General features: G+C 49.5%; 51 protein-coding genes (2 of these 51 running past the window's edge). 24 read left to right on the forward strand and 27 right to left on the reverse strand.

Annotated elements, in window-relative coordinates:
* The 3 genes in view from B0D95_RS09715 to B0D95_RS09725 are tightly spaced (at most 14 nt apart) and all read right to left on the reverse strand, a layout consistent with a single transcriptional unit that may run on beyond the window.
* Positions 1–543, reverse strand: partial view of a DNA-binding domain-containing protein gene (locus B0D95_RS09715; protein ID WP_168172431.1) — the 5' portion only. 267 nt of this gene lie to the left of the window's left edge; 543 of the gene's 810 nt are visible here — the first part of the coding sequence; its start codon is at positions 541–543; its stop codon lies beyond the left edge, outside the window.
* 1 nt (position 544) lies between these two features.
* Complete coding sequence (locus tag B0D95_RS09720; RefSeq protein ID WP_078043724.1) at positions 545–1498, reverse strand: DUF692 domain-containing protein; 954 nt, start codon at positions 1496–1498, stop codon at positions 545–547.
* A gap of 14 nt (positions 1499–1512) precedes the next feature.
* The gene (locus tag B0D95_RS09725) at positions 1513–3534 is read right to left on the reverse strand and encodes a ferritin-like domain-containing protein (protein ID WP_078043725.1); all 2022 of its coding nucleotides are present in this window, start codon (positions 3532–3534) and stop codon (positions 1513–1515) included.
* Between the two features lie 385 nt (positions 3535–3919).
* Here B0D95_RS09725 and B0D95_RS09730 point away from each other — a divergent pair, with 385 nt between their 5' ends.
* Positions 3920–4651 carry an SDR family oxidoreductase gene (locus B0D95_RS09730; RefSeq protein ID WP_078043726.1) on the forward strand — a complete coding sequence of 244 codons (732 nt, stop codon included), beginning with the start codon at positions 3920–3922 and terminating at the stop codon, positions 4649–4651.
* Between the two features lie 157 nt (positions 4652–4808).
* On the opposite strand, the gene B0D95_RS09735 is transcribed toward B0D95_RS09730, so the two are convergent.
* Positions 4809–5288 carry a DUF4304 domain-containing protein gene (locus tag B0D95_RS09735; RefSeq protein ID WP_078043727.1) on the reverse strand — a complete coding sequence of 160 codons (480 nt, stop codon included), beginning with the start codon at positions 5286–5288 and terminating at the stop codon, positions 4809–4811.
* Between the two features lie 354 nt (positions 5289–5642).
* Here B0D95_RS09735 and B0D95_RS09740 point away from each other — a divergent pair, with 354 nt between their 5' ends.
* Positions 5643–7355 carry a family 43 glycosylhydrolase gene (locus B0D95_RS09740; RefSeq protein ID WP_210403703.1) on the forward strand — a complete coding sequence of 571 codons (1713 nt, stop codon included), beginning with the start codon at positions 5643–5645 and terminating at the stop codon, positions 7353–7355.
* A gap of 185 nt (positions 7356–7540) precedes the next feature.
* Here the strand turns inward: B0D95_RS09740 and B0D95_RS09745 are convergent, their stop codons facing one another.
* The 5 genes from B0D95_RS09745 to B0D95_RS09765 form a co-directional block, all read right to left on the reverse strand.
* Positions 7541–8704 (reverse strand): hypothetical protein, encoded by a 1164-nt coding sequence (locus tag B0D95_RS09745; protein ID WP_078043728.1) that lies wholly within the window; start codon positions 8702–8704, stop codon positions 7541–7543.
* A 256-nt stretch (positions 8705–8960) separates the two neighbouring features.
* Positions 8961–9386, reverse strand: a complete 426-nt coding sequence (locus B0D95_RS09750; RefSeq protein WP_078043729.1) for a GFA family protein — start codon at positions 9384–9386, stop codon at positions 8961–8963.
* 97 nt (positions 9387–9483) lie between these two features.
* A complete protein-coding gene (locus B0D95_RS09755) occupies positions 9484–9873 on the reverse strand; it encodes a hypothetical protein (RefSeq protein WP_078043730.1) in 390 nt (129 codons plus the stop codon).
* A gap of 225 nt (positions 9874–10098) precedes the next feature.
* On the reverse strand, positions 10099–14307 hold the full coding sequence (locus B0D95_RS09760; protein ID WP_078043731.1) for a bifunctional nitrate reductase/sulfite reductase flavoprotein subunit alpha: 4209 nt from the start codon (positions 14305–14307) through the stop codon (positions 10099–10101).
* A gap of 291 nt (positions 14308–14598) precedes the next feature.
* Positions 14599–16284, reverse strand: a complete 1686-nt coding sequence (locus tag B0D95_RS09765) for a methyl-accepting chemotaxis protein (RefSeq protein WP_246841767.1) — start codon at positions 16282–16284, stop codon at positions 14599–14601.
* A 176-nt stretch (positions 16285–16460) separates the two neighbouring features.
* On the opposite strand from B0D95_RS09765, the gene B0D95_RS09770 reads away from it, so the two are divergent.
* The gene (locus B0D95_RS09770) at positions 16461–18302 is read left to right on the forward strand and encodes a hypothetical protein (RefSeq protein ID WP_078043732.1); all 1842 of its coding nucleotides are present in this window, start codon (positions 16461–16463) and stop codon (positions 18300–18302) included.
* 356 nt (positions 18303–18658) lie between these two features.
* On the forward strand, positions 18659–20764 hold the full coding sequence (locus B0D95_RS09775; protein ID WP_078043733.1) for an EAL domain-containing protein: 2106 nt from the start codon (positions 18659–18661) through the stop codon (positions 20762–20764).
* An 82-nt stretch (positions 20765–20846) separates the two neighbouring features.
* Here the strand turns inward: B0D95_RS09775 and serB are convergent, their stop codons facing one another.
* Positions 20847–22076: a phosphoserine phosphatase SerB gene (gene serB, locus B0D95_RS09780; protein WP_078043734.1), complete on the reverse strand. Its 1230-nt coding sequence runs from the start codon at positions 22074–22076 to the stop codon at positions 20847–20849.
* Between the two features lie 316 nt (positions 22077–22392).
* Here serB and B0D95_RS09785 point away from each other — a divergent pair, with 316 nt between their 5' ends.
* Positions 22393–23538, forward strand: a complete 1146-nt coding sequence (locus tag B0D95_RS09785) for a hypothetical protein (RefSeq protein WP_078043735.1) — start codon at positions 22393–22395, stop codon at positions 23536–23538.
* A 115-nt stretch (positions 23539–23653) separates the two neighbouring features.
* Positions 23654–25432 (forward strand): lysophospholipid acyltransferase family protein, encoded by a 1779-nt coding sequence (locus B0D95_RS09790; RefSeq protein WP_078043736.1) that lies wholly within the window; start codon positions 23654–23656, stop codon positions 25430–25432.
* Here B0D95_RS09790 and B0D95_RS09795 read toward each other — a convergent pair.
* Positions 25384–26307, reverse strand: coding sequence for a transporter substrate-binding domain-containing protein (locus tag B0D95_RS09795; RefSeq protein WP_246841768.1), 924 nt, complete (start codon positions 26305–26307; stop codon positions 25384–25386). The genes B0D95_RS09790 and B0D95_RS09795 overlap by 49 nt on opposite strands.
* A gap of 220 nt (positions 26308–26527) precedes the next feature.
* Between B0D95_RS09795 and mpl the strand changes: the two genes are divergently transcribed.
* From mpl to B0D95_RS09830, 7 genes are all read left to right on the forward strand, one after another.
* Positions 26528–27934, forward strand: a complete 1407-nt coding sequence (gene mpl / locus B0D95_RS09800) for a UDP-N-acetylmuramate:L-alanyl-gamma-D-glutamyl-meso-diaminopimelate ligase (RefSeq protein ID WP_078043737.1) — start codon at positions 26528–26530, stop codon at positions 27932–27934.
* Between the two features lie 26 nt (positions 27935–27960).
* The gene (locus B0D95_RS09805; protein WP_078043738.1) at positions 27961–28434 is read left to right on the forward strand and encodes a hypothetical protein; all 474 of its coding nucleotides are present in this window, start codon (positions 27961–27963) and stop codon (positions 28432–28434) included.
* Positions 28431–28739, forward strand: a complete 309-nt coding sequence (locus B0D95_RS09810) for a hypothetical protein (protein ID WP_078043739.1) — start codon at positions 28431–28433, stop codon at positions 28737–28739. The genes B0D95_RS09805 and B0D95_RS09810 overlap by 4 nt, the downstream gene beginning before the upstream one ends.
* The gene (locus B0D95_RS09815) at positions 28723–29427 is read left to right on the forward strand and encodes a hypothetical protein (RefSeq protein WP_141229377.1); all 705 of its coding nucleotides are present in this window, start codon (positions 28723–28725) and stop codon (positions 29425–29427) included. Before B0D95_RS09810 ends, B0D95_RS09815 begins: the two co-directional genes overlap by 17 nt.
* 141 nt (positions 29428–29568) lie before the next feature.
* Positions 29569–30207, forward strand: coding sequence for an RpiB/LacA/LacB family sugar-phosphate isomerase (locus B0D95_RS09820; RefSeq protein ID WP_078043741.1), 639 nt, complete (start codon positions 29569–29571; stop codon positions 30205–30207).
* Positions 30208–30306: 99 nt separating this feature from the next.
* A complete protein-coding gene (locus B0D95_RS09825) occupies positions 30307–30957 on the forward strand; it encodes a flavin prenyltransferase UbiX (RefSeq protein ID WP_078043742.1) in 651 nt (216 codons plus the stop codon).
* A gap of 39 nt (positions 30958–30996) precedes the next feature.
* Complete coding sequence (locus B0D95_RS09830) at positions 30997–33321, forward strand: response regulator (RefSeq protein ID WP_078043743.1); 2325 nt, start codon at positions 30997–30999, stop codon at positions 33319–33321.
* 13 nt (positions 33322–33334) lie between these two features.
* Here B0D95_RS09830 and B0D95_RS09835 read toward each other — a convergent pair whose 3' ends face one another.
* A complete protein-coding gene (locus tag B0D95_RS09835; protein WP_078043744.1) occupies positions 33335–34960 on the reverse strand; it encodes a methyl-accepting chemotaxis protein in 1626 nt (541 codons plus the stop codon).
* Positions 34961–35125: 165 nt separating this feature from the next.
* On the opposite strand from B0D95_RS09835, the gene B0D95_RS09840 reads away from it, so the two are divergent.
* The 6 genes from B0D95_RS09840 (at position 35126) to B0D95_RS09865 (ending at position 39741) form a co-directional block, all read left to right on the forward strand.
* Entirely contained in the window at positions 35126–36022 is an 897-nt protein-coding gene (locus B0D95_RS09840; RefSeq protein WP_078043745.1) for a hydroxymethylglutaryl-CoA lyase, read from the forward strand.
* Positions 36022–36327, forward strand: coding sequence for a DUF2288 domain-containing protein (locus B0D95_RS09845; RefSeq protein ID WP_371453536.1), 306 nt, complete (start codon positions 36022–36024; stop codon positions 36325–36327). Before B0D95_RS09840 ends, B0D95_RS09845 begins: the two co-directional genes overlap by 1 nt.
* Positions 36328–36329: 2 nt before the next feature.
* Positions 36330–36776 (forward strand): GNAT family N-acetyltransferase, encoded by a 447-nt coding sequence (locus B0D95_RS09850; RefSeq protein WP_078043746.1) that lies wholly within the window; start codon positions 36330–36332, stop codon positions 36774–36776.
* 32 nt (positions 36777–36808) lie between these two features.
* Entirely contained in the window at positions 36809–37222 is a 414-nt protein-coding gene (locus B0D95_RS09855; protein ID WP_078043747.1) for a DUF6524 family protein, read from the forward strand.
* A gap of 54 nt (positions 37223–37276) precedes the next feature.
* On the forward strand, positions 37277–38356 hold the full coding sequence (locus B0D95_RS09860) for a helix-turn-helix domain-containing protein (RefSeq protein WP_078043748.1): 1080 nt from the start codon (positions 37277–37279) through the stop codon (positions 38354–38356).
* An 80-nt stretch (positions 38357–38436) separates the two neighbouring features.
* Positions 38437–39741, forward strand: a complete 1305-nt coding sequence (locus tag B0D95_RS09865) for a S41 family peptidase (RefSeq protein WP_078043749.1) — start codon at positions 38437–38439, stop codon at positions 39739–39741.
* On the opposite strand, the gene B0D95_RS09870 is transcribed toward B0D95_RS09865, so the two are convergent.
* The 13 genes from B0D95_RS09870 to rpsF form a co-directional block, all read right to left on the reverse strand.
* Positions 39728–40603: an alpha/beta hydrolase gene (locus B0D95_RS09870; protein ID WP_078043750.1), complete on the reverse strand. Its 876-nt coding sequence runs from the start codon at positions 40601–40603 to the stop codon at positions 39728–39730. The genes B0D95_RS09865 and B0D95_RS09870 overlap by 14 nt on opposite strands.
* A gap of 33 nt (positions 40604–40636) precedes the next feature.
* Positions 40637–41224 (reverse strand): DNA endonuclease SmrA, encoded by a 588-nt coding sequence (gene smrA / locus B0D95_RS09875; RefSeq protein WP_078043751.1) that lies wholly within the window; start codon positions 41222–41224, stop codon positions 40637–40639.
* 131 nt (positions 41225–41355) lie between these two features.
* Entirely contained in the window at positions 41356–43293 is a 1938-nt protein-coding gene (acs, locus tag B0D95_RS09880) for an acetate--CoA ligase (protein ID WP_078043752.1), read from the reverse strand.
* 178 nt (positions 43294–43471) lie between these two features.
* Positions 43472–43693, reverse strand: coding sequence for a hypothetical protein (locus B0D95_RS09885; protein WP_078045697.1), 222 nt, complete (start codon positions 43691–43693; stop codon positions 43472–43474).
* A gap of 96 nt (positions 43694–43789) precedes the next feature.
* Positions 43790–44170: an aspartate 1-decarboxylase gene (gene panD / locus B0D95_RS09890; RefSeq protein WP_078043753.1), complete on the reverse strand. Its 381-nt coding sequence runs from the start codon at positions 44168–44170 to the stop codon at positions 43790–43792.
* 41 nt (positions 44171–44211) lie between these two features.
* Positions 44212–45063: a pantoate--beta-alanine ligase gene (gene panC, locus B0D95_RS09895; protein ID WP_078043754.1), complete on the reverse strand. Its 852-nt coding sequence runs from the start codon at positions 45061–45063 to the stop codon at positions 44212–44214.
* 120 nt (positions 45064–45183) lie between these two features.
* On the reverse strand, positions 45184–45708 hold the full coding sequence (locus B0D95_RS09900) for an MOSC domain-containing protein (RefSeq protein ID WP_078043755.1): 525 nt from the start codon (positions 45706–45708) through the stop codon (positions 45184–45186).
* An 11-nt stretch (positions 45709–45719) separates the two neighbouring features.
* Positions 45720–46097: a type II toxin-antitoxin system VapC family toxin gene (locus B0D95_RS09905; protein WP_078043756.1), complete on the reverse strand. Its 378-nt coding sequence runs from the start codon at positions 46095–46097 to the stop codon at positions 45720–45722.
* Positions 46097–46306 (reverse strand): AbrB/MazE/SpoVT family DNA-binding domain-containing protein, encoded by a 210-nt coding sequence (locus tag B0D95_RS09910; protein WP_078043757.1) that lies wholly within the window; start codon positions 46304–46306, stop codon positions 46097–46099. The genes B0D95_RS09905 and B0D95_RS09910 overlap by 1 nt, the downstream gene beginning before the upstream one ends.
* Positions 46307–46381: 75 nt before the next feature.
* Entirely contained in the window at positions 46382–47788 is a 1407-nt protein-coding gene (gene dnaB / locus B0D95_RS09915) for a replicative DNA helicase (protein WP_078043758.1), read from the reverse strand.
* Positions 47789–48013: 225 nt separating this feature from the next.
* Complete coding sequence (gene rplI / locus B0D95_RS09920) at positions 48014–48460, reverse strand: 50S ribosomal protein L9 (RefSeq protein ID WP_078043759.1); 447 nt, start codon at positions 48458–48460, stop codon at positions 48014–48016.
* 11 nt (positions 48461–48471) lie between these two features.
* Positions 48472–48699: a 30S ribosomal protein S18 gene (gene rpsR / locus B0D95_RS09925; RefSeq protein ID WP_007643439.1), complete on the reverse strand. Its 228-nt coding sequence runs from the start codon at positions 48697–48699 to the stop codon at positions 48472–48474.
* Positions 48700–48701: 2 nt separating this feature from the next.
* Positions 48702–49139, reverse strand: coding sequence for a 30S ribosomal protein S6 (gene rpsF / locus B0D95_RS09930; RefSeq protein WP_007643441.1), 438 nt, complete (start codon positions 49137–49139; stop codon positions 48702–48704).
* 231 nt (positions 49140–49370) lie between these two features.
* Between rpsF and B0D95_RS20985 the strand changes: the two genes are divergently transcribed.
* A complete protein-coding gene (locus tag B0D95_RS20985; RefSeq protein ID WP_256386869.1) occupies positions 49371–49493 on the forward strand; it encodes a hypothetical protein in 123 nt (40 codons plus the stop codon).
* Entirely contained in the window at positions 49483–51342 is a 1860-nt protein-coding gene (locus B0D95_RS09935) for a carbohydrate-binding protein (protein ID WP_078043760.1), read from the forward strand. The genes B0D95_RS20985 and B0D95_RS09935 overlap by 11 nt, the downstream gene beginning before the upstream one ends.
* A 55-nt stretch (positions 51343–51397) precedes the next feature.
* Here B0D95_RS09935 and B0D95_RS09940 read toward each other — a convergent pair whose 3' ends face one another.
* Positions 51398–52576, reverse strand: a complete 1179-nt coding sequence (locus B0D95_RS09940) for an AraC family transcriptional regulator (protein ID WP_078043761.1) — start codon at positions 52574–52576, stop codon at positions 51398–51400.
* Entirely contained in the window at positions 52548–52754 is a 207-nt protein-coding gene (locus B0D95_RS09945; protein WP_149867891.1) for a hypothetical protein, read from the reverse strand. Before B0D95_RS09945 ends, B0D95_RS09940 begins: the two co-directional genes overlap by 29 nt.
* Before the next feature lie 161 nt (positions 52755–52915).
* On the opposite strand from B0D95_RS09945, the gene B0D95_RS09950 reads away from it, so the two are divergent.
* From B0D95_RS09950 to B0D95_RS09960, 3 genes are all read left to right on the forward strand, one after another.
* Positions 52916–56068: a discoidin domain-containing protein gene (locus tag B0D95_RS09950; protein WP_078043763.1), complete on the forward strand. Its 3153-nt coding sequence runs from the start codon at positions 52916–52918 to the stop codon at positions 56066–56068.
* Between the two features lie 88 nt (positions 56069–56156).
* Entirely contained in the window at positions 56157–56783 is a 627-nt protein-coding gene (locus tag B0D95_RS09955) for a PEP-CTERM sorting domain-containing protein (RefSeq protein ID WP_078043764.1), read from the forward strand.
* A gap of 295 nt (positions 56784–57078) precedes the next feature.
* A protein-coding gene (locus B0D95_RS09960) for an efflux RND transporter periplasmic adaptor subunit (RefSeq protein WP_078043765.1) crosses the window boundary here: on the forward strand, positions 57079–57671 show its beginning. The gene runs 685 nt beyond the window's last position; the window shows 593 of its 1278 coding nt (coding positions 1–593); its start codon is at positions 57079–57081; the stop codon falls past the right edge of the window.

Here is a 57671-nt window from a genome sequence, read left to right on the forward strand (position 1 = left end):
AATTTCATGATAATACCAGGCAACAGGATAACCATAGGTGGCGAGTGTGAGGCAGGGTTGCAATACCAATTCATCGTCCGGCGCGTTCAGCTCCGGCCACTCACCGCCTTCATGGCCGGGAGCGTCGAATAGACGGAATAACTCGCATTCATAGCGGGTTAAATCCACCATAAAGTCGATCCAGTCTTCGCGTTGATCGTCAGGTAAATCGCGGTCGGGTCTTGTGTCCTCCAGCCATGCGGAAAAACGATTACCAAGGTCATAAAGCGTATAGCTGTTGGATGGGCAAGCCTCCAAATAACAATCCGCAAAATCGTTAAACACATCCGCGCCTAGCGCGTAGTGCGTGGCAGGAAATTGTTCACTGAGACATTGGCGTAAACGCAGAATATAGCTGCGTTGGTAAATCGCAAGGCACGCGGATGCATTTATGTTTGCGCCGGGCAAGAGGGTATCGTTAATACTGTGTGAATTAGGTGCGGCAGGGTCTAGCAAAGCATTGAGGAACCGGTGCTGTAAGCTATCCAGTGAGGCTGTCGTCACTTCAGGCCTCCTCATACAAACGGCTGCCGCTCATCACATCGGGCACCATAAAACCGAGCGGAGTGGAAAACCCGCCATTATTTGCTGTTTGTTGTTGGATCGGTTGCGGATTCATATCGCTTATCGCTGTTGCTGCAATCCATTCCCGCGCACGCAATACTTCTGCATGAAGTTGCTCAAAGGGCGGTACATCGCCATCCCACTCCAATAAGGTAGCCGCGCCTGCGGATCTGTGCCAAGCAGTGTGAAATAGCCGCCACACATCGTCACATACGGGGCCATCGTGGGTATCAATAATATGTGTGCCGCAATGTTGATGACCTGCAAGATGCAATTGCACTACAGAATCAAACGGAAATTCATCAAGGTAAGCCTGCGGATCTGTGCCCGCATTAAAACAACTGACGTATACATTATTGATATCCAACAGCAAGCGACAATCCGTTGCGGCGCAAAGTGCACGCAAAAATTGTGGTTCGCTGATAGTTGAATGCCGAAAACGCACATAAGTGCTGGGGTTCTCCAACACCAACGGGCGCTGGAGAATATCCTGCACTTGATGCACACGGGGAATCAGATGCTGAAGTACGTCTTCGTTGAGCGGCAATGGTAAAAGGTCGTGACTGTTGAGCCCCAGCACACCAGTCCAACATAAATGATCGCTCACCCAACGCGGCTGGATTTCATCAACTAATTTTTTTAACCGGTGCAAATAATCCAGGTTGAGAGGATCAGTGCTGCCAATCGACATAGAGACGCCGTGCAATACTATTGGATAATGCTCTGCAATCCGTCGCAACATAGCGCGGGGGCGACCACCTGAATCCATAAAGTTTTCCGAGATAGCCTCAAACCAATCAACGGGCGGTTGCTCGCGCACAATATGTTCAAAGTGAACATTGCGTAAACCCACGCCCAATCCGAGTTGGTAATTCCCCCGATCTATTTGTTCCATTCACCACTCCAACATTAACCGCAACTATTGGCACCGCTCATACCACTGGCGCCACAGGCAGTCATACCTTCACCACTGTAAGTTTCGATCCACTCCATGGTTGGGCCATTGCTGAAAAGTTCCTGGTGCGGCACCGGCGACGGTGTTTTGGGCAACGAAGGATTATCCTTGCGTAAGGTCGGCCAGGTTTTTTCTTCAAATACTTTGCGCGCGCGTTTCCATACACCTTTTCCGCGATTGGGGCCGTCGGTGCTGAAGCGTTCTGCATTAATCGGTGTTGCACAGGAACCCAGCGTTGCGCATTCATTGTGTGCAGGATGATCCTGTTCTTCAGCCGTACCATAAAGCCCACAACCACCTTGACCGGCGCAATCATTTTTTACATGGCAAGTGTGATCAGACACATTTGGCTGCGATGGATCCGCGTAGTTATATTCCAGTGCAGTGGAACAATAACCTTGGCCAGCACAATTATTATCGCGCGTGCGCCCCTGGCCTTTACAGTGATTCAACCCCATGCAGGCGTGGCGCACTTCATCTTTACCCACGGCAGCAGGTGGATTGGCAGGAAACTTGGGCACACCTTTGAATTTTTCCAGTTGTGGATTGGCGACATCCGGCCAGAATGCACTCACATCAGGCAAAGTTGGAATCATCTTGATGTAATCATCCAAATAAGCCGCGGTATACCAAGGCTCAGTACCAAATTGCGCGCGAAAGTTGTTACACAAACTGGTGAGATTACTAAACGCCTGATGGCGATGCCCCAAATTAATATTTTCAAATGTCGGCGCGAGGTTATAAGTAATGTTATTTTCCTGAAAGGTGACCGTCCTCATTTGCTGAATGACTTTATCGAGAATCCAAATCATTGAGCGGTGCAAGGATTGATTGAAATAACGCTTCTGGTTATGCGGCTCCTGCAAAAAAATACTTTCAGTCATGATCAACATGTATTGATACAAACCACTGACCACATTCGCCAATTCGGCATAACCCGGCAGATAGGAAGCTGCCACAGGATTATCTGGAAAATTAAATACCACGCCACTCAAATCCGCCGTACTGACCGGTTGCTTTGCAGCAGCAGGCGGTTTGGGGTGCTTGGGCAGTTTTTCACTTTTAGGATCATAACCTTCAATTTGCGATTGCAAGGTCAGGAATTTGAAGTAGTGGGATAATTCTTGATGCGATGGATCATCAAATTTAGCAGGGCCAAATCCTTCACCTTGCGCATCAATCGTTTGTATCGCTTGCAGTGCCTGTTCACGCGAAGTAATGGCCAGTAGCTGGGATTTACCCGCATGACTATCCTCGCGGCTCATATAAGCCGCTGCATGGGCAGCGGAATTTTTCTCCGGCGGCGCCTGGTGTTTATTAAAACTGTGTTCGGGATAAACTGTATCAATATTATTAGGTGAATAATTGGTTGGCTGAATCTGACGCAATGTTTCGCCCCGATGGAAGTCCTCATCCTTCATATGCTCAGAGCAAATAATGCAACGCACATAGGAATAAATCTGGCCGATAGTTTTCCACGCACCGCCTTCCGGTGGCGCATCGGATGCTGCCGGGTATTCAATTTCAAGGAAGTGCCAGAGTTGTTCTACCGATAATTTTGAAAGAGGCAAGGCCAAGGGTTTTGCATCCGGCCCAAGCTTGGTGTGACCCGGCAAATTGGTTGGGTAAGGGCCAGGGGAATGCAGGTACATCTGCGGCATTTGCCCCAGTGAAAAAAGCACATTGGAAGACAGCGACATGTGCAGCATTTCTTCCACCGCCACACTCATGATGGCAGCACCAGCGCGATCAGCAAACTGTGAGAGCGATGTGTCGGGGAACCCGGTGGGTGTACGGTTAATCGAATAATAAGTGAAAAGGTAAATAGGGATGGTTGCCAGCTCCACCTCAATCGCCACCTGCAAATGCGATTTCAATTCAGCCAGCGCCTGTTCGCGTGTCCAGTGATCATTAATATGTTTCACTAAACGTTTTTCGGCTGGTGTCAGCCGTTTTACATGATCGGCGTAATTCATCTGCTGTTCCTTCTTCTGATATATACGGTTGGTTAAGAGGCACTTAAAACTTATTATTTTATTAACCAAGGAAAGACGTTGATGGCGTATTAGCCGTCATAATCATTTCCCTGATGATATTGAAGTTGCAACACCGCCCGAGTGTCTCATGCAAACAAGAGGCTATCTATTACAGGTTATTACACAGGGAAAGTTCATTCGACGACTAGAGGATCATTGCAGCGGTTAGTACGGTGCTCCATTCGGGTTTAAATTGGAAGATCAGGCAATCATGCCGGATTTTTGTGTATCCCAAATAACAGACCGAATACTTAACATAACAAGCATCGGGACAGCCCGCCTTAAAGCAACTTTATATCCAGCTCAACTCATGAGGAATTCCGTTATGTTAACCAACAACGCAAAAATCATATTGATTACCGGCGCGAGCAGTGGGATCGGCGAAGCAACTGCAAAAGTGCTGGCAAAAGCAGGCCATAAAGTCATGCTAGCTGCCCGCCGTATTGATCGACTTGAATTACTTGCAAAAACCATCACACACGATGGCGGAACCGCAAAAGCTTACGCACTTGATGTAGTCTCCCGCGATAACTTCACGGCTGTGGTTGCTGCAATCACTGAGGAATTTGGACCAGTTGACGTATTGGTTAATAACGCAGGCCTTATGCCACTATCGCCAATGGGGACACTCAAAACCAACGAATGGGATCAAATGATTGATGTGAATATCAAAGGCGTCCTAAACGGAATTGCATCTGTTTTAACATCTATGGAACATCGCGGCGGCCACATAATTAATATCGCTTCCATTGCAGCCCACAGTGTATTTCCAACCGCCGCTGTTTACTGCGGAACAAAATTTGCCGTTCGCGCTATTTCAAACGGCTTACGTATGGAATCCAAAAAAGTACGAGTGACGATTTTTTCTCCTGGCGTTGTAGAAAGCGAATTAGCTCACACCACAACCGACACCGCAACAAGAGAATGGCTTGAGGATTTTCGTAAAGTGGCGTTAAAACCAGAAGCCATTGCCAACGCAATCGCTTACGCCATTGAGCAACCAGAGGGTGTCAATATTGATGAATTGATTGTACAACCAACTCAATCAAGCTATTAATGCATACCATACACATTGCCAGCTTAACCTGCTGGCAGTGTGTATCCACGATCCGCCGATGCTTTCGCTTATTTACGGGTTTTGGCGGCACGATGCTGAGCAAAGTAGAAGGATGATTTTAATGTTGAATCTATCTATTTTTTATCGTAGTCGCTTGTTATATCTTTTCTAAGTGAATACATGCTACACCAGCGTTAGCTGATTCTTGCATGTCATTAAATGTTAATTCAGCTTGTGTATTGTATATTTTTAGCAACTCTGATGCGGCAAGCTTGTAAGCAGGTATATAAATTAACACCCCAAGCATAAATTTAAACCAATGATCCATATTTTGCTTTTTAGATATTCGTTTATTTCGTGAGCCAAGCCTTTGGCTACGAATACACTTAAGCTTGCCTGAGCGAGCAGCATAAAAGTTTTCTATTGGCTCGACTATAGACAAATTTACCGCAAAGCTTCCGCCCCACTTGTTAAATTGGACTTCTAATATTTGGTGCTGTCCGTTTATGATTCGCTTATATGTTGAATTTCTACCCATCCAACCTTGAGCTTTCAAAAACGGATCAACATGAGACTTCAAAACCAGCCTCATTCGATCATTTGTTTCTTTAATTTTTAGATTGAAAAATGTATGCATAATATTCGCTGGTATAACGAAACCGTAGAAAAAACCAATAACTACTGAATTTACTTACAGCCAATTGATTAATAATTTATTGGCTCACTTTGTCCAACTACTTTCTGATTTTCAACCAACCATGCCTAAGTAACGCAATATAGTCAGAAAATGATTTGATCTTTTCGCGACATTCGCAACTTACAAGAGCTGCTTGGTCACGATGATGTGAAGACCATACATATTTATATTCAAGGGAAGCCTGGTCTATTCGTTACACCCTTTTGTGTCTTGACTAATTGTCATATTATAAGCCCTCTGCACCCGAATCCTGTTCGGAAATGCTGGCTTCACATCAATAACGAGGATTACACAATGAAAAAACTCATCGCTGCACCCCTGATGGGACTTGCAGCCCTGCTTAGCGGCTGCGATTCAGCCAACACCACAAGCGACACATCCAACTCCACTGCAGCGGCAGTCAGCTCTCCAGCCGCAGAGAAAACGGCTCGTTTCACCCAATTTATTTATCAAGGTGAATCCCAGGAAAAAGTGACTCTGGGTGAAGGCGAATTCCGCAACCCAATTCTGTCTGGTTACGCACCCGATCCAACGGTAGCGCGTGTAGGTGATGATTACTATGTAGTTCCGTCTACTTTTACCCACTTCCCGGGTTTGCCCATTTACCACTCCAAAGACTTGGTGAACTGGATCCCTATCGCTAACGCCATCGACCGCCCCGATCAACTTAACTTTATGAATATCGGCGTATCACGCGGTATTTTTGCACCCGACCTTTCTTATCACGACGGCACCTACTACATCGCCACGACCTGTGTGGATTGTGGTGGTAACTTCGTAATCACCGCCAAGGACATTAAAGGCCCTTGGTCAGAGCCGCACTGGCTGGGCTTTGAAGGTATCGACCCTTCCATCCACTGGGATGACAGCGGCAAAGCCTATATCGTCAATAACGGCGCGCCCAATGAAGAACCTCGCTACGACGGCCATCGCGCTATCTGGATTCAGGAATTCGATTACAAAAACCTCAAAATGGTCGGCGAGCGCAAACAGCTGATCAACGGCGGCGTGGATATTTCCACTAAACCGGTGTGGATCGAAGGCCCGCACATCATCCAGCGCAATGGCTACTACTACATCACCGCAGCCGAAGGTGGCACCAGTGTGCATCACTCACAAACCATCTTCCGCGCGGACAACGTACTCGGCCCCTATGTACCTGCCGAACACAATCCTATCCTCACCCAGCGTGACCTGGATGTTGATCGTAAGGACCCAATCATTGCCGCCGGCCACGCCAAGTTTGTGCAACTGCCCAATGGCGACTGGTGGGCGACCTTCCTCGCTATTCGCCCTTACGACCGTGACATGTTCAACATAGGCCGTGAAACTTTCTTATTGCCTGTGTACTGGGAAAACGACTGGCCTTACATGCTGCCACCGGGTGAGCGCATTCCTTTCACTCACAAAAAACCCGCACTGCCCGAGCAGCCAGCCGCGGAGATTCCAACCTCTGGCGACTTTGGCTACACCGACAACTTTGACGGCAATGCATTGGGTGTGAGCTGGATGGGCATTCGCAACCCAATCAAGCCGTTTTATGAAGTAAAAGACCAAGGCCTCAACCTTGCATGCCACGGCGGATTGGGTGATCTTGCGAAAGTGCCAAGCTATGTTGGCCGCCGCCAACAGCACCACATTGCGGAATTCACCACTACCCTTAGCTTCAACCCCGCTGCTGAAGGCGATGCCGCAGGACTTGCCGCTGTGCAGGACGACCGCCACACGATGTTTGTCGCCCTGACCCGCCTCGACGGCAAGGATCAGGTTGCCCTCTTCCGCCGCCAAGGCACAACCAAAGACACGCTAATCAAGGCGACCCCGATCAACAAAGCTAAAGACGTAACCCTGACACTGGCTTTCAACGCCGGTAAAGCCAAGGCCTACTACGAAATCGACGGCCAACGCCAACTGCTCGTCGACAATGTGGACGCCACCAACCTAAGCACCAATGTATCGGGCGGGTTTGTCGGCACCATTGTTGGACCTTACTGCACCAGCAACTAATACAAGGGTTGATCGGAAACTAAAACGCCGGGCTTTGCCCGGCGTTTTAGTTATCAGCCAAGCCATCTATTTCCCAGCAGATGTAAGCAAGGCGACCATATTTAATGCCATGGTGCGTGATAATTGCGAATAGCAGGCTAACTAAATTTGTGCTTCAGGTATTGATTTTCTACCACAGTCGCTTGTTATGCTTCACTTACACTCACTCGAAAATCAGCCATATTATCTGAAAATAGTGATCCTAACCTTCCACTTGCTGGGTTATAGCCAAGTTCACTATTTGCCATGATGTATTCAACTTGTTCCTTTAGATCTTTAGAAAGGTGGTCAAGTATGAACTCTATGAAGTTAGCAACAACCGCATGATCATCAAAGATCGTTTTGTATTTGACAGAGTCTAGGGAAATGCCCATTGCGCTTTGCCACATATCCTCATAACCGACAAATACAGGGACTTTGCCTTTGAAATATACCTCGCCGATTTTTAACTTATTTACCTCTACGTTGCCGTGAAGCAAGTCATTTCGTTCATTCATTAATGTATGGAATCTCTTGCATACATCGTTTGTGTAATCAATCGGGCGTGTGAATCCCATGCAATTTAAATGAAGTGATTGAACTCGAATATCTATCTGCTGACGTATGGTGTTTTGAAAAAGTCTCTCATTTTTTTTGATCTCAGGTTTCGCCAGCACAAAAATAAGTAGATTAATAAACGATTCCGCAAGCACGGGGAGCATCGAGCGAAGTCCAAAAGTTATACCTATCGCGTTATCGTATTTGTCTCGGACATATTTCCAATTTTCTTTCAGTTTTGGTAGATTCTCCTCGTTAAATTTTACGAGTTCTCTATCTTCTTCAATATTTACATCAAGGGCGCTTAGTGACTTTATATTTTTGGTTATGACAGATTTGATGCGGTGATATGGATTTAAGAATCGAGTCCAGTTTTCAAGCTCTACTCGAACCGACTTCATGGATTTACCATAGTTCTTAAAATCTGACTTTATTTGCTGAATAAAATCTTCGAACGTTAGACCTTTACCGTCGTGCTCGCCAATGAGATGTACCTCGGTTCGAAAATTGTGCCCTTGAATAGAAACTATTCCGTACTCACCTGCTAATGACCATTCCCAGTGAATTAGGTTATCTGACGAGTCATTTCTCAAAAAGTTTTGAAGACCATTTGGGTTACCGTATTTAGCTTGTAAATAACAGTAAAGATCAATTGGCTTAATCTCGTTTGTAAACTCCCAAATTATCGCCTTCTTCGGTAACTTATCACCAGTAATAATCTTTACAAGGCAACTCGGGTGAACAGCCTCTAATCCAAGAAAATAGCTTTCCATTACTTACAGTCTCGATAGAGCTAACAGTTTATTCAAAAGCCTGATCCATATATTTACGAACACCAATCCACTTTACCTTACAGAAATATACCTAACCATCAGTAAGTTAGATTGAAGCAAAAAAATAAATCTGTAGATATACGGTTCAATATATTTGGAAATATACGGCGATTAAATTTAAGGGACTACATTCCACCTTGGACACAAAGCGGCTCTTAAAGGCAGTTACAGTTCGCGACCACAAAAGCAACACACCTTATTTTTCTGCAACCTTTGGTGGCGGTGCCTGACCTTCTATTAATGACAGATTCCCATCAAAGCATGCCCATGCAGGGGCGCTTTTTGTCCAGATATTCATGGTGGGGGAAATTGATGAGGGGTCGTCCAGAGTACCGATTCGCACTACGGTGTATTGTGGTCTTGCGGATGAATTGGCGAACAGGTGGGAGCCGCAAGTTGGGCAGAAGCGGCGGCGGATTTGGTTGCCGCTTTCGGCAACACTAATGAACTCACTCAGCTCGCCATTAATAGTGAGTGAATCTGTATCCACTACGGCATTTACTGTGCCGTTGGAGGCAATGTGCTGACAGTCCTTACACCAACAGACACGTGCCGCAATGGGTTCGCCAGTAAAATGATAACTCACGGCTCCACAAAGACATCGCCCACTGCGTTCAGCCATATAGCACCCTTGCCCCTTTACGTCGGAATAATAAAAACCTAATTAAAGACTATTACACTCCAACTCGCCAACGGCAATTACCGGATATTACATTGGATCAAAGTACCAATGCTTCCAGCGCTTTTTTGTTTTCCGGGCTAAGGCTGTGATTCAGATTCATCACAATCTCCGCCAGCTGTTTTTCCTCTGCTGTCGTGGATTCTGCTTCACTGACGACAGTTAAGGTGGCCACATCATCGGCTTTGGCTTTGTGTTCAACGTTTTTAATTGCCTTGGCAATAGCGCGTGTGGCTTCGCTGTTGCTTTTGTCTTCACTGATCGCCGCTAGCGTTGCCTTGTGCTCGGCAGAGGGGTAATGATTCAGTTCGGTCAGAATACGCGCCATGGTGGCAATCGCATTAGACTCAGCGAATGACATTGGGGCAATGACCAATAGCGCGAACAAAGCAATAACGGCGGCGGATAAGGTAGAGGTTTTGCGTTTCATTTTTAGCTCCTACTTAGTTATGGTTGGAAAAGTTTAATTAAAACTTGGATATAGGGCGGTGCTGATTATGGCACAGCCAAGTTGAACTTGGGTATCGCTTGAGCCGCTGTTCGGAAATCTTTGACGCAGCTCACCTAATTCAAGCTTATGGCATTAAAAAGAAAAATCCCCCGCAGAATTAACTGACGGGGGATTCAAGGGATTACACAGGATTACGCCTTAGGGTTAATACACATCGCGCAAGTAGCGCTTATCCATATTCAACTTGCGGATGTAATTCACGGTTTCCACTTCATCGAATTTGCCGTAGTGCTGGATGATATCGCGCAGGGCTTGATCCACATCTTTTGCCATGCGGCTGGCATCGCCACAGACGCAAAAGTAGGCGCCCTCTTCCAACCAATGCCAAATTGCTTCGCCTTGTTCGCGCATGCGATCTTGCACATAAATTTTTTGCGTTTGGTCGCGCGAGAAGGCGAGGCTTAATTCAGTCAGCACGCCGTCTTTTTGGAATTGTTGGATTTCATCCTGATAATAAAAATCGCTGGCGGCATGTTGTTCGCCAAAGAAGAGCCAGTTTTTACCTTGATGTCCACGCGCTTGGCGCTCTTGCAAAAAACCACGGAAGGGTGCGACACCGGTGCCGGGGCCAACCATGATTAAAGGAGTATCGCCATTTTCCGGCACGTGAAAATGTTTGCTGGGTTGTACAAAAATGGGGATATCGATACCTGCTGCGCGATCCGCTAAAAAAGTAGAGGCAACGCCTTTACGGATTTTTTTGCTGTCGCGGAAGCGTGTGTAACGCACCGCAGAGACGGTGAGATCAATACGATTCGGTTGTGCTTTGCTGCTGGAGGCGATGGAATATAAACGGGGTTGCAGGCGTTTTAACAGGGGAATTAATTCATCAACACTAGCGCGAATGGGGAACTCTTGCAGAATATCGACTAGCTGGCGACCATAGAGCCAATCTTGCAGTTCTTTTTTATGTTCCGCATCCAACAGGGTTTTTAATTCGCTACTGTTACTGCGCTGCGCAATAAAATTCAGCGCCTCCAAACTCGGGCGGCAAATTTCATAATTATCGATCAGCGCTTGATGCAAAGGCTTTTCCTGGGTGTCCACCACCACGGGAGCGGCAGCATTGAGGTTTAATGCTTGCTCCAACTCAAACACATAATCGGGGCAATTTTTTGGCCAGACACCCAGCGCATCACCCGCTTCATAGGTAATGCCCGAATCGCCCAGATCAAAACCGAACTGGCGAACATCTTTGCCGGAGCCATCTGCATTTAAGCGTTTATTTACCACCAAACGCGCTGCGTAGGGATTGGCTTTGGTGTAGGCAATGGGTGTATTGATGGCGGATGTACTGCTAGTCATGGGCAATGGCTGGTTCTCTGCGGGGGCATTGGTTGCCGATATTAAAGGCGCTAATTGTTCACTGAGCTTAGCAAACCATTCCGCGGCTGGCGATTCAAAATCCGTATCGCAATCTGTTCTGTCTACTAACGCCCTTGCGCCCAAGCCTTGCAAACGCGCAAATAGTTTTTTGCCGTGACCACAGAATTGGTCGTAATTGGAATCGCCCAAGGCCAACAGTGCGAATTGCAATTTATTCAACGCCGGTGTGGAATCGTTGGTTAATTGACTCCAGAAATCACCACCACTATCGGGTGCATCGCCATCACCAAAAGTGCTGGTGATAAACACGGCGAGTTTAGCGGCGGCCAATTTTTCCACGGAATAATCATTCATGGATTTGACTGTCACCGCCCAACCCTGCGCCGACAATTGCTGCGCGAATTTCTCCGCAAGCGTTTCTGCATTGCCGGTTTGTGATGCCCAGAGCAACAATAGTTCTGGCTTGACTTGAGTAGCGGCTGGCGCATTCACCCCCACAGAAGCGACACCAAGCGGTAGCACATGGCTAAACATACCAGCAAGCAAACCGTTTACCCAGGTGCGATGAGCAGGATTAATTGGCGCATCAGCAGGCAGCGCGGGCACAGCGGAAATTAATGTAGCGCTGGCTTGGAGACCACTGATATAACCGGCCAGATAAGTGCGCTCTGCTTCAGAAAAATTCGGAGCAATAGCTTCTACCACACCGATTTTTTCGGCGAAGGTTTTAATCAAGGTCATGCTGGTTTCCTTACCTATAGCGGCATAGGCCATAGGGATTTCATACTCGTAGTCATGCGAATCAGAGTTCTCTGCAGAATCTATCTCCATAGATTCAACAAACACCTCGACGCGCTTAAGTGTAACCGCAGCAACTTTTAATTCTGGCTGCTGCGAAATCGCGTCGATTTTATCGCTGGTAACCGCGTTGATGCAGAGATTATCGCCGTAGACATCGTTCCAATGGATGGGCGCGAAACAACAGCCGGGTTGCACACGATCTGTCACCACGGCGGGCAAAATCGCGTAACCGCGACGAGAGCGAATTTCCACTTTGTCTTTGTTCTTGATGCCCAGCTCGGTTGCATCTTGTGGATGAATCTCCACAAAGGTGCCGGGATTTAATTTATTGAGCGTGGGAATTTTTCCGGTTTTGGTGAGTGTGTGCCATTGGTGCTGCACGCGTCCGGTATTCAGAATAATGGGGAATTCGGCACTGGGCATTTCCGCCGCTTCCACATGGGGGCGCGGGTGAAAGATGGCTTTGCCGGAATCGGTTGCAAATTGAATTAACGGCTTGCTGCCATCGGCTTCCATTTTCAGCGGCTGGTTAATACCAGTGTTTAAATAGCGGATGGGGTTACGCGTGGAATTTTCATCTGCACAGGGCCATTGCAGTGGCGCTTCGCGTAGGCGAGCGTAATTGACGCCGCGCAAATCGTAACCGGTTTTGGGGTTGTAACTTTGTTTGATTTCTTCAAACACTTCGGCGGCAGAATTAAAACTGAATCCCTCACTAAAACCCATTTCGCAGGCAACGCGCGCGATAATCTCCCAATCAGCCCTGGCGTCGCCCGGTGGCGAAACCGCTTCTTGCATAAGCGTGATATTGCGCTCGGAGTTGATCATCACCCCTTCGGCTTCTGCCCATAAAGCGCCGGGCAATAAAATATCGGCATAGCGATTGGTTTCGGTGTCGAGAAACGCATCTTGCGCGATCACTAATTCTGCACACTGTAAACCTTCAATCACCATTTTGCGATTGGGCACAGAGGCAACCGGATTGGTACAAATGATCCAGCAGGCTTTTATTTCTCCCGCCGCCATACGCTCAAATAAATCGACAGTGCCTTTGCCAAGCTTGGTGCTGATACTACCAGGCGCAATGCCCCACATCTGCTCGATAAATTCGCGATCTTTTTCTACCAATAAGGTGCGCTGACCCGGCAAGCCCGGCCCCATATAACCCATCTCGCGCCCCCCCATGGCATTGGGTTGACCAGTGAGCGAAAAAGGGCCACTGCCGAGGCGACAAATTTTCCCCGTCGCTAAATGCAAATTGCAAATCGCGTTGGTATTCCAGGTGCCGTGGGTGCTTTGGTTTAAGCCCATGGTCCAGCAGGTCATAAACTCGGGAGCATTACCGATCATGTCAGCCGTTTTAATTAATTGCTCAACGGAAAGACCGGTAATTTCGCTCACTTTTTCCGGTGTGTAATCGGCTAAAAATTCCGGAAACCTTTCCCAACCTTGGGTGTACTGCGCGATAAATTCCGCATCAGTTTTACCATTTTTGTGCAGTAAAAATAACAAGCCGTTTAAGAACGCAAGGTCGGTGCCGGGTTTGATGGGTAAATACACATCGGCCTTATCAGCGGTTGTGGTGCGACGTGGGTCAACCACAATTAATTTCGCACCGGCTTTGACGCGATCCATCATGCGCAAATACAAAATCGGGTGGCAATCCGCCATGTTGGCGCCTATCACCAAAAACAAATCGCTGTGATCAAAATCCTGATAGGAACCGGGTGGTGCATCGGAGCCGAGCGAGAGCTTGTAACCCGCGCCCGCGCTCGCCATACACAGGCGCGAGTTGGACTCGATATTGTTGGTACGTAAAAAACCTTTGGCGAGTTTGTTGGCGAGGTATTGGGATTCAATCGACATCTGCCCCGACACGTAAAAACTGATGGCATCAGGGCCGTGCTTATCCAGAATGTCACGCAGGCGTTTCGCGGTAGTACTGATCGCCTGCGCCATGGGTGTCATCACCGGATCACGATTGCGCTCACTGCGCACAAAGGCGGATTCCATGCGGCCGGAGTTGGTAAGCGCCTGGGCGCTGGTTTGGCCTTTGGTGCACAGGCGGCCAAAATTGGCGGGATGGTTTTTATCGCCCGTGACCTTGGTGATTTTTTTACCGTCGGTTTCCAACACCATGCCGCAACCAACGCCGCAGTAAGGGCACACGGAACGGACAGACTTAGGGACGCTATTGGCAGATTTTTTAGCAACAGACTCAGACATAGGCTTGCAACTCCTCATTGGGAGGGGTTTAGCAATGCCTATGCCAGTGACTGAGCGCCATCGGAAAAGTCACTTAAGCTATTGATTTAAAAAAGTAAATTTATTACACAGGGCTAAAAAGTGAAGGCGGGCGGGACAATAACCTTAGGTAGTGAATTATTTTTGCCTCATACCAATGCAATATTTCACTCGACGGGCACTGGTTTGTTGTTGATTGGTGCAAAAGGCGGTGCGCGCAGTATTTATTACTTGCCGCACGCCTGCCATTTTCGCACCAAAATAGACCAGCAATCAGGTTTTAAACTGCCCAACCAGTTGTTGCAACTCGGTACCGACGCTGGCCAGTTCGTCGCCCGATTGATGTGAACGCGCTGCGTAGCCTCCCGCCGATTCGGTAGCATCCGCAATTACGTGCATGCTTTGGTTGATGGATTCAATCACCTGGGTTTGCTCTTCAGCGGCGGTGGCGATTTGTAAGCCGCGCTGGCTGATGGTGCTGACTTGCTGGTCGATAGCGCTGAGCGCATCCGAAGTAGCGCAAACCATCTGTACCGAGACATCACCTTTGGCCAGACTGCGTTTGATCGACTCGCTGGCACCTGTCGTGCTGGCTTGCAGGCGCTGGATCATGCCCTGGATTTCCTCTGTTGATGCCTGGGTGCGCGCCGCCAATGCGCGCACTTCATCTGCCACTACTGCAAAACCGCGCCCCTGTTCACCAGCCCGCGCCGCTTCAATGGATGCGTTGAGGGCGAGCAAATTGGTTTGCTCGGCAATGCCGCGAATCACATCCGACACGGCGCCAATGCCATTCACATCCTGCTGCAACTGCTGCAAACCGTCGGTATTGAGCTTCACTTCTGATGAGAGCGCCTGGATGTTATCGATAGATTTGGCGGCAGTGGACTGCGCATCTTTGGTGGTGACCTCAGCCAGATTGGCGGCCGCTGCCGCTTCTTGCGTGCTGCGGGCGACTTCAACAGCAGAGGCTGCCATTTCGTTAATCGCACTGGCGACCTGCAGGGTTTGCTCGCGCTGCTGATCCAGGGTTTTGTGGGTGGCGCTGGTGTCTTGCGAGAGCTGCTGGCTGATGCTGGCCACCTGTTGGGTGAGCTGCTGGATACGCTGAATCATGCCGTGAATGGAATCCACAAAACTGTTGAAAGCCACAATAACCGCGCCGATTTCATCGTTGCTGGTGCGCGTGAGGCGACGGGTTAAATCGCCACCGCCGCGCGCTATGTCTTCAAGGCTGCGCACCAGCCCGTTAAGTGGCGCCAGGGTTTTATTGGCGATATATACCGCCAGCAGCGCAATCGCACCGAGCAGTACCAACGCCGCAACAAAGACCCACATAAGGGTGGCAGTAATATGCTCATCGGCCACCGCGCGCGCCGAGGCAACGGCGTCATCGATGCTATCGATATAAAACCCGGTGCCCAGCATCAGGTTCCACTTATCCAGCCAAATGGCGTAGCTGAGTTTGGGGTAAGCGGTATCGCCCTGCCCCAAGCGCGGAAAATGGTAGGTGACAAAACCGCCACCCGCCTGCCCCTGCTTGACCAGCTCGTTGATCAGGAAAACACCATTAACATCTTTATAATCGCGGAAACTGTCGCCAATACGCGCGCTGTCGCTGCCGGAAAATACCCGCACCGAGCTGCCATCGTAGCCAAAGTAGTAGCCATCTTTACCGTACTTCAATTGTTTCAGCAGGGCGATGGCCTGGTCTTTTTCGGCGGATTCGCCCTTGGGCGCGGCATCGTAGAGGGGTTTGATCAGCGAGTTGGCAATATCCAGGGAGTTGCGCAATTCGGTTTTATGGGCGTTGAGCAGGGTGTCGCGCAGTATCTCCATATCCTTGCTGACAACGTCTTGCATACGGGCACTAACCAGTGCCAGGAGCACCACTAAAATCGCAATGCCCGGCACCAACCCGAGCAAAATCAACTTGTATTTCATCGACATGGAACCCATGCGCGATCCTCCAGAATATTGTTATTGTGGTTTCAGTAGTAGACTTATATGCCATATTGTTATTACGACCAATTGTAACCGGTCTCACCCGAACGGCCAGTTATTCAGACGAAAAGATCTAAAATCGTCTATATTCAATTACATAGTTATAATCGACCATTCCTCATGGCACTTTAATGACCCAGCAAACAGAGATTCACTTACTGCTGAAAAAACTGGCGGTGCCGACACAAGACCTGGCGCAGTTGAGCTTTTGTCGCGGCCCCAAAGAAGCCCAAATTAAAGAGTGGCTGCAAAGCCTGCCCTTGACCCAGGCCCAGCAAGTCAGTGCCCAGATTTATACCGCTGTCCATGAGATCAGCCGTATATCACTGGGCAGTGAGCAACGACTGGCGATTTTGGAGCTGCTGCGCATTCCGGTACATCACACCCTGAATGGTTTGGCGCGCAAGTATTTAAACCAACCGCTGATCCTGCCCGATGCCGCCCTGAAAACCGCGACCATCGCCCAAGCCATTCAAAAACACTTTCTCAATGGCTATTTGATTTTAGTGCGCCAACTGTGCCAACAACCCGAGGCCAAAAAAGAGGCGCAAGACCTGCAAGCGCTGGTGATCTCCCGCGCGCTTACCGCCCTTAGCCTGCTGCTGCTGCGCTCTTACCAACTGTATTTACCTATCGCCAGCCAGGTGTGGAACGAAATCCATACCCTATACCAACTCGCCTGTGCACTGGATGTGGCGCAGTTGCCGGTTGATGATCGCCTGCCCCACCAGCAACAGCTAAAAACCATTCACAACCACTACTTGCGCCTGCTACTGCTTGCCACAGCGCGCGCTAACCAGTTGCGGCAGGATGAAATCGAAAATACCTACAACCTGCTGGAAACCCTGGCGCCCAGCGCCGAGCTGGATGATTACAACCCCGATGGCAAAGAAAACCTGTTTGTGGTGCTCACCAGCAGCAATCGCCCCCCCTTTTACAAATCCCATTGGCGCCCGGCAGCGACAACAGATACCCGTGCGGCACTGGAGCTGCGCACCGAGCAGTTGATCGGCAAGTTGGGTGAACTCTACAAAAGTGCTGGCGACAGCAATGGCGATGCCGCCAAGCCGGTAGCACTCAGTGCAGCGCTGGCCAAGCATTTGGAACAGGCCTGGAGCCATTTGGCGCTACGCAGCTTTGAGCGGCAGGATGTGAATGCCGACATTGAGGTCACTGTCGGTTTGACCAATATCCATTTTTATCTGGCGGGTGAGCAGGCGTTTAACGTGTTTCTCAATCGCAGCAATGGCGTTGCGGGCGCGCCGGAAAAAGGCGATATCTTCCAAAAACGCGGCGTACAACTGAAGCAGGGCAATACCTTGAAGGTGGATGACCCCTGGGGTGACGCTTTTGATATCAAAGGGACGGCACTGGAAGGGCGGGCCTTGCCTACGCTGAATATCGAGAAAAAACTGCTGGAACGTGAGCAAGTGGATTATCAGGGCCAGCATCCTATTTATAAGGTGCCACTGGTGGACCGCAGCCTGGGTGGTTACGGCCTGGAATGGCGCAGTGAAATTCCGGTGCAGGTGCGCGCGGGCGAACTGCTCGGCCTGCGCGAATACGGCCGCAATAAATGGTCGATTGGCGTGGTGCGCTGGGCCCATCAAATCAAAGGGGCAACGCAATTGGGTATCCAGATCCTGGCGCCCCAGGCCGTGCCCGTTGGCATTGCGATAGTGCATAAAACCGGTGGCTTCTCCGAATACCTGCGCGCCCTGCAAATTCCGGAATTGCGCGCTGTTAACCAACCGGCGAGTTTGATTACCAATGCCGTGTCCTTCCATGAGTACAACAAGGCGCGCCTCTACTGCCAACCGACGCCGGGTGTCTCCTATAGCGGCGATAAATCCATCCAGCTGACCCAGCGTTTGTTTGCTACCGGCGCTTTTAGCCAGTTTGGTTTCCGTGAACTCATGCCAACGGCTGGCGAATCCCCCGCTAAGGATGATTTCAACTCGGTATGGGAATAGCTCGTTATGAAAATAATAGGCTGAGGCTGTAATAGCGTGTAGTTGCCCCGGTCAATGTAAAAGCGCATGATTTTTTGGCAAAAAATCAAAAGGCTCGACCAGCTCGCATAAACCGATGATAAGGTTGAGCCAGTCGATGATTTAAGTAATATAGCCACAGGGTAACGCCGGTCGACGCAAGTAATTCGCGACACATGGTAGGGTTTTTCGACTTATCGGCACAAATTTGTCACATCACATTAAAAATGCACTGCCGAACGCAGTAAAGCCGCCTGATCCAACCTGCGCGCCGGATAAAACGCGCTATAGTCAGAGTCAGGCCGCGCGGCCAGTTCGCCAGACAATAGAATGGACATATGACTAGTTACGATACGATTCGACTGCTTATTCTGAACAACCAGCGTTCAGAGGCAGAGCGCCTTATAAGTATGCTGCACGCCTCCGGTCACCCCTGCCGTGCACAACACGTTGACAGCGAAGAAGCGCTGGTCAAACTGCTGCAAGAACAGAGTTGGGATCTGTTGATTGGCAACATGGATACCACCACGCCAACACCTGCCATAGCCATCAAACAAATCCGCCGCCTCAATAAAGATGTTCCCGTCATACTGCTCTATGAAATCGATGAAGATGAAAGCCCCTTTGCGGTAGTAGAAGGTTTGCGCCTGGGTGCTGCCGATGTCATCAATCTGGATGACGATCAACACCTGCTATTGGTTATTGACCGTGAATTGCAAAACCGCGAACAGCGTCAGGCGCGCCGCAATACTGACCGTCGCTTTCGCGAGGCCGAGCGCCGCAGTCAACAATTATTGGACAGCTCCCGCGATGCTATCGCCTTTATTCAGGATGGTCTCTACCTCTATGCCAATGAATCTTTTGCCGAGTTATTTGGCTATGAAGCGCGCGATGCGATTGAAGCTATGCCGATCATGGACATGGTGGCTCGTGGCGATCAGGCGCGCCTGAAAAACTTCCTCAAGGATTTTGTGTTCAAGGGCGATGACGCAGAATCCAGCAGCGTGTCCTTTACCGGTTTAAAAGAGGACGGCAGCGAAACCCATATCGACCTGGAAGTATCACTGGTCACCTACGACGAAGAACCCTGCATCCAGTTCCTTGCGCGCGCCGCGACAGCGACCATAGTGCAAACCAACAACGAAGAGTTGGAAGCGCAGCTCAAACAAATCAAATGGCAGGATGTAGTCACCGGTGTATACAACCGCCAATACTTGCTCAATAACCTTGAACACATCATCGACAATGTCGACGAAAAACAGCATTCCTGCCTGATGTATATCGAGCTGGATCATTTCAGCGAACAGATTAAAAACAGTTTCGGGGTTGCCGGTGCCGATTTGGCATTGGTTGACATAGCCACCCTGCTGCGCAGCAAAGCCAATACCAGCGACACCATTGCCCGCTTGGGCGATTCCACCTTTGCCATCATCAGCCACAACCTGAAAGCGGACGCGGCGGTTAACCGCGCCCAGCAGCTATGCAAAGATCTGGAAGGTCACATCATTGAGATCGATCACAAAACCCTGCAGGTCACCTGCAGTATTGGCATATCGCTGATCAACGAGACCAGCACCAGCACCAATACAGTGATTGAGCAAGCACGTCAGGCGATGGAAAAAGTCCGCGCCAAAAATGGCAATAGCGCCATGCTGTTTGAGCCGGAAGCGCCCTCGGGCGAGATCAAGATCGACATCAACAATGTGCTGCAACAAGCGCTGGCTAATGATCGCTTCCGCCTGTTGTTTCAGCCGATTATCAGTCTGCGCGGCTCCGATGAAGAATATTACGAAGTCTACTTGCGTATGCTGGATGAAAGCGGCACGGAGATTTCACCCAACCTGTTTTTTGAAGCGGCATCCAACATCAGCGCCTGTACCAAAATTGACCGCTGGGTGATTTTGGAATCCATCAAAATGTTGTCCCAGCATCGCGCTAAAGGCAATAAAACCAAACTCATCCTCAATATCAGCCGCCAATCGCTGTGCGATGAATCCTTAATTCCCTGGTTGGGCGTTGCCTTTAAAGCCGCCAAATTGTCACCTGACTCTGTGGTATTCCAGGCGCGGGAAATTGATGTCACCAACCATTTGAATGCCGCCAAACACTTTGCCGATGGTGTTAAGAAGCTCAACACTCACTTCTCCATCAGCAACTTTGGCTGCTCACTCAACCCGTTCAATACGCTGTCCCATGTACCCGCCAGCATGATCAAGGTAGATGGCTCTTTCACCAGCGATATTCAAAACAACAATGAAAGTCCGGAAACACTCATCCAGTTGATTGAGAAGTTGAATCAGGAAAGTAAGATTACGCTGGTGCCCTTTGTCGAAAATGCCAGCGTACTATCCACCCTGTGGCAGGCAGGTGCGCATTACATTCAGGGGCATTATTTGCAGGAACCCACTCAGGGGATGAATTACGACTTTAATATGGAGTCGTAAATCCCCCCTGCCCCCCCCTTTTTCAAAGGGGGGATTTTTAGCTCCTCCCTTTGAAAAAGGGAGGTTGGGAGGGGAGGGATTCTTAAAGCAACTTGTCGCGTTCGCGGAAGCCCAGCAGATACAAAATTGCATCCAGGCCGAGATTGGAAATATTGTGCTCAGCAGAGGCCTTTACCAGCGGTTTTGCGCGGAAGGCAACGCCCAAACCGGCAACACTGAGCATGGGCAAGTCATTGGCGCCATCGCCCACGGCAATCACTTGCTCCAAGGCGATACCTTCCTGTTTAGCCAACATTGCCAGCAACTCTGCCTTGCGCTGACCATCCACCACCACACCTTTTACTTCGCCGGTTACCTTGCCATCCACTATGTCCAGCTCATTGGCATAGACATAATCGATTCCCAGTTTGTCTTGTAAATAGCGGCCAAAATAATTAAACCCACCGGACAGAATTGCCGTTTTGTAGCCCAGTTTTTTCAACGAGGAGATGAGTTTCTCGGCGCCTTCATTCAAACGCAGTTGCGCCGCAATACCGGCCAATACCGATTCATCCAACCCTTTGAGCAAGGCCATGCGGCGCGCAAAACTCTGTTTGAAATCCAATTCACCGCGCATCGCCGCCTCGGTGATTTCAGCAACCTGCTCGCCTACTCCGGCTGCCTTGGCCAGCTCATCAATTACTTCGGCATCGATCAGGGTGGAGTCCATATCAAAACAGACCAACCGGCGATTGCGGCGGTAAACGGTATCGCGTTGGAAGGCGACATCCACATTCAGTTGTGCCGAGAGATCCATAAAATCGGCGCGCAGTGCCGCCATGTCTGCCGGTGTGCCGCGCACGGAAAACTCCACGCAGGCACTGCCGCGCGCCAAGTCTTCAGCATTGAGTTCCGCCAGGGAAACACGGCCCGACAAGCGACTGATAGTGTCGATGTTCAAACCGTGCTTGGAGGTAATTGCCGTCAATTCTGCAATCATGGTGGCATCAATCTGGCGCGCCAGCAGCGTCACTATGTGGCGGGTCTTGCCCTGCTGGTCGGCCCAGTGTTCATAGCTTTCGGGGGCGATGGTTTGAAAACGCACCTGGATATCCAGTGCGTTTGCTGCCTGCTGGATCGCCGCCAACAATTGTGCGCGGGTGTCGGTTGAAACACGCAGTTCAACCAAAATGCCGAGCGCCAGGGTATCGTGGATAACCGCCTGGCCTATGTCCAGTATGCGCGCGCCAACCTGGGTCAGGGTTTTGGTCAGGGCGTGGGTAACACCGGGTTTGTCTTGACCCGATGCGTTAATCAAGAGAATTTCGTTCACAATGCCTCACTAAAATAGGGTCCAGATAAGCATCTGGCCGGGGCGCCGGGATAAAGCGCGCATTCTAGCCGAATTACTCTCGCCTCACAGCAGCTTCTATGATGAAACGCAGGTTTCGCCAAGGCACAGCAACTTAGGCTAGAATGCAATTCCGCGCGACAGCACCAAGGAACAGTTTGCAACTAATCACCAGTAGCGAACTCTCATGAACACTGGTCGCCGGTGGATAGATCGACCCGCCTTACACAGACTGACTCTGGCAGGATCCGGAGTTGAACCATGAACGCACAGATACGCGCACGGACTTAACAACAAGATGGCCTTATTAACAACCTACAAAACCTACCCGCAATTAACCCTCTGCAGCCTGCTTATTATTGTTCTGGGGCTCCTGGGTGCATGGGCTTACCACAGCAACGGCGAGCAAAACCAGCGCGAGCAAATTGGCCTTTATGGCCAGGTGCTTGCCAATAGCGCCGCACGTCAGGCCGTTAACGCCACTTTGCAACAGGACCTGGTCAGCCTTCAAGCGATCCTGCTGGAAGTGGGCCAATACCCGAATGTGATCGGCGCCACCATTCACAATGTGGAAAACAAACTCCTGGTGCAAAGTGGTTTTAAACCCAATCAGGTGATTACCGGTCGCCGCTACGATTTCTCCGCGCCTATTGCCCTGCACAATAACGTCGCCGGATATCTGGAAGTCTCACTTGATGTGCCGCGCCACACCGAGCGGGATTACCGTTTTTATCTGGTATGGATGGCCAGCCTCTGTATTTCCTTGCTCATTATTTGGTGGTCGATCCAGCGCCAGTGGTGGTCACACTTGAAAGAAAAACTGCCCAGCACCAGTGAAATCGTCACTGCTGTGGTAGAAAAAATGCCCACCATTGAGGATGTCCCCGAACCCGAGCCGGAAGCGCCCAAACAAGTGTCTGTGCGTTTGAGCCTGGAAATCGTCAACATGAGCAAACTCTACCAACAACTCAACAGTGAGAGTTTTGCCAGTGTATTGCGCCGCTTTGAAAAACAATTGCAAGGTGTGTTGAATTTGTACAACGGCCAGCGCCAAATGTTATCCGGCGAAACACTGATTATCGATTTCACCGGCGAAGCCTTTTACGAGTGCAGCTTTCGCGCCGTGTGCGCAGCGCAGCTGTTGAGCAACCTCGCCACCAAAAACCCCAGCCCGCGCTTGCATTTGGCGGCGGCAGTGCATGAATTATCTGCACCGGTGAGTTCCAATAAATCGCTGCTGAAAGATTTTGTGGTGCAGCACAACAATTATTTAAAACCCGACAAAGGCGAGATTTTGATTAGCCAACGCTTGATTGATGCCGACTTGCAGGAGCATTTGGATATTATCAGCGACAGCGGCAAGCTCGTCGGTTTAAAAGCTCCCTACGCATCACTGCTGGCAAAACAGGAAGATCAACTAACTGCCGCCGCAACACCGTCATAACACCTGTCATATCCACAGCGTCATGACTGTCACAGACTTGTCATGATTTCATCACCGAAGTGTCACAGCACAGTCATAACCTCAGCGCATCAGTCCTGCTCAGGTTATGACTACCATGCTGAATATCGAACAATCCATTACCAATAAATTCCCCGGCTTTACCCAACAAGCGCCCATAGTGCGCAATTCCACCCTCAGCATTTTGCGCAAGCTCACGCACGAGCGCGAGATCAACGCTTTTTTGCGCGAGCACCAAGGCAATCGCGGTATCGATTTTATTGATCGCATTTTTGATTACTTTAATTTCAGCTACAGCGTTTCCCAGCGCGAGCGCAATAATATTCCTGCACAAGGGCGCGTGGTGATTATTGCCAATCACCCCATAGGTTCGCTCGATGGTTTGGCGCTGGTTCGCTTGATCAGCGAAGTGCGCAAGGATGTCAAAATTATCGCCAACGATATGCTCATGACCTTTGAGCCGCTGCACGATTTACTGCTGCCGCTCGACAACATGACGCACGCATCCTACAAGCAAAGTTATAAAAATATCCTGCAAGCATTAAACGACGATCAAGCGGTCATTATTTTCCCCGCTGGAGAAGTCTCCCGCGCTAGCCCCAAAGGCATTCGCGATGGCAAGTGGCAAGCGGGCTTTCTGCATTTTGCACGCAAAACCCAGGCGCCAATTCTGCCAATTTTTGTCTCGGCCAAAAATTCACTGTTGTTTTACAGCGCCTCCATGATTTTCAAACCATTGGCAACAGCGCTGCTCGCCCATGAAATGTTTAACAAGCAATCGGCAGAAATTAAATTTCGCATTGGCGAGGTCATTCCCTACCCATCGCTGGAATCCGATCACCTGGCAGACAAGGCATTAATCAAACGCCTTAAAAAGCATGTGTATAAAATTGGCAAAGGTAAAGCGACAAAAACCAATCAACCAACGCCATTTATTACCGAAAAAACCATCGCCCACCCGGAAGATCGCGCTGCGTTAAAAAAAGAATTTAACAATGCCCAACTCATTGGCAGCACGCGTGACAATCACAAAATATTTTTATGCGACTACAAACAACACCCGGTGGTATTGCGCGAAGTGGGCCGGTTGCGCGAGCAAACCTTTCGCTTGGTGGGAGAAGGCACTGGCAGCCGCCGCGACCTGGACAAATACGATCACTACTATCGCCACCTGGTGCTGTGGGATGAGGATAAACTTTGCATCGCCGGTGCTTATCGCCTGGGTGAAGCCCACAAATTGCTGCAGAAAAAAGGTGCCGATGCACTCTACACCAATGAATTATTTGATTTTCATCCAGCGCTCACGCCCTATTTGGAACAGGGACTGGAATTAGGTCGCAGCTTTGTACACCCGGATTACTGGGGCAAGGCCAGTTTGGATTATTTGTGGCAAGGCCTTGGAGCCTACTTAAACCATACGCCAGAAGTTCGCTATGTGTTTGGGCCGGTGAGTATGAGCGCACACTACCCGCCCGCACTGCGCGATTTATTGGTGTTTTATTATGAGCGCTACTACCAAAAATACGCGGGCGATAGCAGCGAAACCCTGGCCGAAGGCAAACACCCACACCATATTGAGGAAGATGCGCTTATCCATTTGCAGCAGCGTTTTGCCAACCTGAACGCCGAACAAGGTTTTGCCGTGTTGCAAGACGCGTTTTCACAAGCCGACCGCAAAATTCCGGTGCTTTTCAAGCAGTACGCTGCACTCTATGAAGAAGGTGGCTATCACCTGCTCGCCTTTAGTGTGGATTCGGAATTTGGCAATTGTGTAGATGGTTTATTCATGGGCGACCTGCACAGCATGAAAGCCGCCAAACGTGCTCGTTACCTAGGCGCTGATTCATCAACAACAGGAGAAAAATCCGCGGGCTGAAACCAGTAACGCGGATTAGAGAAATCCGTATCTACCGGCAAGAAAGGGTTGGAAATATGCACTGTGTGTATATGCGTGATGGTTTTATTGAGCGGAAACACATGGCGGGTCAGCGGGTGTTTTTCCATATAAGCCAGAAACTCGCCCTCATCGATTAATCTTTCCAATCCTTGCTCAATCCACTGTGCCAACATTTCGTTATCGCGCCGCACAAAAAAATAAATCGCAAAGGGATAATGCAACACCATGGATTGATACTCCACCAACTCCGGATAAGTGGCTGCGCGCTGCGCCAATTCCGATGTCGCTTCGTAATAGCCGCGCGGAAAATAATCGCAGCGTTTGGCAACCACTTGCTGGTAAAGCCCTTCCAACACCGCTACCTCAGTCACACGGAATGCGGCAGCGCGCATAATATCCACATCAGGCCAGTCAAGCCCCTGACAAGCCAGATAAGGTTTTAATCCGTTACCAGTGCTGATGGCATTGAACTCCGCCTGACGATCGGCGCGAATAATAAACCGGCGATAGCCAATCAAACCGCGATCCAGGGGGATACGAATCGCACGCAGTTTTTGCTCGCGTTCGATGTTAGTGCCCATCCAATAGACATCAATCATGGTGCCGCGATTCAATTCATAGGTAGCTCGCCCCTGCTCCATCATCACCGTTTCCTGCAAGGCGGGCACCGGGCGGCCAGCAGCGCCTTTTTCCAGCGCCAGGCGCAGCAGCTGCAAATAATAACTTTGGGCTGCCTGGGAATCGGGTTGGGGTTTGGGAATCTTTAATACCGTCGGAACCTTGTCCACCGCCGCACCGGCTTCACCAAGTAAAGCCACCAGTAAACAGAGTAAAACACCAGCCCCTAATCTCATCGCCCACCGCTCCCCTTCGCAAACCTAATCCATCAATTAGCTGAGTCTAGCCCTATAAACCGCAAACAGCCTATGCAACCACACGCTATCAATACAACAAACCGAATATTTTTTGTGCGCCGTGTTTTCTGCCGAGATAGCGCAGAGCCAGTACAGAGTTGCAATCAAAGGAAAAGTATAGGTTAATCCCCCTTAATTTCCTGACCTCACAGAGTTTTGTATGCACATTCATATCCTCGGTATTTGCGGCACTTTTATGGGCAGCCTTGCCCAACTCGCCAAAGCCCTCGGCCACCGCGTCACCGGCAGCGATGCCAATGTTTACCCGCCCATGAGCACCCAACTGGAACACGCAGGCATAGAACTGATTCAAGGTTTTGACCCACAATTCCTACAGCCGCCCCATATGGAAACGACGCCGGATCTGGTCATCATTGGTAATGCCATGAGCCGTGGTAATCCCAGTGTGGAATATGTACTCAATCAAGGAATTCCCTACACCTCCGGCCCCCAGTGGCTGCGCGATCACGTATTGCAAGGTAAATGGGTCATGGCCGTGGCGGGCACCCATGGCAAAACAACAACCTCTTCCATGTTGGCGTGGATTCTGGAATACGCCGGAATGGAACCGGGCTATTTAATTGGTGGCGTCACTAAAAATTTCCCCACCTCGGCACGCTTGGGTGGAACGCCGTTTTTTGTAGTAGAAGCCGATGAATATGACAGCGCCTTTTTTGATAAGCGCTCCAAATTTGTTCACTACAATGCACGCACGGTGATTTTAAATAACCTGGAATTTGATCACGCCGATATCTTTCCCGATCTCGCCGCCATCCAAAAACAATTCCATCACTTGGTGCGCACCGTTCCCAACAATGGCTTATTAATTTCGCCGACCAATGACAAAGCCCTCGCCGAAGTCATCCAACAAGGTTGCTGGACACCGCAACAACAATTTGCCGTTATTGATAACGAGAAAACCGAACAAGAAAATTCTGCGGAATGGCAAGCCAAGTTATTAGCCGCTGACGGTTCAGCATTCGCGGTTCTACATAAAGGTGAAAAGGTCGCACAAGTACATTGGGCACAAACCGGTATCCACAATGTCAATAACGGCTTGGCCGCCATCATCGCCGCACGCCATGTAGGCGTTACACCGGAGCACGGCGCAAAAGCCTTGGAACAATTTGCCGGGGTAAAACGCCGTATGGAAATGCTGGCGGATGTGCACAGCATCAAAGTCTACGACGACTTCGCCCACCACCCCACCGCGATTAAAACCACCCTCGCCGGTTTACGCGCAAAAGTCGGCGACGAAAAAATTATCGCCATCATCGAACCCCGCTCCAACACCATGCGCATGGGTGTACACAAAAACGCCCTCAACCAATGCTGCACCGACGCCGACGATGTACTTTGGTATCAACCCGCCAACGTAGATTGGGCCATGGACGACATCGTCAACAAAAGCCCCGTCCCCGCAAAACTCTTGCGCGATTTGGATGAATTAATTCACTGCGCGATTTCGCTGAGCGAAGCCAATACCCATATTGTGATTATGAGTAATGGTGGTTTTGGTGGGGTGCATCAGAAGTTGATTGAGCAGTTGACGAAGCATGCTTTATGAAAAAATGAACATACAAGGACTGATACATGGAAGCAATAAAACACTATAAATGTCTCACCGATCTCAAGAAAATCATTTCCGAGCTAGGTGATATCAAATCAAGACAAATCATTCAAGGAAACCACCCAACACTTTATAAAGATAAAAGTGAAGGTAAATATAGGACCGTTCTTGGAATTAGAATTTGCGATTATAGATTCTCACCTGATGAAAAATGGGTACTTCCAGACAATCAAATGGGATTATCATTTTCTGCCACGTGGGAAAACCTTAAGTTTGTTCACGGCATGTTTTCCAAGGGCAAGAAGCCCGTCGATGTATTTTGGGTTCTGTCAGAAGCAGATATTCCGCCGGGGTTAAAGTTTGTCGAAGATGAAACTAACCAAGGCCATTATTTTTTAACGGTAACAGAACAAATGCTAGTCGAACAGTTAGTTGCAAAACTTAAGCTCGTATCCTACAGATTATCTGTTATTAAAGGAGGTGGGAGAGCAATATGATTCAATTTAAACGTTACCCTCATATCGCCGATTTACTTGAATACTATATCGAGTCCAAAAAAAGAAATGATATTAGTGAGATTTACAGAAACGGCATCAAGAATGAAACAGATGCTGAAGTATTTTGTAAATTTATTTGGGATGTAGTGGAAAGCATACATTCAGACAGCGAGCTAGAAATCTTAGTGCTGGGTAATACAGATAACACAGACATGCTGCCCGATCTAGCGTATGAAATAACCAATCAAATGAAACAAACAGGTTATTATTCTATTTGGGAGGCAACACTTGACCAGCAAGAGTGAGAAGAAAAGTACATCACGTGAGAAATTAGGCTTTGGTATGAAATATACGCTAGCAGTGGTTATCTCAATTCTAGCTATCTGCGCCTTGTGCTTTATCTCTGTAAGCGTGGCCATACACTTTTCACCGCCATTACAACCAATGTTTGATCAGGAACGATTGGGTCAGCTTGGGGATTTTTTGGGTGGAACGCTAAATCCAATTTTTGGGTTTGCAACAGTGTGCCTTTTATTGTGGTCGGTATTCATACAAAGAAAAGAGCTTTCACTAACGAGAGCTGAGCTTAAAAGATCAGCTGCAGCTCTTACTGACCAAGTAAAACTAGCAACAGATGAATATAACAGAAAACAACTTGATGCCTACCTTCAGCTTCTTGAACAAAGCTATGAAAGACTCATAAGCGAAAAAGTCATTAATATACCGAACAATTTAATAGAGGGTGATGGTATAGAAAGCCAAAAAAGTATTAAAGAGCTGATTGACTATTTAACTAATTCAAAAAATGAAACAGCTTTTTCGATCACCGAATTAATCACCAACGAAAAAAAATTGAAATTAATCTCAATCACACATGAAATATACAATACGTTGGAAGAGCTAGTATCAATAAGTCGTTCAAATGCAATAAGAAGTTACCTTACATTCAAAAAGCTAAAATATGACTCAGATTTGTCTTTTCTAAGAATTTGAAATACCAAAGGAAGGAACTCTTCAATTACCCCCCATCCCCCTATATCATTACCACTTGTGTAAAACCTCGGTCATTACCAGCAAACAGTGCCAAAGAGCCTGTCATAAAACCCCATTTCTACTTTTGAGAGAGCTTTTTAGATGAAAATTGCATTAATGAACGAATTCAGCCAGGCCGCGAAGAACGCGATTGTGTTGCAGCAATTGGAAAGTGTGGCAGCCGAGCAGCAGCACAGTGTTTATAACGTGGGCATGAGCGATGATAACGATCATTACCTGACCTATATTCACCTTGGCATTATGGCTAGCTTGCTGTTGAACTCCAAAGCAGTGGATTTTGTTGTGAGTGGTTGCGGTACAGGCCAAGGGGCGATGATGTCGCTCAACGCGCACCCAGGTGTATTCTGCGGTTATTGCATTGAACCAACCGATGCCTATTTGTTTGCGCAAGTGAACAACGGCAACGCACTGGCACTGCCCTTTGCCAAGGGTTTTGGTTGGGGTGCCGAGTTGAATATTCGCACCATTTTTGAGAAGGCATTTACCGGTGTGCGCGGTCAGGGTTACCCCGCAGAGCGCCGCGAATCGCAAGTGCGTAATGCCGGTATTCTGACCAATGTGAAAGTGGCAACCGCTAAAAACTATTTGGATGGCTTGCGTGCTATAGACCAGGAACTGGTAAAAACTGCTGTAACCGGCGAACGCTTCCAGACTTGCTTCTTTGAGAACTGCCAGGACGATAGCATCCGTGCATTTGTAAAAGACGTATTGGGAAAATAAATCTCTCCCCAACCCTCCCTTTTACAAGAGGAGGGTTAATTCCCCCTTTGTAAAAGGGGGCTAGGGGGATTCACTTTTAACCGCAACAGGGACACAAACATGACCCAACTACCAACGCCACGCACTATTACCCTTGCCATTACCGGCGCCTCGGGTGCGCAGTATGGCCTGCGCCTGTTGCAGTGTTTATTGGCGGCCGATTGCAAAGTCTATTTGATGATCTCCAGCGCTGCGGAAGTGGTTATTCGCACTGAGACCGATCTGGACTTGCCGCGCGATTTGGAAGAACAACAAGCCATGCTTTGTGCCATGTACGGCGCCGATGAAGAGCAACTGCAACTACTCGCCAAAGATGACTGGTTTGCCGCTGTGGCCTCTGGTTCAAGCTCGCCCAGCTCAATGGTAATTTGTCCCGCAAGCGGCGGAACACTTTCAGCCATTGCCCATGGGGCCAGCAATAATTTGATTGAACGCGCCGCCGATGTAGCCTTGAAAGAACGCCGCAAATTAATTGTGGTACCGCGCGAGACGCCCTATTCAGAAATCCATTTGGAAAACATGCTCAAGCTGACGCAAATGGGGGTAATTGTATTGCCCGCCAGCCCCGGTTTTTATATGCAGCCGCAATCTGTAGAAGAGTTGGTGGATTTTATTGTGGCACGCATTTTGGATCAGCTCGGTGTTGCACAGGATTTAATGCCGCGCTGGGGGAAGATTAAGCGCGCTGGAATCTGCCGTAATCTCGCCTAGACTTGAAGGGTCTCACCCCTTCTAATAATAGGAGATGAAATGGCCTTTGCAGAATCCCCCGCCTGCTTAGCCTTTACATTTACTGCCTCAGCAGCGGCGAGCTGCAATATTGAGCGCTGCGACCCCACTTGTGCGGATATTTTTGGTATTCAGGGTCAAGTGCCCATTACCAACACAGACTTTCCCTTTCACCGTGTAGATGCCCCCTATCACACCGAACTCTATATTCTGCTCAATCAGCTAGGCTACGGCGAACGACGCTTTGTAGAACTGAATTTCAGCATTACCCATAACGATCAACTGCATTGGTTTTTATTGCAAGCAACGCCTGCAAATGGGAATACAACCGACAAGTTTCGTGCAAGTATTTTTGCCGTCAGCGAGCAATTTGCCCGAAAGCAACAAGTCATCAATACCGCTAATTTTTTTATGCATCTGCTGGATCAATTGCCTGACCGGTTTTACTACAAAGACCGGCAGTCGCGCTATTTGGGTGGTAATCGCGCCTGGCGAGAACAACATCAAATCAGCGATCTGCACAGTTGGATAGGCAAAACCGATTTTGATTCCCCCAGATTTACCCGCGACCAAGCCGAACAATTATTTCGCGAAGAACAAACCATGATGGATTCCGGCATTGCCATTCGTGCACGCGAAACCATCACAGGTAAAGATGGCCAACTCTACTATGCCGATACCATTAAAACGCCGGTGTACGATGATCACAATCACATGGTTGGCTTGGTTGGTTTAACGCGCGACATAACCCAGCAAGTCAAAACCGAACAAGCACTCGCACAAGCCAAACAACAAGCCGAACATGCAGCGCAGGCAAAAAGTGCTTTTCTGGCGATGATGAGCCATGAAATTCGCACACCCATGAACGGTGTAATTGGCTGTGCATCGCTACTGGCAGACACGCCCTTGAATGAAGAGCAGCAGCAACTGGTAAAAACGATTCAATCCTGCGGAGAAGGTTTGCTAGTTATTATTAATGACATTCTCGACTACTCCAAGATTGAAGCCGGACAAATCCAGTTGGACATTCATCCATTCGAACTGCGCGAGTTAATTGAGGATGCACTGGAACTCTGCAACAAAAGCATCATCCATAAAAACCTGGAATTAAATTATTACATTGAACCGGATGTGCCGCTCTATTTGGAAGGTGATTCCTCGCGCTTGCGTCAGGTATTGCTCAATCTACTCAGCAATGCGGTGAAATTTACCGAGCGCGGCGAAGTGACATTGCACATTCGTCTGGAAGAAAAAAATACCGATGAAAATCGCTGCATTTTATTATTCAGCGTAAAAGATACAGGCATTGGTATTAGTGCAGAGCAACAGGCCAACTTATTCCAGGTATTTACCCAAGCCGATAATTCCATCACCCGCAAGTACGGTGGCACCGGGTTGGGCTTGGCAATATCCAAAAAAATTATCGAGCAAATGGGTGGTAATATTTGGATCAAAAGCCAACCGGAGCAAGGCAGTACATTTTTCTTCAATGCCCAAATGCTCTACGACGATAAACACCCGGACGAATACGCTGCTGACAGCCAACAACTACAAGGCTTGCATGCACTGATCGTGGACGACAATGCGACCAATCGCAAAATATTGGCCGCCACCTTAATGCAATGGGGTATGCGAGCTGTAGCCTATGCCTCACCTGAAAATGCACTGGAAAATATCAAATTGGGCAATCAGTTTGATGTGGCCATACTCGACCAATGCATGCCAGGTATGCAAGGTAGCGAATTGGCGCAGGCAATTTATCGTGTGCAATCCAATAATCCATTGCCCGTTATTATCCTTAGCAGTGCATGGGAAAAGCGCGGGGAATATCAGGAGCAGAACTGCATCTATTTACAAAAACCAACACGCAACAAAGACCTTTTGCGCAGCTTGCTGCGCACCCTGCATTTAAGCAATGAAAAAACACAGATCGGTGATACCACTAAGCCGGTAACCCTGCGAAAAACACGCATTCTCGTCGTAGAGGACAACAGCGTAAACCAAATGGTTATAGTGAAAATGCTGTCTAAATTGGGCTATATCAATATCACCGCTGTCGCTGATGGTACAGAGGCCATTAATATCTGCCGCAAAATGCCAATCGATATTATTTTGATGGATATCCAAATGCGTATTATGGATGGCTACACCGCCACCGAAAAAATCAGGGCACAACAAAACGCCGGCGCTCAGCCCTGGATCATTGCACTCACAGCTGGTGTACAACAAGCAGATACCGAACGCGCCTTTGCGGCTGGTATGAATGCCTTTGCAACCAAACCCATCCAACTGCAGGATCTGGATCAAGTATTAAAGCAAGCCGAAATACACAACACACATCGTTAATGATTAATCCACATTACAAACGAAATGAACTGGCAATATTACGTTGCCGCTCCGCCAATTGAGACAGGTTATCGGTAGCATCGCGCAGGTCTTTCATTCCATTCAAACTCTTATCATTTAGCGCTGTCATACCACGCAAATTCGACTCAAAAGCATGGGTCACATTGCGTTGTTCTTCCGCACTGCTCGCAATGTCCGCATTCATGGAGTAAATCTCTTCCACCGCCGACGAGAGGTTTCGCAACAAATCAGCAACCACTTGCACATCAGACACGCCAGCATTTGCTTCTTCGCGACTAAAATACATTTCTTTTACGACTTCTTGTGTACTACTTTGCAATCGCTCAATCATCTGCTGAATTTCAGTGGTTGAGTTACCCGTTTTACTGGCAAGATTTCGCACTTCATCAGCAACCACAGCAAAACCGCGCCCCTGCTCTCCTGCACGTGCAGCTTCGATAGCGGCATTTAAGGCCAGTAAATTGGTTTGCTCGGCAATACTGCGAATCACATCCAATACGCGACCAATTGTATTGCTCAATTGATCCAACTGACTGACTTTTTGTGCAGCAGAATCCATTCGGCCAGCAACCTGCTCAACACGATGAATATAGGTTTTCATGTTTTCAATACTTTGTGAACTGGCATCACGCATCCGTTCAACACGATCCAGGGTTTCACTCGAACTACGCGATACATTATCAATAGCATCACTCATCTGTGACATACCAGAATTAAGCTGCTGCCCCATATCACTTTGCCGATTAAGATTCTCCACACCGCTACGACTAATTTGTGCACTTTGCAATGCAGCGGAAGATAACAATTCCGAAGACTCCTGCAACTGCTCAACTATCTCGCGAAAGCGCAAAAACATTGCATTGAGTGTGTTTGATAACTTCTCAAATTCATCATTGCTATGTGCGCTGAGGCTCACCGCCAAATTCCCATTTGCTGCTTCGCGCACACTACAAAGAATAACACCTATGCGCTGACGGACCTCCCGAATAACACCTAAAGTAAGAAAGCCAACAACCAATAGAATAATCACAACCGTTGCAAGAAAATAAGCATAATAGCGCTGTAACTTTTCTTTTGATTCCTTTTCCAGTTGCACTTTGTGATCAGCAGCAAAGCCAATTAACTCCTCAACCGCTGAACGGTTCTGTTGATAAAAACTATCAAGTTTTTGTTGCGAAGCATCCATCGCCACATCATCGGCCTTTGCTAAGGCAGGCATAAAGTGCTGTTGCACTTCATCATAAAAAGCACGAGCAGGAATTGCCATTTTATTGATAATTAATTCTCGTAATTGCTCTGGGATGTTCTCGCTCGACCAGCGCTTTTGACCTGCTTCAAACTCTTCCCGCGTTTGCTTAAACCGAGCAATAAGTGCATCTCGCTCTGCGGGGACTGAGGTACGCATCTGCCGGATAAGTAGTGCAGCCTCAACAATATATTGCGGCGGCGGTAGCACATCAGCGACCAAATCATTACTCCGTATCACGTCGGCATAAAGCTTACTGCCAATTGTCACACTACCAGCAGACACAAATGACTGGTAGGCAAGCAGCATTAACCCGGTTACAACGGCAACCAGAAGCCCATACAACAGTTTTCCTAACGCTATATTTGACATCGCCGACTTATATCTCCTAATAATCCTTACAAACTGATCTATTAAGGCTAGTCAACTTAGCCCCTACGTCAATCGACAATAGAATATATCTATACGCATATTGGGACGCTCGCAAACATAGTGATTCTGGTAAACTAAAACTTTGTTTTATATCAGGATTTCTCCATGCCGCTCCCCCCAAAAGTCCGCATTGTTGAAGTTGGCCCACGCGATGGCTTGCAAAATGAAAAAATCGCCATCCCAACTGGCATTAAAATACAATTGATAGAAAATCTCGTTGATGCAGGCCTGATCTATATTGAAGCAGGCAGTTTTGTGAACCCCAAATGGGTGCCACAAATGGCCGATAGCGACGAGGTATTCACTGGCATTTCCCGCAAACCCGGCGTGACTTACGCAGCGCTCACGCCCAACCTGCAAGGTTATGAACGCGCGATTGCCGTTAACGCTAATGAAGTCGCCATATTTGCAGCAGCATCCGAAGCCTTCAGTCAAAAAAATATTAATTGCTCCATCAGTGAAAGCATCCAGCGCTTTCAAACCTTGATTGATGCAGCAAAAACGCAACAGATTCCTGTTCGCGGTTATATCTCCTGCGTTGCAGGCTGCCCCTATTCAGGTGCGGTTGATGTGCACACCGTTGCGAGTATCGCAAAAGAATTATTGGCCATGGGCTGCTACGAAATTTCCCTGGGCGATACCATCGGCGTGGGCACTGCCGGGCAAATAAAAAATCTGATTGAAACACTCGCGCGCGATATTCCCATCGAAAAAATTGCTGCGCATATGCACGACACCTACGGGCAGGCACTTGCGAATATTTATGCCGCGCTGGAGATGGGCGTAAGCGTGATTGATTCGTCTGTCGCCGGTTTAGGCGGCTGCCCTTATGCAGCGGGCGCGACCGGTAATGTCGCTACGGAAGATGTAGTGTATTTACTCAATGGATTGGGCATTGAACACGGCGTGAACTTGGAAAAATTAATTCACGCAGGCAACACCATCAGCATCGCATTAAATAAATCGAGCAACTCAAGAGTTGCGAAGGCAATGAGTAAATAATGATGACCAACGAAATCGAACAACAAATCAACCTGGAAACCGCACAAATTCACTGGCATGAACTACAACGTTTTTTCGCCAGCGGCAACGCCATCTCCGTAGATCCAACATTGGATTTAACCCATGTTGCTGCACAAATCGTTGCGGATAACGCCGCACAAATAAAACTCTGGATGGATGCAGGTTTGGTTGATGCAGTAAAAGATACCCAAGCGCAATTGTGGTACGAGCAAAATGCGTTAGTGTGGGCAGTGGTGATAAAACCTTGGGTGTTGGTGCAGCCGATAATTAAACAAACATATTAACTATGTGCAGCATCCGCCGAGCCACCAAAGACGACGCCGAAGCTATTGCCAATTTGTACCGCGAGCTAAATACGCTTTCGCCTGTTTCAGTATTGCCGGAAAGAATTGACGCAGTAGCAAAAAGCAGCAACACCTACTTGCTAGTATGCGATGATACGGGTGAAATTATCGCTACCGCACTCGTGTGTTTGTGTCAGGATGTCATGTTCGAAAACCAGCCTTTTGGGCTCGTTGAAAATGTCGTGGTTAGAGCCGACTGTAAACGCGCAGGTATCGGCAAAAACATGATGGATTACATAGAGGCATTTTGTTTGGAGCAGGATTGCTCCAAGATCGTGCTACAGACCAGCAGCGGAAACCGGAATGCACGGGATTTTTATACGGCGATGGGTTACGACCCGGATGCTAAAATCGGCTTTATTAAATATCGTCGCTATTTCTCACGATAAATGTCATTTTTTATCATCAAGGACAACACAGTATGAACCTTACCAGCTCCGGCGTCGCACTGCGCTTTCTATTTGCACTCTTGCTTGTACTACTCAGCTACAACCCAAGTGGCTACTCGTATTTTCACTGGGTATACAACTCACTGAGCGATATCACACCTTATATTGTTATCGCTGGTTTAATTTTGCTAATTGGTTGGGGCGTTTACATCAAAGCCACCCTCAATTCACTCGGTATTGTCGGCATTCTGGTATTGGCAGCCTTATTTGCCAGTTTAATCTGGTTGTTTATCTACTGGGGCTTTTTGAGCGTAACCGATATTTCCGCCATGGCATGGGTAATTGAAGTACTACTCGCCGCCCTACTCGCTGTAGGTATGTGCTGGTCGCACTTCACTCGCCGCATGAGCGGGCAAGTGGATGTGGATGAGATTGAAGATAAGTAATTATTACGCCACGATGAACTGTCAAAGCAGTTCATCATATGGAATAACTTCACTATGGATACATTGATTGCTCCGGTAACACTCGCCCCCGTCAACATAATTCACATCGTTTACTTGGCTATCGCATTATTCGGACTCGTCGTCATAGGCGATAAAGCACGTATTAGCAGTTTGCGGATCATATTGCTACTTGTTGTATTGTTACTGGCATTTAATCTGCTTGAAGAAAACGGTATTTTCCTTGCCACATCTTTAATTACGCCTATTTTTACATTAGGTTTCGGTCCGGCGTTTTACTGGTTTTGCCGCCAGCTGGTTTACGGTGATTCTCCCAGCAGTAAAAAAATACTGCTGCATTTATCACCGATGTTGCTCGCACTCGCTTTCACTCAATGGCCGCAAGCAGTTATCGCAATAGGCAGCCTGAGTCAAATTATTTACCTATCGCTCGCCCTGCGCTTAATTGGCCGCTACCACAAAGTCACAGTACAAACCTGCTCCAATCCAGAAGATGTTTCCATTCACTGGATGACATGGATACTCGTCTTACTTTTATTGCTAATGCTGCAAGATTTAGTTCGGCTTAACTTGCAACCCTTAGCATCTATTGAATGGTTAAAACGTTGGTATTTTTTAAACACCTGCGTTTATGCAACACTCACCAGCTACTTGATTGTGATGGCTATACGACAGCCGGAGCTGTTTGAGAGGTTTGGTCAGCTTGAATTTCTCGCTGAGAAGACAGAAGAGGCTGTATCACTTGACGATCAAAATGCAATTTCACTCTTTCAGAAAGTAGACAGTACTATTCGCAAGCATGAGCTATTCAAACAACCCAGATTCAGCCTGCGTGATCTGGCAACTGAAACAGGTATCCAGGAAAAAACCTTATCATGGATAATCAATCACGGAGCGAAGAGGAACTTCTCTGAATATATCAACCAATTACGAATTGATGCAGCCTGCACACAACTCATTGAAACTCCGCCCAAGACAGTATTGGAGATCGCCTTCGCCGTTGGTTTCAACTCCAAATCAACCTTTAATGCTGTGTTCAAAAAGCAAACAGGGTTGACGCCTAGCCAATTTTGTAAAACATCAGGGTTCATTACCGATATAAACTGCGAAAAATGAAGTCCGAAATCATGATTCCGGACGACACCCACTATCTCACACCTAAATATTGCAGCTCTACCGAACACTAGGAGCATGCAATGAACCATATTCACACCATATTGATTATTCTTTGCTGTGTAATTACCAGCACAGCCTCATCATCGAGCAATACCGATTATCTCGCTAGCGCTAATGATCTACTGAGTACCAAAAAAATAGAACAATGGCGCAACGATATTGATTTTATGCAGCAGCAACTAGAACAGCATCATATTCACCTGCACCACACAATCAAGGCTGATGCTTTTAATAAAGAAATAATGAAAATTAAGCAGCAATTACCGTTGTTAACGGAAACCAACCTGATCATTGCGTTAATGCGTTTAGTAAAACAAGTTGGCGACGGTCACACACAATTTGCGTATTGGGGCGGCAAGCATCATCGATTTCCACTAGTGTTTAGAATATTTGACAACGAATTACGGCTAATTGGTATTGCCGAAAAACACCAACACTTACTGGGCGCCACACTTGTTGCGATTGATGATATTCCTATCGAAAAAGCACGTGAGCTTATTATTCCAATCCTTCAAGGTGTCGAAAATATTCATTCAGAAAAGCAACGCCTCAGTGAAACCATTACAGTGGCAGAAGTCCTTCATGGGCTAAAAATCACCAAAACACTGCAGCAAGCCAACTTCACGTTAAAACTGCCCACAGGAGAAGAACATCAACTCAGCTTGAAAAGTTTATCTGTGCAGCAGTTCCAACAGCAAACAATGGCATCGCTTACCCCATCTGGCCCAGAGCATTTTATTCAACACAAACTATCAACTGAGGGCATAGACCTTCACTTCAGTAAAAATGGTCAAATTGCCTATCTGGATTTTCGTCGCTACCCAACATTTTCGAAGATGGAAAGCTTTGCAAAAGATCTTATTGACCTATTGCGCAAACAGGAAACACGTGAGGTGATCATTGATTTACGAAACAATGGTGGCGGTGACTTTTTTGTTGGACTTCATCTCGCATGGGCATTGATTCTGGTCGACAACTTGAATTGGCGTGATGGTATGTATGTATTAATTGACCGAAAGACGTTCTCTGCCGCCATGAGCAATGCAGCACAATACAGACAATTACTGAATGCGAGATTAGTAGGTGAACCGACGGGAGCAAATCCTGTCGGCTACCAAGATGCGGGCACATTCTCACTGCCACACTCTAATTGGACAGTGTTGTATTCAAAACGCCTTTACCGGTTTCAGGATTCAGTAAGCGCAGGTGTTGAACCCGATATAAAAATCGAGCTTGATTGGAACGCCTACCGAGCAGGTAAAGACAATCAACTTGACTGGGTTTTAAATGATATTAGAGCTCGGCATCAAATTAATTCGCACTAGTCATATCCCGCTCCAGTCCACTTGGCCCGGCGGGCTTTTTGGTTTTCCATACCCAGATCAGCCCGCGTGCATAGCCATCGCCTTTTACGCCGGTATGATCAAGCCCGTCCATGGTGTAGTTCAACAACGCCAGCCCTTGGTATTTGCGTGCAGCAAGTTGCTTTTGGAAGTGGATGATGGGGTCGCGAAAGGCGGGGTATTCGCTTGTGCCATAGGAAACGAACATACGCCCGTTTAAGGTTTTATGCTGTTTGGCGTAGTTATTATCCAGTGCGAAAAGCGCTTGGTTATCCCACTCCACGGCGGGACTCAGGGCGATGAACCCTGAGAAAAAATCAGGGGCTTGGTAGGCGGCGGTGATTGTGAATAGCCCGCCCAAAGAATTGCCCGCAATCACGCGATCCGTTTTTTCACCGCGATATTGGCGTTCGATCAGCGGGGCAACTTCGGTTTTAATAAATTCCAAAAATGCATTGGCTTTACCCGATTTTTCATCCATCGCAGTAAAGGTGTAATCCAGACGCCGCTCTTTGCTGTAATTCGCCGAGTCAGGGTACGACAGGCCCACCATAATAAATTCAGGCACTTGATTGTCGTAAATCAGGTTGCCATAGGTAGAGACAACCAGCGGCGTATCCCAATAGGCATCGAGGTAATACAGCACCGGGTATTTTTTATCGGGATGTGTTTTATAGCTGGACGGATACACCAGAACCAACTCGTGATCGCGCCCGGTATTTTTTGAATGGATGGAAATAATTTCGGTGTTGTGCAACACAAACTGTTTTGGTGTTTGCTGCGCTATGGCCAGCGGTACCAAGCCACACAACAGCAACACTGCCAGCACATATTGTTTATACATAGTTCACCTATCCATTCAGTTTGTTGTGCTCAATTAACGTTTGTTGTGCAGTTCCCAGGTTTCCATCTTTTTCTTTTCACTTTTACGCAACAATACATAAGTCGCACCAACCCAGCCGTGGCGTTTTTGTGCCGAGTGAAATGCCATGACTTCATCTAACTGCGGCAGCCAATGGGCAATACAACTTTTTAATTGTGCCGGCTGCTCACGCCCCTCACCTTTACCATGGGTAATTAAAGCGCAGCGAATATCGTTACTCATGCAATCTTTCACAAACTGAAATACCGCAGTGCGCGCTTGCTCAACCGTCATGTGATGCAAATCCAGTCGCGCATCGATTTGGTACTTACCCATACGCAAGCTGCGATAGACACCGTGTTGCACACCGTCGCGCTTGAACTCAATCACAGCGAGCGGATCAAGCGGTTCAATATATTCGCCAGAAAGAAAGTTTTTATCTTTGGCGAGTTCAGCCGTCGCGGCTTTGCGACGGGTTTCAATACTGGTTTTATCTGTATGCGGCGACGCAAGTACAACTTTTTCTTCAACCTTGATGGGTTTTACATCTTTCATTTGGGAGAGAAAGAAATCGGTATCGTTGCCTGAATTGTGGGTAGACATAAGCAGAGATCTGAACAGCCATTGAGGATATGGAATTGTAAAACAAAAGGCCGCCCTTGTGAGGCGACCTTTTGTTTTACGTATTACGCTGAGCGCGCGATTATGTACACACCCACTTATTTACCGCACCGCTATTGATTTGCGCGATTGGCAATCAGCTCATTTACTACGGCCGGATCAGCGAGGGTTGAGGTATCACCCAGTGAGTCCAGTTCATTGGCGGCGATTTTGCGCAAAATGCGGCGCATGATTTTGCCGGAGCGGGTTTTTGGCAGGCCAGGTGCCCATTGGATTACATCCGGACGGGCGATAGCGCCAATTTCTTTTACCACCAGGGCCAGCAATTCTTTTTTCAATTCATCGCTGGGCTGTTCGTCTGCCATCAGGGTTACATAGGCGTAGATGCCCTGACCTTTGATGTCGTGGGGGTAGCCAACTACCGCCGCTTCGGCAACCTTGTCGTGTAATACCAGCGCGCTTTCCACTTCAGCAGTGCCCATGCGGTGACCGGAAACGTTCAACACATCGTCCACACGACCGGTGATCCAATAATAACCATCGGCATCGCGACGGGCACCGTCGCCGGTGAAGTAGTAGCCAGGATAGGTGCTGTAGTAGGTATCGATGCAGCGTTGATGGTCGCCAAACACAGTGCGGATCTGGCTTGGCCATGCAGCTTTAATACAGAGGTTGCCCTCGCCTGCGCCGATCACTTCTTTGCCTTCCGCATCTAGCAACACAGGCTGCACACCAAAGAAAGGGACAGTGGCGGAGCCGGGTTTGAGGTCAATCGCGCCGGGCAATGGTGTCAGCATGTGAGCGCCGGTTTCGGTTTGCCACCAGGTATCCATAATCGGACAACGGCTGTCGCCGACGACACGGTAGTACCACTCCCAAGCTTCGGGGTTAATTGGCTCGCCCACGCTGCCGAGGATTTTCAGGCTGGCGCGCGAAGTTTTGGTGACGTAATCGTTGCCTGCGCCCATGAGTGCGCGAATCGCAGTGGGTGCGGTGTAGAAGCTGTTTACGCCGTGCTTGTCGATGACTTGCCAGCAGCGTGAAGCATCGGGATAAGTGGGCACACCTTCAAACATGAGGGTAGTCGCGCCGTTGGTGAGTGGGCCATAGACGATGTAGCTGTGACCGGTCACCCAACCTACGTCGGCGGTACACCAGTAAACGTCGCCTTCCTGATAATCGAACACGTACTTGTGGGTCATGGCCGCTTGCAGCAAGTAGCCGCCGGTGGTGTGCAATACGCCTTTGGGTTTGCCAGTTGAGCCGGAGGTGTAAAGGATAAAGAGTGGATCTTCGGCATCCATCACTGCTGGCTCACACTCTTTTGCCTGACGCTCAACCAGATCTTCGTACCAGAAATCGCGCTTTTCATCCCAGGCGATATCACCGCCGGTACGTTTTACCACGATACAGGTATGCACACCGGGGCATTGCGCCAGAGCGATGTCCGCATTCTTTTTCAGCGGGACGCGCTTGCCGCCACGCAGACCTTCGTCCGCCGTAATTACTACCTGACATTCTGCATCCTGAATGCGATCTTTCAATGCCTCGGGAGAGAATCCACCGAAGACGATGGAATGGATTGCACCGATACGGGTACAAGCGAGCATGGCGTAAGCCGCTTCGGGGATCATTGGCATATAGATGCACACGCGATCGCCCTTTTTCACACCGCGTTCACGCAATGCATTGGCAAGGCGACAGACCTGATCGTGCAGCTCTTGATAACTAATAAATTGGTCTTCGGAAGGATCATCACCTTCCCAGATAATAGCCGTCTGCTTGGCGCGAGCAGGCAGATGGCGATCAATACAGTTAACGCTGACGTTGAGTTTGCCGTCGATAAACCATTTCACTTCGCCTTTGCGCAAATCGCTCTTGGTCACTTGTGACCAGGGTTGCTGCCAGGTCAGGAACGCTTTCGCCTGCTCGGCCCAGAAGATATCCGGCGAATTTACCGATTGCTCATACATGGATTTGTAGCGCGCCAAGTTGATGGCAGCCTTGCTTTTAAAGGACTCAGGAACGGGATACAGATTCACTTCTGACATGTTTATCTCTCTTCGACGTTATCTTGTTATTCAGTGGAAAACCGCGAATGAAGGAAGGGGCGCAGACTCCATCCGTCTATAAATCTGAGGCTAAGCTTAGCAGCAATGATCGATAAATCTCAATGACAACGTTGTCTACAACAGTTAAAAAACGTTTATTTTACAACTTGCCCAGACACTACTCTTTAGACCTGCCCGGCCCTTCACGATCCATCCGCTCCAGCTCTTGTTTGTAAGCTTCCATCTCCTCCCAATCAAATGCAGTTCCCGCATTTAACTGACCTGGATGCTGCGCCCGCAGCTTGGCATTTTCTTGCAAGCTATGCTCTTTTTCAGATTCATCGTCCGGGTTATTTAACACATCGAATTGTTTCAGGATTTCGTCAGTTTTCTTGGACATAGATTCCCCCTCGAGTGACAGAAACAAAAAAGGGCCGCTAAGGACCCTTTTATACGCAACCTTGTTGCAATACAAACGCATCGCGCGTCAGACAATTTACTCCATTTGCATGGGAATAGTATTGCTGGTGCGATTAACACTGTTGTCTTCGTTCAAATAAACCAGCTTGGGCTTGTGTGCCGCCAGCTCTTCGTCATTAAAGTAACCGTAGGTAGCGATAATGACGCGATCCCCCACTGCCACTTTACGCGCCGCAGCGCCATTCATGGAGAAGGTACCTGAACCAGGTTCGGCAAGGATGATATAGGTGTGGAAACGCTCGCCATTATTGACGTTATAGATATCGATTTGCTCGAACTCGCGCATACCTGCCAGTGCTACCAAGTCGGCATCAATCGCGCAGGAACCGTCGTACCACAGTTCGGCCTGGGTTACCTTGGCCATGTGTAATTTTGCTTTAAGCATATGAGTCAGCATGGAATCCTCCGGGGAATCACTGGTGCGGCGCCCTGATTGACTCAGGCAAGCACCACAGAAACATTGTCAATTAATCGTGCACCCTGGGTATACATGGCGCCGAGTATAGTGATCTCCCGATCATCGTGTGCCGCCATTTCCAGTGTGCGGCTATTACAAATACTGATGTAGTCCACTCGAAAGCCCGCTGCTTCTATTTGCGCACGCGCTTCGTCCACCAGCACAGAAAAATCGCGGCGACCATCGCTGATCGCCTGCTTGATCCCATTCAAACTGCGGTTGAGTACCGCCACGTTCGGGCGCTCATCGGCAGTGATAAAACCATTGCGCGAACTCATCGCCAAGCCGTCTTCCTCGCGGAAAATGTCGCCAGCGGTGATTTTAATGGGAATACACAGGTCTTCCACCATACGGCGGATCACCGCCAACTGCTGAAAATCCTTGATGCCAAACACTGCTTCATCTGGCTGCACAATATTAAACAACTTGGTGACTACGGTTGTCACGCCCTCAAAGTGACCGGGGCGGCTGGCACCGCAGAGCACATCGGTCATGGTCGGCACTATGACACGAGTCTGTTCGGCCATACCGTTGGGGTAAATTTCTTTTTCATCGGGGCAAAACAGGTAGTTACAGCCCACAGCGTCCAACTTGGCCGAGTCGGCAGCGAGTGTACGCGGGTACTTATCCCAGTCCTCATTCAATCCAAACTGCAATGGATTGACGAAAATACTGGTCACGACCACATCGCAATTGCGCTGGGCGATTTTCACCAATTCGATGTGCGCGCTGTGTAAGTTGCCCATGGTCGGCACAAACCCGATGCGCTTACCGGCTTTGCGCTCGGCAGCCAAGGCATCACGAAGGGATTGGATATGGTGAAAAACCTGCATATTCATGCCTCAAACTGCCCGTCAAACAGGAGTGGATTCGGGCGCGCGATGATACACGCTCAGGCTGGAGAAGTATATTTTGTGGACAAAGAATAACCGCATCTTGAGCAAAACCGCGCCTTAGGGGAATAGCCGAACCTGATCACCAACCTGCGGTAGACGCAGCACAGCATCGCCCATTCGCATCAATCCACCCTGAATGACTTTGGCACACAAGCCGCCGTAACCAAACATAGCCGCAGTACCACCCGCACCAAGGGCTTCATCCATACGCGAACAGGGGTGACAGAGAGCGCTGGTTTCGAGGATGACATCGCCAATTTGCAAACGCTGGTAGCGCAGCAAATTCATATTCATGCCGGAGATCACCAGATTACGACGCAGCAGGCGCGGATCAATCGATGCATGCCCTGTGTGATGACAAATCTGCTGGATATATTCACTGCTGATCAACGTGACTTGGCGCGCTGAACCCGGTGTTTTTTTCATGCGGTGATCACCCACCAACCCCAAGCCCACCACCGCTTCAACCTGATCGACCACTACCACTTCACCGCGCCGCTCACTGCGCAAGCCAATCCACTCCAGTTTTCCGGGGGCGATATTGGCGCAAAGTTTATCGAGCAATTTGGCTTGGCTGTTCATGGAGGTGCTCATTAGGGTTTGGCGAGGTAATCCACGCCGGGAAGGGATTTAAAGTGGGCATCGCAAGTCAGTAAGCGTGCACCAGCACGCTGGGCGCTCGCATAGACAATCGCATCGGCAGTCGCCAGCTTGTGCTGCCTATGCATTTCAGCCGCGAGCAGTGCGGTTTCGGTATCCAGATTGAGTACTTGGCATTTTTGGGTATAGGCAATAACGATGTCGGCAATATTTTCGTCGCACTCGCGCAGCAGCCATTTGCTCAACTCAAACTGGACTATGGTGGGCACCAAACAATACTCTTGCGCTGGAAACAGGCCAGCCAACGCCTCACGTAAATTACCACCAATTAACCACTCGATCCAAACCGAGGTATCTACGACCACTCGCATCAGTAGCGATCCTCGCGATCGCGGTAATTTTCAATGTTTGCACCCTTGGCGATACCGGCCAGCTCCGATAATTCCGGCACAGGCATAATCAATACCCCCTTGCCTTTGGGAATAAATACAAACTCCTGCCCACTCTGCCAATGCTGCTCTTCACGCACCTGCTGAGGGATGGATATTTGGTATTTGCTGGATAGAGTTGCAGTCGCCATTTCTTACTCCTAAAGGATCGATAAGCCACTCGTAAGAATATAGAGAGCATGCGATCAATAAGCAAGTAATCCGGCTTAATACTGATCCTGCTGGAAATACTCAGGCGCAAGATTATCAAAGCGAGTGTATTTGCCAACGAAGGCGGCGCGGCAGGTGCCGATTTCACCGTTACGTTGTTTGCCGATAATCAATTCAGCCATGCCTTTGTCGGGGCTGTCTTCGTTGTAGTATTCGTCGCGATAGATAAACAGGATCACGTCGGCGTCCTGCTCGATGGCGCCCGATTCACGCAAGTCGGAGTTCATAGGGCGCTTGTTAGGGCGCTGCTCTACGCCGCGGTTTAACTGCGAGAGGGCGATCATCGGGCATTCGAATTCTTTGGCCATGCCTTTGAGCGAGCGCGAAATTTCGGAAATTTCCTGGGTACGGCCTTCACCGCTGCCGGCAACCGTCATTAACTGCAGGTAGTCGACCATGATCATGCCGGGGTTGCCGTGTTCGCGGGCAATACGCCGGATACGGGCGCGCATTTCCTGCGGGTTCAAACCGCCGGTATCGTCGATAAATAGCAATTTGTCTTTCAATTTGGCTACGGCGGAGGAGAGTTTTGGCCAATCCTCTTCGGTGAGTTTACCGTTACGCATTTTGCCTTGGTCGATACGGCCAATGGAGGACATCATCCGCTGCACCAATGCGGTTGAGGGCATTTCCATACTGAACACCACGACTGGACGCGCTTGGTTAAACAAGGCGCCTTCCACGAAATTGAGTGCCAATGCGGTTTTACCCATGGACGGACGCGCTGCCAGAATAATCAGTTCGCCCGGCTGCCATCCGGAGGTGCGCTGATCCAGATCGGTAATCCCACTGGGCACACCGGTGATGTCGCTGCCGGAGCGGAAGAGTTCGTCGATGCGCTGTACTGTCGCCTTGAGGAGTTCATTCACCCCCACCAAACCGCCTTCTTTAGGGCGATCTTCGGCGATCTCGGCCACGCGTTTTTCGGCCAGTTGCAACAGGTCATCGGAATCCAGCCCTGCGGGATTCATACTGGATTTACTAATATCCTGCGCGGCGGCAATCAGTTGGCGCAGGGTGGAACGCTCGCGCACAATTTTGGCATAGGCGGCGATGTTGGCAGCACTTGGGGTGTTGTTGGCCATTTCGACCAGATAGCCCAAACCGCCCACACGCTCCAGCTCATCGTGCTTGTGTAGCTCTTCAGAAAGGGTGATGACATCCAGCGGCTGACCAGCTTCCTGCAGCGCCAGCATCATGCGGAAAATAAGCTTGTGATCTTCGCGGAAAAAGTCCGATTCGGTGACCACTTCCAACACCGCATCCAGGCGGTTGTTATCCAACATCAAACCACCCAACACCGATTGCTCAGCCTCGACCGAGTGCGGCAGGGCAGACTGGGCGGTTAGTTGGCTCGCGAGGCGATCCTCAAAACTGGCAGATTCGAAGCTGGATTCAGGCATAAGTAGTCAAAAACACTGGCATAGTTATTGATCGGCGAAGATCTTTATCGGCGATGTTATAGCGATAGATGTGCAAAAAAAATCGGGCACTTCTTCAACCCTGTGTACGTGTCAAAACACATAATAAAAGGTTGTCGATAGTGCCCGATTTCATCTGGCTTGTCAGTAATTCAAATCCCCCTACCGCCTTCCTTTAATAAAGGAAGCCTTGGAGGGATTCAATAATTACTCTGGAATAACAGCCAGTTTAACAGCCTGAATCACTTCAGCGTGCAACTGAACATCGATCTCGTATTGACCGATTTCACGCAGAACGCCTTGCGGCAAGCGAACTTCAGACTTAGCAACAGTCACGCCAGCAGCGGTGATTGCATCAGCGATGTCGCGAGTGCCGATAGAACCGAACAGACGGCCTTCGTCACCGGCGTTGGCAGCGATAGTCACTTCCAAAGCAGCCAGTTTTTCAGCGCGTGCAGTTGCATCAGCAATTTTCGCAGCAGCAGCCGCTTCCAACTCAGCGCGACGCGCTTCGAAGTCAGCGATGTTTTTAGCAGTAGCAGCAACCGCTTTGCCTTGTGGCAACAGGTAGTTACGGCCATAGCCAGACTTAACGCTAACTTTGTCACCAATAGCGCCTAATTTACCTACTTTATCGAGCAGAATAACTTCCATCTCTTTACCCCTTACTCGTGGCTGTCAGTGTATGGAATCAAAGCCAGGTAACGAGCACGCTTGATAGCAGTAGCCAACTGACGTTGGTATTTCGCTTTGGTGCCAGTGATACGGCTTGGAACGATTTTGCCGGTTTCAGTGATGTAAGCTTTCAGCGTTTCAACATCTTTGTAATCGATGCGCTTGGTGCCTTCAGCGGTAAAACGGCAGAATTTGCGACGACGGAAAAAACGGGCCATGGTTATACCTCCTGCTCTTCTTCAAAATCATCTGCATCAACACCGTCTTCATCAGACAGGTCTTCTGCGTCATCACGACGTTCAGCGCGCGCTGGGCGAGCTTTGCGTTCACGGCCTTCTTTTTCGGCTTTCATGATGAATGATTCTTCAGTGATGGCGGCATCTTCACGCAGAACAAGGCTACGCAAAATGGCATCGTTGTAACGGAAGTTGGTGGTCAACTCTTCCAATACAGCGTCAGAGCACTCTACGTTCATCAGAATGTAGTGAGCTTTGTGCACTTTATTGATGGAGTAAGCCAGTTGACGACGGCCCCAATCTTCCAAACGGTGAACTTGACCACCGTCGTTTTTGATAGCTGAGCTGTAACGCTCAACCATGGCTGGAACTTGTTCGCTTTGGTCAGGATGAACCAAGAAAACGATTTCGTAATGACGCATGTTTAGCTCCTTACGGGTTAAAGCCTCCTACTCTGCTGGTAACAGCGGGGCAGTGAGACAAGGAGTAGCCGATTTTACGATCACAGGAGTGACTTTGCCCCCGGCCAGTTTGGGGTGCGGAATTGTACGCATAACACCCCCTGCAGGCAAGTAAAACCACGGCAGGCATTGCCTTTTGCCCACCCTACTGCGCTATTGGCACCTTCCCGAAAAAAATGGCACTGCCACTTTATGTCGAAACCTGAAGCAGGTGGTCATGCCACCAGCCCTTGTATGACATTGGCTGGGCTCTGGTGCAGCCAGAGCGAATGCATCACTACACAAGATCACCAGGAGCAACGTCATGAAGAATAATTATCCCGGTTGCGCAACCCCACATGCTGCGCATTCCACACCTCCACGTAACAGGCTGTTCGCCAGCCTGGCTGCAAGCCTTGTCAGTATTATTTTCTGCAGTACAACCTTGGCTGCCGTCCCTGCGCTACAGGTACAGGGTAATAAAGTGCTCGTCGGTGGTAAATCCGTGAGCCTTGAAGGTGTTTCGCTGTTTTGGAGCAACACCGGCTGGGGCGCGGAGAAGTTCTATACCGCAGCAACCGTCCAACGCGCCAAAACGGAGTTCAACGCTAATCTGATCCGCGCCGCTATAGGCCATGGGGAAGGCGGTGGCATTCAGGATGACTGGAACGGCAATATGGCGCGCCTGGATACCGTAATACAGGCGGCGATCGACAATGATATGTATGTGATTGTCGACTACCACAGCCACAAAGCTCACGAGAATTGGGGTTCAGCAGAGGCCTTCTTCAAGCAAGTCGCGCAAAAATGGGGAAGTTACAACAACGTTATTTACGAACTCTACAACGAGCCGCTGAACGTGGATTGGAACAATACACTCAAGCCTTATGCCGAGTACGTGGGCGGCAAGATCCGCGCGATTGACCCGGACAACCTGATCATTATGGGTACGCCCAACTGGTCACAGGATGTCGATGTCGCCTCCGCCAATAAAGCCAATGTCTCTAATCTTGCCTATACCGTTCATTTTTATGCTGATAGCCACCAGGGGTCCTATCGCGCCAAGGCACAAATGGCACTCAATAACGGCGCTGCATTGTTTGCCACTGAATGGGGCGTGGGCCATGCCAATGGTCGCGGTGCGGTGAACTACGCCGAAACCTGGGCCTGGATCGATTTTCTGCGTGCGAATGGTATCAGCCATGCGGGCTGGGCATTCCACGATAAAGAGCGCGATCAGGCAACCGGCGAGGTAGAGACTTCCTCCTTTTTCTGGGCCGATGGATCACTAAAAGAATCCGGCCGGTTTGTGAAGGAAATTCTGGCGGGCCGAAAACCCATAGATGGCGATGACGATGGCGCCGGTGGCAACTGCACCAAAGCTAATCCCGGCGACACCATTCAAGCCGAAAGCTGGTGCCAGATGGCCGGCGTGAAAACAGAAACCACCAGCGACGCAGGCGGCGGTTTGAATGTAGGCTACATCGACAGTGGCGACTGGATGACTTACTCCGTGAATATCCCCGCTGCCGGCACCTACAAAGTCAGTTATCGCATTGCCTCGCAAGCAGGGGGAGGCCAAATCCAGTTGGAAAAAGCCGGTGGCAGCCCTGTTTACAGCAACATCAATGTGCCACCAACCGGAAACTGGCAAGCCTGGCAAACCATCTCCCACAATGTGGTACTGCCAGCGGGCGAGCAGTTGATTGCCATTGCTGCGATTACCGGTGGTTTTAACCTCAACTGGTTAAAAGTGGAAAATATTGGCGATAACCCCACGAATCCCGGCACAGTGATTGCGACGATTCAGGCGGAAGACCACAGCCAGCAAAGCGGGACCCAGCAGGAAACTACAAGCGATGCAGGTGGCGGTAAAAACGTTGGCTATATCGATGCCGGGGACTGGCTCTCTTACGCGGGTACGCAGGTCAACATCCCCAGCAGTGGCAGCTATGTGATTGAGTACCGTGTGGCCAGCCAAAACGGCGGTGGCAGCCTGACATTTGAAGAAGCAGGCGGCGCACCGGTGCATGGCACCATCGCCATACCTGCAACCGGGGGCTGGCAAACCTGGACGACCATCCAACACACAGTCAACCTGAGTGCGGGCAGCCATCAATTTGGGATTAAAGCCAATGCCGGTGGCTGGAACCTCAATTGGATTCGCATCAGTAAGGCCCATTAATCCCGACAAGATAGGATAAGTGAGGTTTTTGGCCGCCTTCGGGCGGCTGTTTTCGTTATGTCTGAACCGGCGCGGAGTCAACTAGTGGCAATGCTTGCTTGCGATACTCCGAAGGCGTCATTCCCGTTATGCGTTTAAAAAATCGATGAAACGCCGATTGGCTGTTGAAGCCGGATTGATAGAGTATGTCCAACACCGTATCGCCCGCACACTCAGGTGCCGCCAATAACCGCTTGGCCTCTTCCACCCGCTGGGTATTGATAAATTCAAAGAAGTTTTGCTGGTAGTGGTCATTGATAATGGTGGAAAGCTCGCGTGGTTTGATTCCAATCTGCTCCGCAAAACGCTCCAGATTAATATGACTTTCCAAATGCAGCCGTTGCTCGCGGATACCGCGCGCTACCGCCTCGCGCTTTTCGTCCACCTGCGGAATATCCTGTAACCGGTCTTTTTCCGGCGCTACGGCCACCACCAATTCATGTTGCAGCAGCTCGCGGGTATTGCGCCAGCCAAACAGGAACAGGCCATTCACCAGCAGCACTGTAAGGTAGTTATTCATTATGCCCAGCAGGTCATTGGTCTCACCGCTCACATAACCGCCCAGGAAATAGGCTATAAATGACCAAAGCCAGTGGATAAAAAATCCGCCCAACACCCAATCCGCCAATCGCAATTCCCGGTCAGCGATGCTGGAGTACATTTGTTTTAACTGCTGACGCAAACGACACTCGGTGTAGAAACAAGCAAGCACATAAATGAGCGGCGAGCATTTGACCAGGAACCACACAAAAGCCAAAGCCGCCCTATCTGCCTCCGACAAAGCAGCCCAGTGCCAGGGCAGCCAGTCATGGAGACTCAGGTCATACACAAAAATCACCCCCACCGCCAACAGGGCAGGCAGCAGATGCACACCATGGCGCCACTGATAGACGTCACCCTCGCAAGACAGTGAGCGCAAATAAAAGAACAACACCGGCCCTTGCAACAAGAGGCAAGCCGATAACAGCGCGGGCAGCCAAGGGTAATGAGCTATCGCCATCGACTGGAAACTGGCATTCCAGGTGATCAGCGTGCTGGTAAGCGTGCCTATCACCAGGATGAAAAAGAATTGCAGCAGTCGACGTGACGGTTTCCTGCCGCCAGGCAGCACGCCAAGTGCAATACACAGCATCAAGGTTTCCAAAATAGTCAGGGCGATGACTACTTCATGCAAGTTGAGTAAGAGATGTTTCATTATTTTTATGTGTCGGTAATTCGATGATGGTTTTTATGGAATGACCAATCAGCGCTTCAGCTGACCGCACCGCTAAATTATCACAGCCTGTAGTGTCGCCACTGATCCCACTTTGCATTTTCATCACATGGCCTTGCCCGGCGTTAACCGCCGGGTAACAAGCGGGACAGGCTTTCACGACCAATCCCATTTATGTACCACAAGTGGGAACTCCCACTTTCCTGATAAACCCGTGCGAAGGAAGCTCCCATCAGGTTGCTCGCTTACATTAGGCAAGCCCTTTACGGCACTACTCCAAAATCTCCTGTTATAAAAAACAATAATTCCCCTGGAGAAACTATGAAACTCAAACATTCGGCGAGTATCCACTCGCTGGCGCTGGCCATGTTCAGCCTCAGCGCAGCCCATACCCAGGCAACAGACTACAACGATCCCTGGTGGGCCAGCCCCAATGCTAATACCAGTTTTGTCGACCAATTCGATGGCGTGAGTATTGACCGCAGCAAGTGGTTAGTGGAGCAAAACATTTTTGTGAATGGCGAGGATATTGATTATCAGGATGTGGAATACCCCGCCGCTGACTGGACTTTCCGCGTCGGCCAACCTGATACCGGTGCCACAGATGGCAAGGTGCTCAACCTGAAGGCCCGCTATATGGATGGCCAGATCCAGGACTATTACGGCGGCGTTGCCGGTCAGGGCAAGCCGCTCTTTATCCGTGCGGGCCGGATTGAATCGCAAATTACCGATGATTCCACCTTTGTGTATGGCAAATTTGAAGCGCGCATCAAAATGCCACCGGCGCGCAACGCCGAATTCCCGGCCTGGTGGTTGTTGGGTAACTTCCCCGATGTGGGTTGGACTGCTTGCCAGGAGCTGGACATTATTGAGTTCACTGGCGCCAATGTCAGCAAAGCACCGCAAACCCACTGGTCGGCGCCCTACGCGGCCTATGGCGGCAATCCTTACGGCACCACTTACGCACAACTGGGCATTAATCCCAGCGATGAATATGTCACTTACGGCGTGATCAAAGCCCCGGAATCGGTCGATTACTACATCAACGGCGTTAAAACCTACAGTTGGACCAAAGCCGAGCGCGGCGACCAGCCCTGGCCTTACCTCACCCCCATGCGCATGATCCTCAACCACGCCATCACCCATGTGGAATGGCCGGACGTGGGCAATTACAACCAGTTCAGCACCAACGCCAATGTGGCCAATAAAACCGGCTACACCCGCGTCAATAACGGTGTGACCGAGTATGAATATTTGGATACCGCCGCGATGAACGCCAATATCGGTCGTGCGGGTACGGATTTCCTGGTCGATTACGTTGCCCACTGGCCACTGCCGACCACCGACACGTGGCACAAGTACATCGACGAAAGCAAATACAGCTTCTTCCGCCCCACCAATAACACCAAAGGTTTCTATTCGCTGAAAGGCTGGATGGCGCCGGTGTCCGTCACCGCAGATGCTTACTTACAAGAAGGTGATAACGCCTACCGCGATAACAGCGCCAAAAATGCCGCTGACGGCTATGTCGGTTCCAAGTGGGCAACCCCGCGCGACGACAATATGCATTCAGTCACCATCGACTACGGCGTGGACAAACCCATCAAATACTTCTGGATTGAATGGAGCTGGAACCTGCCCAAGTCTTACGACATCTTCGGTAAAACTGCGTCCGGCAACTGGGAATTTATCCTCAATTCGGAGCAGCAAAGTGTGGGTTGGGCGACACATACTTTTGATGTGAATAAGACCTATCGCTACATAAAACTGGTCACCAAAGGTCGCATAGATAAAGCCGAGCCAATTTGGCTGCTGGAATTCAAAGCCTTTGAGGATGTGCACAATGTATACCCCAAACCAGCGGGTACACCGGTGGTGGATCGCACCGTCAATATGCTTGGCAACGGCAACTTTGCCGACGGCCTGACCGGTTGGGGGAGCGAGAACTACGACGGTGCAGGCGCGACCTATAGCGTTATCAATGGTGAAGCGCGCATTACCGCCGCCACGCAAGGCACCGGGTCTGGCTCCTACCAGTTGCACACCCAGGGGTTTGGCCTGAAGCGCAACTATCGCTACCAGATCAGCTTCCGCGCCCGCGCTGAAACGCCGCGCAACATCCAACTGCGTCTGGCGGAAAACCAATTGAATCCATCACCGGCCGGAACCTATTTGCTGCAGACCATCGCCCTTGGTACCAGCATGACCAGCTACAGCTTTAACATCGATTTTACCGGTGGCGATAACCCCGGCCGCCTCGCCTTCCTGCTTGGCGCCATGGGTAATGCAACGACCTACATCGATGATGTGGTGATTAAAGAAATCGCCTACATAGGCTCCGGTGACCCGCTGGTTCCGGCAATTACCGCCACCGATTTCAGCGGCGCCAGCAGTGGCTGGGAAACTGACTGGTGGGGCGTAGCGCAACGCGCGGTGGATGGTGCAACCGGCAACAAAGCCAGCGGTAACGATGGTGTCGCCGAAGGTCAGGACTTGTGGGTGAGCGTGAACATCGATGCCAACTATGAAGTGAAAGAGGTACTGGTAGCGGGCGATAAATCCGCACCGCGCAGCCTCGCGCAGTTCAAAGTGGAATACGGCACCGCTAACAACACCCTGATCGACTGGAGCAACAGCAATACCGATGGCGTCTATGAAAGCTTCAGCAACTTCGTCGCCTACCCACCCGCGAATGAACGTCGCTTCCGCTTCTGGTTCCGCCCACCGGCAGGTCAATTGGTGGAAGTGGCCGATGTGCAGTTGATGGCCGTCGACCTGAAGCCCCACCGCATCTACACCATTAATTTGGACAACGGCGGCAGCATCAGCCCGGCAGGCACTTTGCGCTACAGCAAAAACAACACCGATTCCGCGACCTACAGCTTCACACCACCACCAGGTGGATCGGTCGCCAATGTGATTGTGGATGGCGTATCGCTCGGTGCCATGAGCAGCTACACCTTCAATAATATTGCTGCCAGCCGCACCATCGCCGTCGCCTACAACACCACTGGCGCCAGCTCATCGGCGGCCAGCTCCAGTGCCCCCTCCTCTGCCTCGTCCAGCAGTTCGAGTGTGGCACCGGTGTTGTTGTCCCAAGGTCGGCCGGTTACTGCCAGCAGTAACTTCCAACCCGCAGCCAATGCAGTGGATGGCAACGGCGGTACGCGCTGGGAATCCACCCACGGTGTCAGCCCCAGTTGGATCATGGTGGATTTGGGCAGCAGCAAAAACCTGAGTCAGGTGATTATTGATTGGGAAGCAGCCAACGCCGCCAACTATCTGGTGCAGGCATCCAACAACGGCATGAGCTGGACCACTTTGAAAACCATCACCACCGGCGCCTTTGGTGATCGCACCGACACCCACAGCGTTACAGGCAACTACCGCTATGTGCGCATTTACGCCACGGCACGCAGCGCAGGAAACCAATGGGGCTACTCCATTTGGGAGCTCAAGGTAACGGGCAACTAACAACAATAACCATCGGCAATGGTTTAACAACCCAAACCACCCGCACTTCTCGCGGGTGGTTTTTAAAAAATAAATGGATCACTCAATCATGAAAAAAACCTACACCTTTTTATTATCAGCCATTTTCACGCTGGGTATTGGCAGCACCGCACAAGCAGCCGTCATTACCTTTGATGACTTGCCCGCAACCGAAGTCGACGCCATACACAACGGCTATCACGGTTTTCACTGGGGCGATGACTTCATGACCAGTGTTGCCTACATCCACAAAGACACCATGCCCGGCACCGGTTTCGCCACTGGCGTGGTATCTGGCAACTATGCTGCCTTCAATAACTTTGCAACCACCAGCACTATCAGCAGCAACGACCTGTTTGATTTCAACGGTGCAAACCTGACCGCTGCCTGGAATGAGGGATTACTGATTGAAGTCACCGGTTTTTTAAACAACCTCGCACTCTTCACCCAAACCGTCACCGTCAGCACGCAATACGCCCAGTGGTTTGATTTTAATTTTATCGGCATCAACCAACTCAGCTTCCGCTCCTGGGGCGGAACACCAGGCAACCCCGACGAAGGCGGCGAACATTTTGTGATGGATAATTTCACCTACAACGAATCCACCAGCACATCAGTACCCGAATCATCATCACTCGCCTTATTACTACTCGGCGCCGCCGGTATTTTATTAGGCCGCAAAACCAAAAAATCCTGATCTCCAGCAGTAAAACAACCCTGCTTTGCCGCCACCAAGTGATTGGTAGCGGCGTTTTTGTTTTTGGGGTATGCCAAGTATTTTTTTCAACCAACACAGCTAATGCTTCTCAATTTCTTACCGCTGTCCGCACTGTCCAAGGTGACAATGGCGGACACTTTCTTCGGACACTTTTCAATAACAAAAATCCGTTGAATCAATCAATAATTCTTTTAAAAACATCGGGTTAAAAATTTTCTGCACACTTGGTACGGGTCTTGAAATGCTATAGCAAAAAGTTCCCGAGTGATGCTGTATGAATATGAAAATTGCTGACACCTCCGCCCAGGATTTAATAGTGGGCCAAGCCAGGCTCAAAGGCAGGCGCATCGTTATTGCTGGCACCCTGTTGTTGCTGGCGGGTCTTTCGGTATCTATTTTTATTTATGTTGCCGATGTATTTACGTCTGGGCGGGTACTTGAGCGATCAGCGATTCGTGTGGCGACAGTGGAGCGAGGCACATTGGTGCGCGAAGTGGTTTCTCAAGGCCGAATTGTGGCGGCTAATAGCCCTACCCTATTTACGCCCGAGCAGGGTTATGTAGAAATGGCAGTTAAAGCCGGTGATACGGTTGAGCGCGATCAAATGCTTGCTACTATTATCAGCCCTGATTTAAATGAATTACTCGCGCGCGAAACAGCTAACCTCACCCGAATAGAAGCCGAGCTTGGACGCCAGAAAATAGAATCAAAACGTCGCAAATTGGAACTGGAACAAATTATTGCTATGGCCCAGGTCAGCAAAAATGCAATGGCACGAGAAAAGCTGCGCGCTGATCAAGCCGTTAACAAAAAACTGATTAGCCAGTTGGAATACGAAAAAGCCGACGATGATTTGGAGCGCGCCGA

The organism is Cellvibrio sp. PSBB023 (genome assembly GCF_002007605.1).
Classification (GTDB): Bacteria; Pseudomonadota; Gammaproteobacteria; order Pseudomonadales; family Cellvibrionaceae; genus Cellvibrio.

What these genes read in the sequence shown, in the direction of transcription:
- B0D95_RS09865 (WP_078043749.1), top strand. Translation starts at nt 38,437, where the DNA reads ATGAACCATATTCACACCATATTGATTATTCTTTGCTGTGTAATTACC.
- B0D95_RS09770 (WP_078043732.1), top strand. Translation starts at nt 16,461, where the DNA reads ATGACCCAGCAAACAGAGATTCACTTACTGCTGAAAAAACTGGCGGTG.
- B0D95_RS20985 (WP_256386869.1), top strand. Translation starts at nt 49,371, where the DNA reads ATGTCGAAACCTGAAGCAGGTGGTCATGCCACCAGCCCTTGTATGACA.
- B0D95_RS09740 (WP_210403703.1), top strand. Translation starts at nt 5,643, where the DNA reads ATGAAAAAACTCATCGCTGCACCCCTGATGGGACTTGCAGCCCTGCTT.
- B0D95_RS09835 (WP_078043744.1), bottom strand. Translation starts at nt 34,960, where the DNA reads ATGTCAAATATAGCGTTAGGAAAACTGTTGTATGGGCTTCTGGTTGCC.
- B0D95_RS09830 (WP_078043743.1), top strand. Translation starts at nt 30,997, where the DNA reads ATGGCCTTTGCAGAATCCCCCGCCTGCTTAGCCTTTACATTTACTGCC.
- rpsF (WP_007643441.1), bottom strand. Translation starts at nt 49,139, where the DNA reads ATGCGTCATTACGAAATCGTTTTCTTGGTTCATCCTGACCAAAGCGAA.
- B0D95_RS09935 (WP_078043760.1), top strand. Translation starts at nt 49,483, where the DNA reads ATGAAGAATAATTATCCCGGTTGCGCAACCCCACATGCTGCGCATTCC.
- B0D95_RS09940 (WP_078043761.1), bottom strand. Translation starts at nt 52,576, where the DNA reads ATGAAACATCTCTTACTCAACTTGCATGAAGTAGTCATCGCCCTGACT.
- rpsR (WP_007643439.1), bottom strand. Translation starts at nt 48,699, where the DNA reads ATGGCCCGTTTTTTCCGTCGTCGCAAATTCTGCCGTTTTACCGCTGAA.
- B0D95_RS09790 (WP_078043736.1), top strand. Translation starts at nt 23,654, where the DNA reads ATGCTGAATATCGAACAATCCATTACCAATAAATTCCCCGGCTTTACC.
- B0D95_RS09775 (WP_078043733.1), top strand. Translation starts at nt 18,659, where the DNA reads ATGACTAGTTACGATACGATTCGACTGCTTATTCTGAACAACCAGCGT.
- B0D95_RS09810 (WP_078043739.1), top strand. Translation starts at nt 28,431, where the DNA reads ATGATTCAATTTAAACGTTACCCTCATATCGCCGATTTACTTGAATAC.
- B0D95_RS09760 (WP_078043731.1), bottom strand. Translation starts at nt 14,307, where the DNA reads ATGTCTGAGTCTGTTGCTAAAAAATCTGCCAATAGCGTCCCTAAGTCT.
- B0D95_RS09910 (WP_078043757.1), bottom strand. Translation starts at nt 46,306, where the DNA reads ATGGCGACTGCAACTCTATCCAGCAAATACCAAATATCCATCCCTCAG.
- acs (WP_078043752.1), bottom strand. Translation starts at nt 43,293, where the DNA reads ATGTCAGAAGTGAATCTGTATCCCGTTCCTGAGTCCTTTAAAAGCAAG.
- B0D95_RS09855 (WP_078043747.1), top strand. Translation starts at nt 36,809, where the DNA reads ATGAACCTTACCAGCTCCGGCGTCGCACTGCGCTTTCTATTTGCACTC.
- B0D95_RS09755 (WP_078043730.1), bottom strand. Translation starts at nt 9,873, where the DNA reads ATGAAACGCAAAACCTCTACCTTATCCGCCGCCGTTATTGCTTTGTTC.
- B0D95_RS09950 (WP_078043763.1), top strand. Translation starts at nt 52,916, where the DNA reads ATGAAACTCAAACATTCGGCGAGTATCCACTCGCTGGCGCTGGCCATG.
- B0D95_RS09750 (WP_078043729.1), bottom strand. Translation starts at nt 9,386, where the DNA reads ATGGCTGAACGCAGTGGGCGATGTCTTTGTGGAGCCGTGAGTTATCAT.
- smrA (WP_078043751.1), bottom strand. Translation starts at nt 41,224, where the DNA reads ATGTCTACCCACAATTCAGGCAACGATACCGATTTCTTTCTCTCCCAA.
- B0D95_RS09900 (WP_078043755.1), bottom strand. Translation starts at nt 45,708, where the DNA reads ATGAACAGCCAAGCCAAATTGCTCGATAAACTTTGCGCCAATATCGCC.
- dnaB (WP_078043758.1), bottom strand. Translation starts at nt 47,788, where the DNA reads ATGCCTGAATCCAGCTTCGAATCTGCCAGTTTTGAGGATCGCCTCGCG.
- B0D95_RS09735 (WP_078043727.1), bottom strand. Translation starts at nt 5,288, where the DNA reads ATGCATACATTTTTCAATCTAAAAATTAAAGAAACAAATGATCGAATG.
- B0D95_RS09795 (WP_246841768.1), bottom strand. Translation starts at nt 26,307, where the DNA reads ATGAGATTAGGGGCTGGTGTTTTACTCTGTTTACTGGTGGCTTTACTT.
- B0D95_RS09765 (WP_246841767.1), bottom strand. Translation starts at nt 16,284, where the DNA reads ATGGGTTCCATGTCGATGAAATACAAGTTGATTTTGCTCGGGTTGGTG.
- panD (WP_078043753.1), bottom strand. Translation starts at nt 44,170, where the DNA reads ATGCTGACTCATATGCTTAAAGCAAAATTACACATGGCCAAGGTAACC.
- B0D95_RS09840 (WP_078043745.1), top strand. Translation starts at nt 35,126, where the DNA reads ATGCCGCTCCCCCCAAAAGTCCGCATTGTTGAAGTTGGCCCACGCGAT.
- B0D95_RS09820 (WP_078043741.1), top strand. Translation starts at nt 29,569, where the DNA reads ATGAAAATTGCATTAATGAACGAATTCAGCCAGGCCGCGAAGAACGCG.
- B0D95_RS09745 (WP_078043728.1), bottom strand. Translation starts at nt 8,704, where the DNA reads ATGGAAAGCTATTTTCTTGGATTAGAGGCTGTTCACCCGAGTTGCCTT.
- B0D95_RS09785 (WP_078043735.1), top strand. Translation starts at nt 22,393, where the DNA reads ATGGCCTTATTAACAACCTACAAAACCTACCCGCAATTAACCCTCTGC.
- B0D95_RS09885 (WP_078045697.1), bottom strand. Translation starts at nt 43,693, where the DNA reads ATGTCCAAGAAAACTGACGAAATCCTGAAACAATTCGATGTGTTAAAT.
- B0D95_RS09720 (WP_078043724.1), bottom strand. Translation starts at nt 1,498, where the DNA reads ATGGAACAAATAGATCGGGGGAATTACCAACTCGGATTGGGCGTGGGT.
- B0D95_RS09850 (WP_078043746.1), top strand. Translation starts at nt 36,330, where the DNA reads ATGTGCAGCATCCGCCGAGCCACCAAAGACGACGCCGAAGCTATTGCC.
- B0D95_RS09805 (WP_078043738.1), top strand. Translation starts at nt 27,961, where the DNA reads ATGGAAGCAATAAAACACTATAAATGTCTCACCGATCTCAAGAAAATC.
- panC (WP_078043754.1), bottom strand. Translation starts at nt 45,063, where the DNA reads ATGCAGGTTTTTCACCATATCCAATCCCTTCGTGATGCCTTGGCTGCC.
- B0D95_RS09860 (WP_078043748.1), top strand. Translation starts at nt 37,277, where the DNA reads ATGGATACATTGATTGCTCCGGTAACACTCGCCCCCGTCAACATAATT.
- B0D95_RS09905 (WP_078043756.1), bottom strand. Translation starts at nt 46,097, where the DNA reads ATGCGAGTGGTCGTAGATACCTCGGTTTGGATCGAGTGGTTAATTGGT.
- B0D95_RS09870 (WP_078043750.1), bottom strand. Translation starts at nt 40,603, where the DNA reads ATGTATAAACAATATGTGCTGGCAGTGTTGCTGTTGTGTGGCTTGGTA.
- mpl (WP_078043737.1), top strand. Translation starts at nt 26,528, where the DNA reads ATGCACATTCATATCCTCGGTATTTGCGGCACTTTTATGGGCAGCCTT.
- B0D95_RS09845 (WP_371453536.1), top strand. Translation starts at nt 36,022, where the DNA reads ATGATGACCAACGAAATCGAACAACAAATCAACCTGGAAACCGCACAA.
- B0D95_RS09725 (WP_078043725.1), bottom strand. Translation starts at nt 3,534, where the DNA reads ATGAATTACGCCGATCATGTAAAACGGCTGACACCAGCCGAAAAACGT.
- B0D95_RS09825 (WP_078043742.1), top strand. Translation starts at nt 30,307, where the DNA reads ATGACCCAACTACCAACGCCACGCACTATTACCCTTGCCATTACCGGC.
- B0D95_RS09730 (WP_078043726.1), top strand. Translation starts at nt 3,920, where the DNA reads ATGTTAACCAACAACGCAAAAATCATATTGATTACCGGCGCGAGCAGT.
- rplI (WP_078043759.1), bottom strand. Translation starts at nt 48,460, where the DNA reads ATGGAAGTTATTCTGCTCGATAAAGTAGGTAAATTAGGCGCTATTGGT.
- B0D95_RS09955 (WP_078043764.1), top strand. Translation starts at nt 56,157, where the DNA reads ATGAAAAAAACCTACACCTTTTTATTATCAGCCATTTTCACGCTGGGT.